The organism is Kitasatospora sp. NRRL B-11411, assembly GCF_000721345.1.
Lineage (GTDB): Bacteria > Actinomycetota > Actinomycetes > Streptomycetales > Streptomycetaceae > Kitasatospora > Kitasatospora cineracea.
The window spans coordinates 55,269-105,296 of sequence record NZ_JOGH01000022.1; the positions used below are offsets into that span (position 1 = coordinate 55,269).

Here is a 50,028-nt window from a genome sequence, read left to right on the forward strand (position 1 = left end):
GGTGCCTCCGGGGCAGGGGCGGTCGGCGGTGCGGGGGCCCGGCCGGTCAGCCGAGTTCCTGACGGGCGAACAGTTCCAGGTGGCCGCAGTTCGGGCAGCGGAAGGCGTCGAGCTGGAAGCGGGGGCGGCCCAGGCGCTTGGCCCGGCCGAAGACGCCGCGCTCCAGCGGGCCGGCGATCCAGCGGGTGTCGCCGTGGCTGTGCTCGCCGCTGTCCTCGAGGAAGCCCTGGTCGAGTCCGGGGTTCCCGCAGTGGGTGCACTTCAGGTCCTTGGTCACGGGGGCGAGTGTAGGCCGGGGGCGGAGCGGCCCGACAGGGGTTCCGGGGAGCCGGGGGCGGGGCTCCGCGCGGTGACATCCGTCATGCCCGATCGCGGACCGCCGGCACTGCCGGGCCGCCCCCGGCTCCCCGGATGATCGTCGGCAGCACACGGCGGACAGGACCGAGGGGGACGGGTTGAACGGGTCGAGCGGGTCGGGCGGGAACCGGCGGCGGGTGCCGGAACTCCTGCCGCAGGGCGGGGCGGGCGGGGCGGACGGGGCGGCGGTGCGCGGGGTCGTCCTGCTGCTGCCGGGCGGGGCGGTGCGGGGGCACGGGCGGCCGTCCCGGCTGGCCGCGTTCGGGATGGCGGAGCCCGCGCGGCGGTTGGCCGCGGCCGGGCGGGCGGACGGGGTGGCGGTGGTGCGGCTGCGCTACCGGTTCCGCGGGTGGAACGGCGCGGAGGCCGACACCCTGGCGGACGCCCGCTGGGCGCTGGACGCGGTGCGCGCGGCGCACGGGCCGGGGGTGCGGATCGGGCTGCTGGGGAACTCGCTCGGCGGGCGGGCCGCCTTCCGGGCGGCGGACGGTCCGGGGGTGGTCGCGGTGGCGGGTGTCGCCCCGTGGCTGCCGGACGGCGAGCCGGTCGGGCAGGTGGCCGGCCGGGCCGCGCTGATCGTGCACGGGGACCGGGACCGCGGCGAGGCCGGGGCCGCGCACTCGCTCGCGTACGCCGAACGGGCCCGGCCGGTCACCGCGCTGCGCCGGCTGGAAGTGGCGGGCGCCGGGCACCTGTTGCTCTCCCGGGCCGCGGACGCCTGGGCGCCGGCCGTCGACTTCCTGCTCGACGCGCTGGCCGGGCGCGACCCCTTCGGCCGGCTGCCGCCCGAGGACGCCGCCGCCCCGCTGCGCACCCCCGTGCCGGTCGGGTACGGGGCGCGCGGCGGGGCGTGAGCGGGTCAGGAGGAGGCGGCCGGGGTGGCCTTGTCGTCGGCCTTGATGGCGAAGTTGACGTTGGTGCCCTGGACCGCGGTGACGGTGACGGTGATGCCCAGGGTGCTGCCGTCGTCGGCGACCAGCTGGCAGCGCAGGACGGTGCCGACCTTGCCGAGCAGGTCGTCGGGGCAGGTGACCTTCGGCTCGGCCTTGCTGCGGGCGGCGGCGAGCTTCTGGGCCGTGGTCTTGGCGACCTTGGCGGCGGAGACCTTGGGGAGGGCCGCGTCGCCCCCGTCGCCCTGGGCCACCGCACCGCCCGTGGGGCTCGCGCCGTCGGTGGGGGCCGCGCTGTCCGCGGCGCCCGTGGTGGCGGTCGAGGACGGGGACGGGGCGGCGGTGGTGGGCTGGGTGGTGCCCACGTGCACCTCGGCGCTGCACCCCGTCAGGACGGCTGCCGCGGCGGCGGCCACGGCTATCGACACGGCCTTGGCACTGCGTACTGCGAACACTTCGGCTCCTGCTCTCCCCTGTGGGTGCCGGCCCCGCACGGGCCGGGCACCGGCCCGGACGAAAGCCGGAGCCTAGCACCGGGCCGGTTCCGCACCCGGGCAGGCGGCGGACGGGGGCGGCGGGCGGTGCGGGCGACGGCCCGTCACTTCCCGGGGGCGCCGCGCGGGTTGGCCGCGGGGCGTCGCCGACCGGATGGTGAGACGGCCGGGCCGGTCCGCGGCGGGCCGCCGGGGCCGTTCCGGCCGGGCGCGGACCGGGGCGGGAACCCGGGCGGGAACCGGCCCGGCCTGGTGATCTTGGTCCGCGGGGTGGGACGGAGGCGGGGCGGAGCATGGCCGGAAGGCGGGGGGAGGCGGCGAGGAGGTCGTGTCGGATCCCTTGACGGTCCACCGACCAGGCCCCTACGGTGCGGTCACCGACGGCCCCGGGCGGGTGGCCGCGGACTCCCCCACCCCGTGTCAGGAAGGGCGACCGTGTTGCCCGTTCACCCGCTCCCCCACCCGATCGGTGCCACCCGCCAGCCGGGCGGCACCGTCCCGTTCCCGGCCTCCGGGCCGGACGAGGCGCCGAGCGCGCCCCCCGGTCCGACGCTGGCCCAGGTCGCGGCCCGCGCGGGCGTGTCGAGCGCGACCGCGTCCCGGGTGCTGAACCGGTCCGCGCCGGTGTCCGCCGAGATCGCGGCGCGCGTCGAGTGCGCCGCCCGCGAGTTGAGCTACGTCCGCCGCCGGGCGCCCGCCGCGACGGCCCGGGACACCGGGGCGATCGCCGTGGTGGCGTTCGCGGACGTGCTGCGCTTCCACGCCGACCCGTTCCCGGTGCGGCTGCTGGCGGGTGCCCAACGGGTCGTCCCGGACCGGGAGTTGGTGGTGCTGACGGCGGGTCCGGGGCCGGCCCGGCCGTCGCTGGTGCGCTACCTGTGCGGCGGGCACGTGGACGGCGTGCTGCTGGTCGGCCGGTGGGGCGACCCGGCGCTGCCCGGGCTGCTGCAGGCCGCGGGCGTGCCGGTGGTGTCGCTGGGGCGGCCGCCGCAGTCGCAGCGGCTGGCGCACGTGGACGCCGACAACCTGAGCGGGGCGCGGGCCGCCGTGAACCTGCTGCACCGGGCCGGGCGGCGGCGGATCGCCACCATCGCCGGGCCGCCGGACACCGCCGCGGGCGCCGACCGGCTGGCCGGCTACCGGCGGGCGCTGGCCGACCAGGGCGACCCGACCCGCTGCGCGGTGGCGTACGGCGACTTCGGGTCGCGCTCCGGCGAGCACGCGATGCTCCGGCTGCTCGACCAGTACCCGGACGTGGACGCGGTGTTCGCCGCCTCGGACGCGATGGCGGTGGGCGCGCTGCGGGCGCTGCGCCGGCTCGGGCGGCGGGTGCCGGACGACGTCGCCGTGGTCGGCTTCGACGACTCCCCGGCCGCCGCGACCGCCCGGCCGGGCCTGACCACCGTCCGCCAGCCGGTCGAGGACCTGGGCGCCCGGGCGGTGGAACTGCTGCAGGACCCGACGCCGGGCCGCTCGGTGGTGCTGCCCACCCACTTGGTGGTGCGCCAGTCCTGCTGACCCTTCGTCCGTCAAACCGTTCGCAGGGCAAGCGAGTTGGAGGTTCCGTGGAGGCCGCCCGGACGGCCGGGCGGCCGAGCTAGGGTAGTTGGCCCATGCACCCGTTCGCACCGGCGGGCGGGGCAGGCCGCAGGGGAGCCGCCGATGGCCCGGTACGACGTGATGGCGCTCGACGCCACGGGGGTGGTGCACGGCCACCGCGCCGACACCGTGCGGCCGGACGCGGCCCGGATGGGCGCGTTCGGCGACGAGTGCGGGGCCCCGTACGTGGAGGTGATGCACGAGGACGGGCAGATGGTGTTCGGCCGCGACGGCGGCGGCCACTGGCACCTGCTGTGCGACGAGGTCGACCGGCGGGCCGCGGAGGAGGTGCTGCTCTGGTTCGAGCTGCTGCACCACTACCCGGGCCCGGGCCGCGACGACCCCGACCACCCGCTGGCCGGGGAGCCCCCGGCGGGCGCCCGCGGCGAGCTGGAGCGGACCGAGGCGCTGCGGCTGGTCGCCGAACGGATCGCCGCGACCGGCGCCGACTACCCGGTGGACCGGCTGGTCGCCGAGCGCTTCCCCGGCGGCTGGTCGGTGTACGCGCCGGCGGAGGTGGACGACAGCGACCCGGCGGCGTTCCCGGAGTCCCTGCCGGTGGGCCGCTCGGTGTTCCTGGTCGGCGACCTGGGCCGGATCCGGGAGGCCACCACCTCGCTGCCGCCGCGCGTGCTGCGCGAGCGCTTCCGCGCCGAGGAGGCGTTCATCCGCCGGGTACCGGACGGGGAGTCGCTCCGGGACGAGGAGGCCGACCTGTGGGCGGCGGCCACCCAGCTCCCCGGCGCACCGCCCGCCGCGCCCACCGCCGTCGACCGGCCCGCCGAGACCACCCTGATCAAGCGGGCCGCCGGACTGCTCGACCCGATCGTGCAGCAGCTCGCCCTGCTCGGCCCGAAGGGCTGGGAGAGCCTGACCGCCGTCTTCTCCTGCACCGTCGGCGCCGAGATCGCCCGGCTGAGCTTCCGGCGCGGCGACCGGGAGACCGCGGTCCGCGTCCCGGAGAAGCTGGCGGTCCTGGTGCGGCGCCAGCGCCACCTGGCCGCCCGGACGGCCGACGGGCCCTGGTACCGGCTGCTGGTGGAGGCCGACGCGGGGCTGACCTTCGGCGGCGTGCTGGTCGACTACGACTACGGGGAGGAGCCGCTGCCCGCCGAACACCTGCTGTCCGCCGTCCACTACCGCGAGGACCTGTTCGCCTACCCGCGCCCCACCGTCCCCGACTGGCTGACCCGCCACCTGGCCGCCGACCGCCCGGGGCCGGCCCCCGTGCCTGAGCTTGAGCCTGTGCCCGTGCCTGCGCCCGCACCTGCGCCGAAGCTCGCGCCCGCGCCCGCGCCGGAGCCGGAGCCGCAGGCGCCCCGCGTCGTCCTGGACTCCCCGCGCCGCCGCCTGTACGCCGACACCTCCCGGATCACCTACGGCAAGGAGACGCTGGCGCTCGACGACATCGAGTGGGTCTGCTACTCGGTGACCCGGACCGTCACCCACCGCTTCCTCTGGCCGAGTTCGCACGAGACGACGTACGGGTTCGGGGTCGGGCCGAGCGGCCGGCTGAGCAGTCTGCCCTTCTCGGTGTACGGGAAGAACGCCCGGCCGCCGCAGGAGTGGACGGCGCTGGTCGAGCTGGTCCAGCAGTACGTCGAACCGCGGCTGCTGGAGGAGTACTTCGAGCTGGTCGCCACCGGGGGGACCACCCTGATCGGCGAACTGCGGCTGGACGGGGAGGGGTTGGCCGCCCGGGTCAGCAACGGCTGGAAGGGGCGCAACGAGTACCTGGCCTGGCGCGAGCTGGCCCCGGTGCGGGTGGAGAACGGCTCGGTGGCGCTGTACCGGACCGGCACGCGGGAACCGGTGTTCCGGTTGCCGCTGCACCGCGCCAACGTGGTGCTGCTGCCCGCCCTGCTCCCGGCGCTGGCCCGGCTGTTCACCGGCCGCCCGCTCGGCTGACCGTCCGGCGGCGCCCGCCGTCCGAACGGGTTCGCACCGGGCGGCGGGCACTGGTACAAGGCTGTCGAACGACTGTCGAATACGCCCCGGCGGGGTGTCGGGGCGGGCCGCCGCGCAGGTCGCACGCAGGCGAAAGAGCTGTCGAATATCTGTCGAACGCGGGGCCCCGAAAGGTTTCGACGGGGCGTCAACCGCCCCTGGGGGAAGGGTTCCAGGGGGTGCGGGCGATGTAACTTTCACCGCGGGCGCGTCACTGACCTGCGATTTTACACGCTCTCGAAACGGGGTCGTTGTCGGGCGGGTGGACCGGGCCGCTTTTCTGGTCCTCCCCACCCGTGACCGAGGAGAGTCCCCCATGACCCCTGTCCCCCTGGAGCGCCGGGCCGCCTCGCGGCCCCCGGTGCGCGGACGCCGGCCGGTGCTGGCGACGGTGGCCGCCGCGGCCGCCCTCGCCGCCTGCGCGGCGACCGCGGCGCTGCCCCAACTGACCGCCAGCGCGGCCGAGTCGGCGGGTGCGGCGACCGCGGCGAGCCAGCCGTACACCTGGAACAACGTGCAGATCGGCGGTGGCGGGTTCATCCCGGGCATCGTCTTCAACCAGGGGCAGCAGGGCCTGGTGTACGCCCGCACCGACATCGGCGGCGCGTACCGGCAGGACCCGGCCACCAAGCAGTGGATCCCGCTGCTGGACTCGCTGGGCTGGGACGACTGGGGCCTGACCGGCGTGGCGAGCCTCGCCACCGACGCCAAGGACCCGAAGCGGGTGTACATCGCGGGGGGCACCTACACCAACGGCTGGGACCCGGCGAACGGCGCGATCCTGCGCTCCACCGACCAGGGGAAGACCTGGCAGCGCACCACCCTGCCGTTCAAGATCGGCGGCAACATGCCGGGCCGCGGCATGGGCGAGCGCCTGACCATCGACCCGAACAACGACGCGGTGCTCTGGTTCGGCGCCCCCAGCGGCAAGGGCCTGTGGCGCAGCGCCGACTACGGCGTGACCTGGTCGCAGGTGACGGCGTTCCCGGTGACCGGCAGCTACGCGCCGGACCCGACCGACACCTCGGGCTACCAGAGCGACCCGCTGGGCGTGCTGTGGGAGGTCTTCGACCAGGGCAGCGGCACCGTCAACGGCGTCACGAAGACCATGTACGTCGGCGTCGCGGACAAGCAGAACAGCATCTACCGCTCGGACGACGGCGGTTCGACCTGGACCAGGATCGGCGGCCAGCCCACCGGCTTCGTCCCGCACAAGGCGGTCCTGGACGCGTCCGGCGGCAACCTGTTCGTCTCGTACTCGGACACCGGCGGCCCGTACGACGGCGCGCACGGCGACGTGTGGAAGTACGCGACCAGCACCGGGAGTTGGACGAACGTCAGCCCGGTGCCGTCCTCGGACAGCAGCAACAACTTCTTCGGCTACTCGGGCCTGACCATCGACCGCCAGCACCCCAACGTGCTGATGGTGACGGGCTACAGCTCGTGGTGGCCGGACACCCAGATCTGGCGCTCCACCGACTCGGGCGCCACCTGGAAGCCGTTCTGGTCGTACAACGGCTACCCGACCCGGGTCGACCAGTACAGCATCGACATCTCCTCGGTGCCGTGGCTGACCTTCAACGCGAACGTCTCCGCGCCGGAGGAGTCGCCGAAGCTCGGCTGGATGACCGAGTCGCTGGAGATCGACCCGTTCGACTCGGACCGGATGATGTACGGCACCGGCGCGACGCTGTACGGCTCGTCCAACCTGACCAACTTCGACAAGGGCACCAAGGTCGGCATCGCCCCGGTGGTCAAGGGCCTGGAGGAGACCGCGGTCAACGACCTGGTCTCGCCGCCGACCGGCGCGCCGCTGCTCAGCTCGCTGGGCGACCTCGGCGGGTTCAAGCACGACGACCTGACCAAGGTCCCGGCGAAGATCTTCTCCCAGCCGAACCTGACCTCCGGCACCTCGATGGACTTCGCCGAAGCCTCCCCGGCCAGCATGGTGCGGGTCGGCGAGACCGCGTCCGGCTCGACCGAGAAGCACATCGGCTTCTCGATGGACGGCGGCGCCAACTGGTTCGCGGCCTCCGCCGAGCCGTCCGGCGTCACCGGCGGCGGGCAGGTGGCGATCTCGGCCGACGGCTCGGCCACCGTGTGGAGCCCGAAGGGCACCGGCGTGTACCGCACCTCCGGCACGGGCAGTTCCTGGACGGCCGTCACCGGCCTCCCGGCGGGCGCGGGCGTGCAGGCCGACCGGGTCGACCCGAAGACCTTCTACGGCTGGTCCGGCGGCACCTTCTACGTCTCCACCGACGCGGGCGCCACCTTCACCGCCAAGGCGAGCGGCCTGCCCACCGAGTCCGTCCGCTTCAAGGCCGTGCCGGGTGCGAAGGGCGACGTCTGGCTGGCCGGCGGCACCGCCACCACCAGCTACGGCCTGTGGCACTCCACCGACGGCGGCGCGACCTTCACCAAGCAGGCGGGCGTCGACCAGGCCGACAACATCGGCTTCGGCAAGGCCGCCCCCGGCAAGACCTACCCCGCGATGTACACCTCCGCCAAGATCGGCGGCGTCCGCGGCCTGTTCCGCTCCGACGACGCCGGCGCCAGCTGGGTCCGGATCAACGACGACGCCCACCAGTGGGGTTGGACCGGCGGCGCGATCACCGGCGACCCGCGGATCTACGGCCGGGTCTACGTCGGCACCAACGGCCGCGGCATCGTGTACGGCGACACGGCGGGCGGCGTCTCGCCCTCGCCGAGCACTTCGGCCTCCGGCTCCACCTCGCCCTCCCCGTCGGCTTCCCCGTCCCCCTCGCCGTCCGCCTCGGCCTCCGCCTCGCCCTCGCCGTCCTCCTCCCCCAGCGGTGGCGGCACCTCCTCCTGCGAGATCACCTACGCGGTGTCCAGCCAGTGGGGCGGCGGCTTCGGCGCCAACGTGACGGTGGCCAACAAGGGCACCACGGCGGTCAACGGCTGGACGGTGAAGTGGGCCTTCCCGAGCGGACAGACCGTCACCTCGCTCTGGAACGGCAACGCCACCCAGAGCGGCGCGCAGGTGACCGTCACCGACGCGGGCTACAACAAGGCCATCGCGCCCGGGAGTTCCGCCTCCTTCGGCTTCAACGGCAGCTGGAGCGGCACGAACACCGCCCCGACCGCGTTCACCCTGAACGGCACCGCGTGCACCGTGAAGACCGGCTGACGCGCTGACCGGCTGACGTACTGCCAGGCTGACGCGCCGACAGGCTCGTCGCCCCCGCCCGGAATCCGTCCGGGGCCGGTCGGGGGCGGCGGCACCACGGCGGAGCCCGGGTCGCCCATGTCTCGTGGGGAGGCGGCCCGGGCTCCGTCGCGTCCGCGGGCGGGCCACCGAGCGGTACCGGTGCCGTTACTGCGGGCGGGCCTTCAGGGCCGTTCCGATGGCGGCCAGGTCGGGCTTGAGGAGGCCGGGGCCGCTGTGGCCGTTGGGGGCGAAGGTCTTGATCTCGACGTCGACGGCGACGCCGGCGGGGCCTTCCTCGATGCACTCGATGCCGGCGATGAAGTAGACGCAGTGCTCCCCGGCCGGCTGCTGGGCGAGCTCGATGTCGTCGTAGGGCCAGTCCGCCGCGTCGGCGCGCTCCAGGCCGACCAGGTGCGCCAAGCAGATGCGGGCCAGGTGCGGGGCCAGTTGGCCGGCGACGGCGGTGAGGGCGTCGAAGGTGGGGATCTCCGGCCACAGGGTGGTGATCGGGCGGGACCGGCCGGAGAAGTCGAAGAAGGTGAAGGTGTGGCGCTCGCCGACGTGGTGGACGGCTCCCCCGGTGACGGTGACCGTGAGGGTGACGGCCTTCTTCCGGTAGGTGGTGGTGGCCTGCGCGGTGGCCACCACGGCGGCGGAGTCCTTGTGGGCCGCGATCGAGGGGGCGTTCGACCGGGCCCGCCGGAAGCGCTGTTCGCCCACTGCGGCGCTCAGGAACTCGGTCAGGCCCTTGCGCAGGTGGGAGGTGCCGTCGTAGAGCCACTGCTCGGTCTTCGGCGGGTAGAGCAGCCGCCCCTCGCGGCCTGCCTCGTCGGCCTCCTGGTGCGCCTCGCGGAGCAGGGCGGTCAGGTCGTTCCACAGGGCCGGCGTCCTGAAGTCGCCCAGTCCGGCGTTGCCGTCGCTCGCCCGGTCCCACCGCTCCTCCAGCAGCCGGAGCTTGGCGCTGACGCCGTCCAGCACGCGCTTGCCCGGGGTCTGCGGGTCGGGCACGGTGTCGGGGTCGAAGGCCTGGCCGGGGTCGGTGGCCGGGCTCTTGGGACCCAGGGAGAGGTTGAGCGGCAGGTTCCACAGCAGCCGGTGGGCGCTGACCTTCGGCGTCGCGTCCCGCACCGCCGCCGTGACCGGCTGGCCGGCCAACTCCCAGCAGAGCGCCCAGAAGGCGCGCACGGCGGTCTGCAGCGCCGCGGGCTGGCTGGTGTACAGGAGGGCGACCTGCTCGGCCACGGAGGCCAGCTTCTCCTTGGAGATCTTGTGGTGCAGCGCGCCGTCCCCCCACTCGGCCGGGAAGGGGTACTTCGCCTTGCCCTTGGTGATCGGCAGGACCGCCCAGTCGTTCTTACCGGGCACGGTACTGCCGGTGTTGGGAGCGAGGGCCTTGGTGTTCGCCGGCTGGGCGGCAGTGGTCATCTGTTCCTCCTCCGGTGCTGCTGGCGGGCGCAAGCATGGGGCAGGCCGATGCACGTCGGCTAAACGGGCAGGCAGACCGGGGTGGACCCGGCGGTGGGGCAGCCCGGCGGTGAGGCGGCCCGGGCTCCGTCGCGTCCGAAAACGGGCTGCCCGCCCGGTGGGCCGCGTGCTGTACTCGGCGTATGACGGGCGACGGGGTGGACGGTGGCGGTACGGGCGGTGCGGGCGGTGACGGTGCGGGCGGTGACGGGCGGATGCGGTTGCGGGTGACCGGTCGGCCGGTGTCCACGGGGGCGCGGCTCCGCCGGGTGCTGGACACCGGGGCGATGCTGGGCGGCACCTTCTTCCACCCGCCCGACCCCATGGTCGCGTTCCTGTACGCGAGCCGCGCCGACCTGCTGCGCCTGGGCGCCCTGTTCCGGCTCGCCGCGACCAGCCCGCACAGCGCGCTGCACGTCCCGGCCCCGCCGGGCCCCGGGCCGATGGACGCCCGGACGACCCCCCTGCTGGTGGCCCGCGAGGACACCGGCCTGCGCCCGTCCGACTGGCCCGCCCTGCGCCGCGCCCCGCACCGCGGCGCCGCCCCGCTGACGGTCACCGCCCCGGCCCCGCGCCCCGCCGACCGCCCGGACGACGTCCGCCGGCTGGCCGACCGCCACCCGGCCCGGTACGCCGAGCACGCCGGGACGTCCTTCGTCCTGGCCCGCCCCGAACTGCTGTTCTGGATGGGCGACTTGCTGACCGAGGCCGGGGAGTCCGTCGCCACCGACCGCGAGGTCCACCGGCGCGGCGAGAGCTACCGGGACGACTGGGCGGGCTTCTTCGACCCCGAGCGCACCGACGACCCGATGCACGCCCTGTGCGTCGTCGCCGCCGACCCGATCTTCCACCGCTCCCGCTGGCAGGCAGTCCGCCACCGGCGCCTGGTGCGGCGGTGACGTAGTGCGGCGGTGACGGGGCGTCAGGCGGGCGCGAGGAGGCGGCGGACGGCGCGGCGGGCGCGGGTGGCGGCCTGCGGGTCCTGCCAGAGCTGGATGCCCTGGTCGGCGGCCAGGGCGACGCCGCGCAGTTCGAAGAGCAGTTGCGCCGGCTCGGTGCCGGGCGGCAGTTCGCCGGCGGCGAGGCCCGCGTCGAGTTCGCCGAGGACGAAGGCGTCCCAGCGGGCGAGCGCCGCGCGGACCCGGTCGCGGACCGGGCCGGGGCGGGCGTCGAACTCGGCGGCGACGGCGGTGAGGAAGCAGCCCGCGTGTCCGTCGGCGGTCATGTAGGCGAACCAGGCGTCGTGGGCCCGGACCAGGCGTCCGGTGCCGGGGTCGGCGCCGGACAGCGGGGCGAGGACCGCCGCCCGGAAGCGGGCCACCGCCTCGTCCACGGCCGCGAGGTGGAGTTCCTCCTTGGTGCCGAACGGGCCGATCACCCCGGCCTTGCTCATCCCCAGGTCGTCGGCGAGCGCCCCGATGGTGACGCCCTCCAGGCCGGTGACGACGGCCAGGGCGAGGGTGCGGTCGAGGATCCGGGCGCGGGTGGCGGTGGCTTCGGCGACGGACTTGCGCGGACTCATGGCGCAAGCTTAACCTAACGACCGTTCGCTATTAACGATCGGTCGTTCGCTATCTCCCGTGGCGGACGGCCACTCCCCCGAGGAGGGGACGTGCGGATCCACCATCTCAACTGCGGTTCACTGCGCACCGTCGAGCACCGGGGCGAGCACCGTCCGGCGGTCTGCCACTGCCTGCTGCTGGAGACCGACCGGGACGGCCTGGTCCTGGTCGACACCGGGCTCGGCACCGCCGACGTCGCCGACCCCGAGCGCACCCTGGGGCCCGAGTTCCGAGGCCGCGCCCAACCCGCGCTCGACCTCGCGGAGACGGCCCTGCACCGGGTCCGCGCACTCGGCCACGATCCGCGCGACGTCCGGCACGTCCTGCTCACCCACCTCGACCTCGACCACGCCGGCGGCCTGCCGGACTTCCCCGACGCCGAGGTCCACCTGCTGGCGGCCGAGCAGCGCGCCGCGCTCGGCACCCCCGGCCCGCACCCCGAGGACCGGATCCGCTACCGCCCCGCCCACTGGGCGCACCGCCCCCGGTGGACGGCCCACCGGCCCGCCTCCGCGGACCCCTGGTTCGGATTCGACGCCGTCCGCCCGCTGCCGCGCCTCGCCGATGACCTGGCGCTCGTCCCGCTCGGCGGGCACAGCGCCGGACACGCCGCGGTCGCGGTCCGGGACCGCGCCGCCGGGCGCTGGCTGCTGCACTGCGGGGACGCCTACTACTTCCACCGCGAGATCGACCCGGACCGGCCCGAGACCCACCCCGGCATGGACGTCCTGCAGCAGCTCACCGAGGTCGACCGGCCGCTGCGCCTGGGCAACCAGGCCCGGCTGCGCGAACTGGTCCGCGAACACGGCGGGCGGGTCGTGCCCTTCAGCGCCCACGACCCCTGGGAGTACGCCCGCCTGGCGGGGAAGTAGCGGACCGGCCCGCGCAGCGCCCAGCCGGGCGCCGGGCCACCGGCCCGCGCAGCGCCCAGCCCCAGGCGCCGGGCCACCGGTCCGCGTGCGGCGCGAGGCCCTGTCCGGTCGGTCCGGTCGGGTCAGCGCGCGGCGGCGCACACCCGGCAGGACCTGCCGGACCGGGCTCCGGTCAGCCGATCCGCTCGTGCAGCCAGGCCAGCTTCGCCGCCAGGTGGACCTCGCCGCCGCCCTCGTGGCCGTTGAACTCGTAGACGCGCAGCGACTTCTCGCCGGGGTGGGCGTGGTAGGCGGCGAAGCAGCCGGAGGGCGGGCAGATCGGGTCCATCATGGCGATGGAGAACAGGGCGGGGGCCTGGATGCGGGCGGCGAGCAGGGCGGCGTCGAAGTAGGCGAGGGTGGCGAAGGTGCGGGTGGTGCGGTCGCGGTGCAGGCGCAGGTACTCGGCGATCTCGGTGAACGGGGGCTGCGGGGCGGTGCGGACGCCGCGCGGGAAGTCGCAGAGGAAGGGGACGTCCGGGAGGACGCCGGCCAGCGGGCCGTCGGTGAGTGCGGCCGCCGCGAGGGAGATGCCGCCGCCCTGGCTGATGCCGGTGACGGCGATCCGGGCCGGGTCGACCTGCGGGAGGGTGCGGGCGGCGGCCAGGAAGCGGACGGCGTCGGTGTAGACCCGGCGGTAGTAGTAGTCGTCGGGGTGGTCGAGGCCGCGGGTGAGGAATCCGGGGACGGCGCCCGCGAGTTGGGGGGCGGGGTCGTCGGTGCGGCCGGGGGCGGCGGACCAGCCCTGGCCGCGGGTGTCCATGACCAGGTGGGCGTAGCCGGCGCAGGCGTAGGTGAGGTTCTCGTGCGGGAGTCCGGCGCCGCGGCCGTAGCCGAGGTACTCGACCACGCAGCCGAGCGGGCCGCTCGCCCCGGCGGGGAGGTGGAGCCGGCCGTGGACGGGGTGGCCGCCGAAGCCGGGGACGGTGAGCTCGTAGGTGTCGACCAGGGCGAGGCCGTTGGGGACGGGGGTGAGGTCGGGGCGCTGGACGGCGGGGCCGGCTTCGGCGAGGGTGCGCTGCCAGAAGGCGTCCAGGTCGGCGGGTTCGGGCAGGTGCGGGCGGTAGGCGAGGCACTCGTCGAGGGTGAGGTCGGTGAGCGGCACGGATGTCTCCGGGAGGGGGCGCGGTGGCGGGGAGCACCCGGATCGTAGGTCAGACATCAGATGTCTGTCGACCTGCCTGAGGGGTCAGGGCCGGTTGGCGACGGCCTCCGCGCGGGCGGCGGCGATCCGGCGGCGGACCGGGACGTAGTGCCGGCGCACGGCCTCGGTGAAGCGGCGGGCGTCGCCGATCCGCAGCGCCTCGACCATGGCGCGGTGGGCCTCGACGGTGTCGGCCTCGTCCTGCGCGGTGACGATGTTCAGGTGCGGGGCGACCACCGCGTGCACCTCCCAACAGGCCGAGGAGAGCTGGGCGACCAGCTCGTTGGCGAGCGGCTGGAGCAGCAGCGCGTGGAAGCTGCGGTCGGCCGCCACGATGTCCTGTCCGAGCCGCAGCCGAAGCTCCATCTCCCCCACCAGGTCGGCGAGTTGCTCCAGGTGGACGGGGAGCAGCGCGTCGATGATCCGGCCCGCCATGGCGCGCTCGAACAGCTCCCGGACGTCGACCAGGTCGGAGAGCACCCGGAAGTCGTCGTCGGGGCTGAGCAGGCCGCGGAAGCTGAGGCTCTCGACCAGGGCGGAGAGGCTGAGCCGGCCGACGAAGGTGCCGTGGCCGTGCCGGACCTGGACGATGTCCAGCGCGTCCAGCACCTTGATCGCCTCGCGGACGCTGGAGCGGCCGGCGCCGAAGATCTCGCAGAGCTCGTTCTCGCTGGGCAGCGGATCCCCGGGCTTGAGGCGGCCGCGCAGGATGTACGCCTTGATCTGGTCCACCACCGGCGACTTCGCCGGGCCGGGTCCGGGGCGGAATGCCCAGGTCGGCGGGTCGGCCCGGCGTTGCGGGCCGTTGCCGAATCGTGAACCTGCGGCGGTCGTCATCCCTTGACCCTCCCCTGTGGCGGCGGCTACGTTCACACCCTAACAGCTCAGACATCAGATGTCTGATGACGGATGAGCTGTCTCTCTCCTGCTCGATCCGCCCGGGATTCCGACCCGGCACCCCCTCGCGGTTCCGTTGTCCGGACCGCGAGGTGACACCCCCTCACCCCGCACTCCCCCCACAAGGAGCTCCCGTGCTGGAACGGACGTCCAAGGAAGTCGACCGCCGCGGCTTCCTGCGCCTGGTCGGCGCCCTCACCACCGCCACCGCGATCGCCGGTTCGGTCGCCGCCTGCGGCGGCCCGTCCTCCACCGCCGCGGGCTCCACCTCGGGCGGCGACGCCAAGGGCGGCGGCAACGGCACCATCGAGGCCGGCATCTCGTACGCGCTGTCCACCGGCTTCGACCCGATGACCTCCTCCGGCGCCACCCCCGTGGCCGCCAACCTGCACGTCTTCGAGGGCCTGGTCGACCTCGACCCGGCCACCCGCGAGCCGTACGCGGCGCTCGCCACCGCGATGCCGCAGCAGGTCGACGACACCACCTGGCGGGCGCAGCTGCGCTCCGGCGCGACCTTCCACGACGGCTCGCCGGTCACCGCCGAGGACGTGGTGTTCTCCTTCAGCCGGATCCTCGACCCGGCCAACTCCTCGCTGATCGTGCAGTTCCTGCCGTTCCTGGACACCGTCACCGCGGTGGACGCCAGTACCGTGGAGTTCAAGCTCAAGTACGCGTTCCCGCTGTTCGCCACCCGCATCTCGGTGGTCAAGGTCGTCCCGAAGAAGGTCGTCGAGGCCGACCAGAAGGCGTTCGACGCCAAGCCCACCGGCTCCGGCCCGTACAAGGTGGTCGAGGCGACCCGGCAGGACAAGATCGCCTTCCAGCGGCACGACGCCTACAACGGCCCGCGCCCGGCCAAGGCCGCGACCATGGTGTGGCGGCTGACCTCCGACCCGACCGCCCGGGTCTCCTCGCTGGTCTCCGGCCGGGTGCAGGCGATCGAGGACGTGCCGTACGTCGACGTGGCCGGGCTGAAGGGCAAGGCCGTCACCGAGTCGGTGGAGAGCTTCGGCAACCTGTTCCTGATGTTCAACTTCGCCCGCAAGCCGTTCGACGACAAGCGGGTGCGCCAGGCGCTGCACTACGCGCTGGACGTCGACAAGATCGTCACCACCGCGATGTACGGCAACGGCACCGCCTCCACCAGCTACCTGCAGCCCAGCCACCCCGACTACCACAAGGCCGCCACCGTCTACGGGCACGACCCGGAGAAGGCCAAGGCGCTGCTCGCGGAGGCCGGGGCGAGCGGACTGTCCGTCACCCTGCTGACCACCAACACCGGCTGGGTCAACGACATCGCGCCGCTGATCAAGGAGAGCTGGGACGCGGTCGGTGTGAAGACCACGCTGGACATCGGCGACTCCTCCGGCCAGTACAAGAAGGTCGACGCGGGCGACTTCGGCGTGATGGCCGCGCCCGGCGACCCGTCGGTGTTCGGCAACGACGTCGACCTGCTGCTGCGCTGGTTCTACGGCGAGGGCGTGTGGACCACCAAGCGCTTCCGCTGGGCCGGCTCGCCCGAGGACCAGCAGGTGCGCGGCCTGCTCGACCAGGCCGCCCGGACCGGCGACGCGGCGGCCCGCAGCGCGCTGTGGAACCAGGTGATCGACCTGGTCGCCGAACAGGCCGTGCTGTACCCGGTGGTGCACCGCAAGCTGCCCACCGCGTGGAACGACAAGAAGCTGGCCGGCTTCAAGCCGCTGCCCACCACCGGCCTGTCCTTCCTCGGCGTCTCCGCCGCCTAGCCGGCCCGCCGCACAGGCGCCCCGCGCCCGCTTGACCGGCGCCGGGGCCCGGACCGCCGCACCGGCCGGCCCCCGGCGCCTCCCTCCTCCCTAGGACTTCCCCATGCTCGTATTCCTCCGGCTCGCGCTGCGGCGGCTCGCCATGCTGCCGGTGATGGTCCTCGGCGTGACCCTGCTGGTCTTCGTGGTGCTCCAGTTCTCGCCCGCCGACCCGGCGTACAACGCCCTCGGCGACGGCGCCTCGGAGCAGGCCCGGCAGGCGTTCGCCGCCGCCAACGGCCTCGACGACCCGCTGCCGGTGCGCTACGTCCGCTTCCTCGGCGACCTGCTGCACGGCAACCTCGGGGTGACCGTGCCGCCCAGCACGCCCGTCTCGGACCGGATCGCCACCGCGTTCCCGCTGACCCTGCAACTCACCCTGCTCGGCCTGGCCATCGCGATCGTGCTGGCGCTCGCCCTCGGCATCACCGGCGCGCTGTACCGCGACCGCTGGCCCGACCAGCTGACCCGGGTGCTGTCCATCTCCGGCGTCGCCATCCCGTCGTTCTGGCTCGGCATCGTGCTGATCCAGGAACTCGCCCTGAACCGCTCGATCCTGCCGACCGGCGGCTACGTCAACCCGGCCGACTCGCTGGGCGGTTGGTTCAAGACGATGATCCTGCCCGCCGTCTCGCTGGCGATCCCGGTGGCCGCCGGACTGGCCCGGCTGGTGCGCACCTCGATGGTCGCCGAACTCGACCGCGACTACGTGCGCACCGCGACCGGCAACGGCCTGCCGCGCTCCGTGGTGATCCGCGGCGTGCTGCGCAACGCGCTGGTGACGCCGCTGACGGTGCTGGGCCTGCGGGTCGGCTACCTGCTGTCCGGCGCCGTGGTGATCGAGACCATCTTCGACCTGCCCGGCATGGGCAAGCTGATCCTCGAAGGCGTCACCGGCGGCGACGTCGCCCTGGTGCAGGGCACGGTGCTGACCATCGCGGTGGTCTTCCTCGCCGTCAACGTCCTCGTCGACCTGCTCGTCCTGCTCGTCAACCCCCGTGTCAGGACGGTGTGATCATGCGTATCGGACTCCTGCGCTCGCTGGCCCGGCCCGGCATCGCCTTCCGCCGGCTGCCGCTCGCCTCCCGGATCGCCCTCGGCGTGCTGCTGCTGGTGCTGTGCGCGGCCGCCCTCGGCCCGCTGTTCACCCAGGACCCGCTGGCCACCGGCCTGCCGGTGCAACCCCCCAGCGGCGCCCACTGGTTCGGCACCGACCGGGCCGGGCGCGACGTGTTCGCCCGGGTGGTCGGCGGCGCCCGCTACTCGCTGGTGATCGGCCTCGGCGCGACCCTGGTCGCGCTGCTGCTCGGCAGCGTGCTCGGCGCGTTCGCCGCCACCTCCCGCAAGGCCGGCGACGAGGGCGTGATGCGCACCCTCGACGTGGTGATGGCCTTCCCGCCGATCGCGCTGGCCGCCGTGCTGGTCACCATCTTCGGCACCAGCGTGCCGATCCTGGTGTGCACCATCGCCTTCGTCTACGTGCCGATGCTGACCCGGGTGGTGCGCGCCAACGTCCAGTCCCAGTACGGCGAGGACTACGTGGCCGCCGAACAGGTGATCGGCGCCCGGCGCGGCTGGATCGTGCTGCGGCACGTCGCCGTCAACTGCGCCGCGCCCGTCGCGGTGTTCGCCACCGTGCTGGTCGCCGAGGCGATCATCTTCGAGGCCAGCCTGTCCTTCCTCGGCGCCGGCGTGCAGCAGCCCAACCCGAGCTGGGGCAACGTGCTCGCCTACGGGCAGCAGATCCTGCTGGCCGGCGGCTGGTGGGCGACGCTCTTCCCCGGCCTGGCGATCCTGGTCACCGTGCTGGCGCTGAACGTGCTCGCCGAGGGCCTCACCGACGCCACCGCCTCGCCCGCCAAGTCCGCTCCGGTGCAAGGTGGTTCGGAGCCCGCCGCGGCCGCCGTCGAGCCCGAGGACGCGCGGGTCTCCGCCGCGCTGGAGGTGCTCGCCGAGCGGATCGCCGACCGGCCCAGCCCGGTGGCGCCCGTCCCGGACGACGCGCCCGAGCTGCTCGCGGTGCGCGACCTGTCGATCCGCTTCCCCGACCGCTACGGCGAGGTCGCCGTCGTCGACGGCCTGTCCTTCACCGTCCGGCAGGGCGAGACCCTGGGCCTGGTCGGCGAGTCCGGCTGCGGCAAGTCGATCACCTCGCTCGCCGTGATGGGCCTGCTGGCCCGCAACGCCGAGGTCTCCGGCCGGATCGAGTACCGCGGCCGGGACCTGCTCACCCTGGACGCCAAGGAGCGCCGCGCGCTGGCCGGCCCCGAGATCGCCATGGTCTACCAGGACGCGCTCTCCTCGCTCAACCCGTCCGTGCTGGTCGGCCGGCAGCTGCGCCAACTCACCTCCCGCGGCGGCACCAAGACGCCCGCCGAACTGCTCGAACTGGTCGGCCTCTCCCCCGAACGCACCCTGCGCTCCTACCCGCACGAGCTCTCCGGCGGCCAGCGCCAGCGCGTCCTGATCGCCATGGCGCTCTCCCGCGACCCGAAGCTGCTGATCGCCGACGAGCCGACCACCGCGCTCGACGTCACCGTGCAGGCCCAGGTCGTCGAACTGCTGGTCCGGCTGCGCGAGGAGCTCGGCTTCGCCATGGTGCTGGTCTCCCACGACCTCGCCCTGGTCGGCGACCTGGCCCACCGGGTGGCCGTCATGTACGCCGGTCAGCTCGCCGAACTCGGCGACACCGACGCCCTGTTGACCGACCCCGCGCACCACTACACCCGCGGCCTGCTCGGCTCGGTGGTCTCCCTGGAGGCCGGGTCCGAGCGCCTGCACCAGATCCGCGGCGTGGTGCCCGCCCCGCAGCGCTTCAACTCCGGCTGCCGGTTCGCCACCCGCTGCGCCGCCGCCACCGAACTGTGCCGCACCACCCCGCCGCAGGCCGCCGACCGCTCCGCCGGCCACGCCTTCGCCTGCCACCACCCGGCGGCCGACCGCCTCGAAGGGAGCCTGCGATGACAACTCCGGTACTGAGTCCCGTGCTGAACCCCGTGCCGAGTCCCGTCCTGAGCCTGGAGGGTGTGCACGTCCGCCACCGGGCCCGCAGCGGCGGCCTGTTCAAGCGGGACGCGGTGCACGCCCTGACCGACGCCAACCTGACCGTCGGCAAGGGCGAGATCCTCGGCCTGGTCGGCGAGTCCGGCTGCGGGAAGTCCACCCTGGCACGGGTGTTGACCGGCCTGCAGCGCCCCACCGAGGGCACCGTCGCCTTCCGCGGCGAGGACCTGTGGGCGCTGCCCGGCAGCCGGCGCCGCCGCGAGTTCGGCTCCAGCGTCGGCATGGTGTTCCAGGACGCCTCCACCGCGCTCAACCCGCGACTGCCGATCGGCCGGATCCTGCGCGACCCGCTGGACGTCCACCGGCGCGGCACCCCCGCCGAACGCGAGTCCCGCGTCGAGGAGTTGCTCGACCTGGTCGGCCTGCCCGGCCACGTGGTGCGCAACCTGCCCGGCCAGCTCTCCGGCGGCCAGCGCCAACGCGTCGCCATCGCACGGGCGTTGGCCCTGGAGCCGGAGATCGTGGTCGCCGACGAGCCGACCAGCGCGCTGGACGTCTCGGTCCGCGCCCAGGTCCTCAACCTGCTGGTCGACCTGCGCGAACGCCTGGGCCTGGGCATGGTGTTCATCTCGCACGACATCCAGACCGTCCGCTACCTGGCCGACCGGCTGGCCGTGCTCTACCTCGGCCGGGTGGTCGAGGAGGGCCGCGCCGAACAGGTCGCCGCCGCGCCCGCCCACCCGTACACCCGGGCCCTGCTCTCCGCCACCCCCAGCCTGCTGGAGGACACCGAGCGGATCGTCCTGCACGGCCCCGTCCCCTCCGCCACCAACCCGCCGACCGGCTGCCCGTTCCGCACCCGCTGCTGGAAGGCCGACGACGCCTGCGCCACCGCGTTCCCCGCCGCCGACGGCGACGACGCGCGGCGCTGGCACTGCGTCCACCCCGAGATCACCCCCGCAAGGAGCACGTCATGACCGCCCGCCGCCCCGCCTTCTCCGGCGTCGTCCCGCCCGTCGTCACCCCGCTCACCGCCGACGGCGACATCGACGTCCCCTCGCTGGAGCGCCTGGTCGGCTTCCTGCTGGAGGGCGGCGTGGACGGCCTGTTCGCGCTCGGCAGCTCCAGCGAGACCGCCTACCTCACCGAGGCCCAGCGCACCCGCGTCCTGGAGGTCGTGATCGGCGCGAACGCCGGCCAGGTCCCGGTGATCGCCGGCTGCATCGAGACCACCACCAACCGGGTGATCGAACGGGCCGCCATCTCACGGGAGTCGGGCGCGGACGCGGTGGTCGCCACCGCCCCGTTCTACACCCGCACCCACCCCGTGGAGATCGAACGGCACTTCCGCGAGATCGCGGCCGCCGCCGAACTCCCGCTGTTCGCCTACGACATCCCGGTCTGCGTGCACAACAAGCTGGACACCGCGATGCTGCTCCGGCTGGCCGCGGACGGCGTGCTGGCCGGCGTCAAGGACTCCTCCGGCGACGACGTCGCCTTCCGCTACCTGTGCCTGGGCGCACGGGAGTTGCCCGAGTTCGCGGTCCTCACCGGCCACGAGGTGGTGGTCGACGGCGCGCTGCTCGGCGGCGCCGACGGCGTCGTCCCCGGCCTCGGCAACGTCGACCCGCACGGCTACCGCCGCCTCGCCGACCACGCCGCCGCCGGCGACTGGGCCGCCGCCGCAGCCGAACAGGACCGGCTGGCCCGGCTGTTCGAGATCGTCACCGTCGCCAAGGACACCTCCGGCACCGCCGCGGGCCTCGGCGCCTTCAAGACCGCGCTGATGCTGCGCGGCATCATCACCACCAACGCGATGAGCACCCCCATGACCGCGTACGACGCCGAGCAGACCGCCGCCGTCGCCGCCCTCCTCGACCGGGCCGGGCTGCGTTGACCCCCACCACCGGGGACGTGGCGGCCGGGGACGTTGCGGCCGGGGCCGTGGCAGCCGGTGGCGTTGCGGCCAGGGGCGTTGCAGCCGGGGCCGGGGTGGCCGTGGTGGCCGGGGTGGACATCGGCGGGACGAAGACCTCCGCCGCGCTGGTCGGGCCGGACGGCGCGGTCGGGCCGGTCGTCACCGTGCCGACGCCCGCCGCCGAGGGGCCGGCCGCGGTGCTGGCGGCGGTGGCCGGGGCGGTCCGGTCCCTCGGCGGCGAGCCGGCGGCGGTCGGGGTCGGCAGTGCGGGCGTGATCGATCCGGTGCGCGGCCGGGTCGTCTCGGCGACCGACGCGATGCCGGGCTGGGCGGGGACCGAACTCCGTTCCGGGCTGGAGCAGTTGCTCGGCCTGCCGGTCGCCGTCGACAACGACGTGCACGCGCACGCCCTCGGCGAGGCGTGGACGGGGGCCGCGCGCGGCGCCCGCTGCGTGCTGCTGGTCGCGGTCGGGACGGGCGTCGGCGGGTCGCTGCTGATCGACGGCCGGGTCCACCACGGCGCCCGGCAGGTCGCCGGGCACCTCGGCCACCTCGCCGTCCCCGCCGCCACCGGCCTGCCCTGCACCTGCGGCGGCACCGGCCACGTCGAGGCGGTCGCCGCCGGGCCCGCCCTGCACGCCGCGTACCGCCGCGCGGGCGGCTCCCCGGACGTCCCCGACCTGCGGGCCGTCGCCGCCCTCGCCGCGGCCGGCGACGACCTCGCCACCCGCGTCCTGGCCACCGGCGCCCAAGCCCTCGGCCAGGCGATCGGCGGCCTCGCCAACGTCCTCGACCCGGACCTCGTCCTGATCGGCGGCGGCGTCGCCCACTGCGGCCCGCCCTGGTGGGACCCGCTGCGCGCCGCCTTCGCCGCCGAACTCCTCCCCCCGCTCGCCGAACTCCCGCTCACCCCCTGCGCCCTGGGCCCCACCGCCGCGATCGTCGGCGCGGCCCGCCTGGCCACGACGGGCTAAGGAGAGCCCCGCCAGGGGCTCGGGGAACGGCGAGCCCGGGTCTGCTGACGGTGCACTGCCGTTGCGCGCATCTGCTTCCGGTTCCGTTCACTGCGCGCAGCAGCACGAACCTCCGATGGGCTCCGGCCACCAGCAGCACGGACTCGCCGTTCCCCTGGCCCCTGAATACCCTCCCGCCATTCCCCTTACTGGAGCCTGTTCATGACTTCCCATCAACTCCCCTCCCCCATCGAAAGGTTGCGCGGCCGCCTGGTCGTCTCCTGTCAGGCGTACCCCGGCGAGCCGCTGCGCGACCCGGACGCGATGCGGCGGATGGCGCTCGCCGCGCTGGAGGGCGGGGCGGCCGGTATCCGGGCGCAGGGGCTGGCGGATCTGCGGGCGATCCGGGCCGCGACGGACGCGCCGCTGATCGGGCTCTGGAAGGACGGCGCGTCCGGGGTGGTGATCACTCCGACCGCCGAGCACGTCCGGCAGGTCGCGGCAACGGGGGCGGAGATCGTGGCCCTGGACGCAACCGCCCGCCCCCGGCCGGACGGGCGGCCGCTCGCGGAGTCGTTCGCGGCCGCCCGCGAGGCGGGCGCGCTGGTGATGGCGGACGTCGCGACCTTCGAGGAGGGTCTGCGCGCCGCCGAGTCGGGCGCCGACCTGGTGGGGACCACGCTCTCCGGCTACACCGACGACTCGCCCCATCTGCCCGGCCCGGACCTGGAGTTGGTGTCCCGGCTGGCCGCCGCCCTGGACGTCCCGGTGGTCGCCGAGGGCCGGATCCACACCCCCGCCCAGGCCGGGTCCGCGCTGGAGGCCGGCGCGTTCGCGGTCGTGGTGGGCACCGCGATCACCCACCCGACCACCCTGACCCGCTGGTTCGCCGCCGAGGTCGACGCCGCGCACCGGCCGCCGTCCCGCTGAGCCACCGTCCCGCCGTCCCGCTGAGCCGCTGAGCCGCTGAGCCGCTGAGCCGCTGAGCCACCGTCCCGCCGTCCCGCTGAGCCGCTGAGCCGCCGAGTGCTCCGTCACCGCCCCCGGCTGCCGGATCAGCTCTCCGGAGCGGGCTCCCCGACCTGGTAGATCCGCCGGTCGAGTTGCTCCTCCGCCCAGGCGAGGTCGGCCCGGAGGTCGAGCCAGACCTGGTCCTTGCGCTGCCCGGGCCGGTCGAGGCGGACGGCGACCCAGCTGAAGACGCCGGTGAGGATCTCGCGCCGGCGTCCGGGCGCGGTCACGGCCAGCGCGAAGGGGACCGCGAGCCCGGCCCTGGTGACGACGATGCGCTGCTCGTCCTCGGGGCTGCGCCGGCCGCCGGTGCGGAAGCCGGGCTTGCCGGTGGTCTTGACCCACTCCACCACCGATCCGGGGACCTGCTGGGTCAGGCAGCGGGCGAGGGAGTCGCGGACCGTCGCGGCCGGGTCGTCGCCGAGCCAGCCGAGCCAGTGGTCGGGGTCGGTGAGGTGGTGGAGGTCGTCCACGGGCCGCCCGTGCCGCGGGTTCTCCCGGTACTCGCCGGTCAGTTTCCCGTCCGGGCCGACCAGCCAGTATCCGTGGACCGCCTCGCCCGGCACGAAGCCGTCGGGGTCGTCGACGTACTCGGGGTCGATCACCGCGACCGATCCGCCGGGGTTGGCGGCCGCCTGCGCGACGAGCGCGGCCGGGGGCGAGGCCAGGATCCGCTGCCGCTCCGCCTCGATGTCCTTCATGGTGTCGCCGTCCTCTCGTCCGGGTTCGCCTGCGCCCGGCATGTTCGCACACCCTTCGGACGGTCCGGCCGCACCCCCCACCCCGGACATCAGATGTCTTACGTCAGACCCCTTGACCACCACCCGCCGTTCTCCCTAGGGTCGTTGACCAGACATCAGATGTCCTGACTCCGATGTCTCGGCTCCCTCCGCCCGTCCGCCGACCGGCCACCCCTGCGCGGCCCCCACGCCCGCGCCCCGGCCGGTCGGCGGACGCGGACTCCCCCTCGGACGATTGCGAGCACCCCCGTGGCCCTCTCCCCTCCGCACGCCCGCGCCTTCCTCTCGGTCGGCGCCCTCACCCTGGCCGCGCTCCCGCTGGGCGCGGCCACCGCGTCCGCCGCAGCCCCGGTCGGCCAGTCGGCCGTGGTCAGCCAGGACTGCGCCTCCGGCGGCCGGATCCAGCAGACGGTGGTGAACAACACCGCCACCCCCACCACCTTCACCCTCACCTGGCCGGGCAACGGCACCTGGACGGCGACCGTCGCGGCCTTCGACTCCTCGCACTTCTACTTCACCAAGCCGTCCGGCACCGCCTACACCTTCCGCACCACCACCCCGCAGGGCTACGACAACACCGTCAGCGGCACCCTGGACTGCTCGAACGCGCTGGACGCCAACGTCAGCCTGGAGTGCCCGCGGAACGCCGACGGCTCACTGCCCGCGAGCCACCGCCTGCGGATCACCCTGGACAACCGCACCGCCGCCGCGCAGACCTTCACCGTCGCCTGGCCGGGCCGCACCAACTCGCCGTGGACGGTGAGCGTTCCGGCGATGTCCGGCGACTCCTCGCTGTACTGGACCCTCCCGAACGGCACCCCCTACACCTTCAACCTGACTGCCACCGGCAGCAGTTGGAGCAGCACCCAGTCCGGCACCGCGAACTGCGGCCTGGCGGCCGGCACCCCCGGCATGAACGCGCAGACCGTCCTCACCACCGCCACCCCGATCAGCGGCGTCAACACCCTTGCCGCCGACGGGGTTTCGTACACCACCACGACCACCACCGCGAAGTCGGTGCGGATCCCGGCGCTGGCCCAGACCGCGTCCGGCACGGTGATCGCCACCGCCGACGCCCGGATCGACGGCGGCGCCGACCTCGGCGGCGGAACGAACAACATCCAGGTGGCGATGGTCCGTTCGACCGACGGCGGGACGACCTTCTCGGCGCCCCGGATCATCGCCCACCCCGCGACCACCGCGGAGGGCTACGGCGACTCCAGCCTGCTGGTGGACCGGACCACCGGCCGGGTGTTCTGCTTCTTCACCTACTCGCCCAAGGTCGGCGTCGGCTACTACGGCTCCACCGCCGGCGACACCTCCGCCACCGCCACCACCAACACCCACGTCCGGTACGTCACCTCGGACGACGACGGCGCCACCTGGAGCGCCCCCGTCGACCTCAACCCGTCCGTCCGCGACGCGAGTTGGGCCGGCATGTTCGCCTCCTCCGGGCACGGCGTGCAGCTCGCCTCCGGCCGCCTGGTGCAGCCGATGGTCTACCACGACGCGGCGGGCGACCACGCGGCGAACCTCTACTCCGACGACCACGGCGCCAGTTGGCACTCCGGCGGCTCCGCGGCCACCGGCGTGAACGAGTCCAAGGCGATCCAGCGCAGCACCGGCAAGGTCGTCCAGAACATGCGCTCCAACGCGGGCGGCAACCGCTGGTACGCCACCACCTCCGGCGCCACCGACGTCGCCGGCGGCTTCGGCACCGCCTGGAACTCCGGCCTGCTGGACCCGGGTTGCAACGGCGACGAGATCTCCTACCTGCGCCCCACCGACACCGACGCCGCCGGCCACCCGCTGCTCAGCCCCACCGCCGTCCTCTCCAACACCGCCACCGCCAACAACACCACCCGCCAGGACCTCACCGTCCGCATCAGCCAGGACGACGGCGCCAGCTGGCCCCACCGCACCCTCCTCAAGGCCGGCCCCAGCGGCTACTCCAGCGCAGCGGTCCTCAACGACGGCACCGTGGCCGACCTGTACGAGATCGGCAGCACCGGCGGCATCGTGTACACCAACTTCACCACCGCCTGGGTGAGCGGTTCCTGACGCATCCCCAACTGGCTCCGTGCCCCCGGAAGTTCGCCCAGGCGAGCTCCGGGGGTTTCGGCCAGGGGTCCAGGGGTCGTCCGTCCGAGGTTCGGCGCACAGGGCGTCGAGGCCGGGACGTCAACTGCCGTTCTGTGCGGCGGCCTTGGCGTTGCGTTCGCGGGCGGCGGCAATGCGGCGGCGGGCCGGGCGGTAGTGGGCTTCGACGGCGCGGTCGAAGGCGAGCGGGTCGGCGGCGCGGACGGCGGCGACCACGGCGCGGTGGGCGTTGACGGTGTCGAGTTCGTCCTGCTTGGTGATGACGTGCAGGTGGGGGGCGACGATGCCGTAGACGTCCCAGCAGGCGGAGGAGAACTGGCTGATGATCTCGTTCTTGAGCGGTTCGACCAGCAGGGCGTGGAAGCGGCGGTCGATGCCGATGACGTCCTGGCCGGCCGCCAGTCCGGCCTCCATCTCGTCGACCAGTTCCTCCAGGCCGGTGATGTGGTCGGCGTGCAGGGTGTCCAGGATGCGCTGGGCCATGCCGCGTTCCAGCACCTCGCGGACGTCGACGAGTTCCTCCAGCACCTTGAAGTCGTCGTCGGGGCTGAGCAGTCCGCGGAAGGTCAGCCCCTCGACCAGGGCGGACATGCTGAGGCGGCCCACGTAGGTGCCGTGGCCGTGCCGGACCTCGACGATGTCCAGCGCGTCCAGCGTCTTGACGGCCTCGCGGACGCTGGAGCGGCTGGCGCCGAGCGCCTCGCACAGCTCGCCCTCGCTGGGCAGCAGGTCGCCGGGGCGCAGCCGGTTGTCGATGATGTACCGCTTGATCCGTTCGGCCACCTCGTGCCGGCGCAGCGGGCGCGGCGACGCGGCGCCCTTGGTGCGGATGGTCTCGGCCACCGGTGCTGTCCCCACTTCTCCGCTTCCCGGCGCGTTCCGCCGGGCGTTCCCCCGCGTGGCGTCGGGCCACGGGGGGCTGCCAGCCTACCAGTCCGGCTCGCGGACATCCGATGTCTGACCAGCAGGTGGGAAGGGGCCGGAGGCCGGGAGAGCCGGAGGCCGGGAGAGCCGGAGGCCGGGAGAGCCGGAGGCCGGGAGGGGCGGGGTCAGGACGGGTGGCGGTCGGCGAGGCGGTGCAGGCGGCCGGGGACGTCCAGGCCGATCAGCAGGACGACCAGCAGGCTGAGGCCGAAGGTGAGGACCGCCAGCGACTGGCCGAGCGGGCGGCCCTCGGCGAGGCGGGCGCCGAGCAGCGGGGCGACGGCGCCGCCGAGCGCGCCGACGTTGTAGACGAAACCGAGGCCGGAGGCGCGGCGTTCGACCGGCAGGTGGCTGCCCAGGTAGCGGGGCAGCAGGCCGGAGATGCCGAAGCTGGTGGCCTGGAGCAGGAACAGCAGCACGCCGAGCAGCAGCAGGTCGTCGTGCACGGCGAACACCGGGAAGACGAAGGCCAGCGACGCGGTGAGGGTGAGCGCGTAGGCCCGGGCCGGGCCGAACCGGTCGCCGGTGAACCCGGCCAGCACGCACCCGGCGGCCGTCCCGAACCCGGCCCAGAACAGCACGTCGCGGACCTGACCGGCGGTGTAGTGCAGCTCGGTCTTGAGGTAGGTGGGCAGCAGCGCCTGGATCGGCCAGGTGTACAGGAACCCGGCGAATACGGTGACGGTGAGCGCCAGGTACAGCACCCGGTGGCCGGGGCTGCCGAGCCGGACCGCGAGGGTGCCGAGCGCGCCCGCGGCGAACAGGGCGAGCGGCCAGGCGGCGTCCCCGGCCCGGCCGGTGAACAGCACCAGCAGCGCGCCGAAGGCCCCGGCGGCGAGCCCGAGGTGCAGCGCGGCCCGGCCGGCCGAGAACACCTCGACGGGGCGGGGGGCGTCCGGACCCCGGCTGCTCCCCCGCCCGGTCCCGGCGGGGCGGCGGGCGTCCGGGGCGTTCCCGGCGGGGCGGCCGGCGTCCGGGGCGTTCCGGAGCGGGCGGGTGAACAGCGGGCGGAACGGGTTGGGGCGGGCGGCGGTCTCGGCGATCGCCTCCTCCCAGTCCTCGGCCTCGGGCAGCGCGCGGCGCATCCACAGCGCGAACAGCGCGGGCAGCACGCCCAGGTAGAACATCCAGCGCCAGCCGAGCGCGGGCACCACCTGGCTGTAGACCTGCGCGGCGAGGACGGTCCCGATCGAGTACCCGGAGATCAGGAACCCGCTGGCCCGCCCGCGCATCCGTTCCGGCCAGCTCTCCATCACGTAGGTGGCGCTGGCGCTGTACTCCCCCGCCATCCCGAGCCCGACCACCAGCCGGGCCGCGTACAGCGCCCCGTAGCTTCCGGCGAGCCCGCAGGCCAACGTCCCGAGCGAGAACAGCAGGATGCTGGCGGTCATCGCGGCCCGCCGCCCGTACCGGTCGCCGAGCGCGCCGAGCAGCATCCCGCCGAGCCACCGGCTGACGAACGCGGCCGACACCAGCGAGGCGGCCTGCACGGCGTCCAGCCCGAACTCCGCCCGGACCTCGGTGAGCACCAGCGTGATCAGGACGAAGTCGAAGCCGTCCAGCACGTACCCGCCCCAGGCGGCGGCGAAGGCCGTCCAGCCGCGCCGCCCGACCTGCCGGTACCAGCGGGGCCGGCGGCGGGGGTCGGTGCGTCGCGGGGGTCGGTCCATCGCGGCAGGATATCCGGACGACTGGATTCCGCAATGGGTTCCGGTACGGGTCCCGGCGCAGGTCCCGGCGCCCGGGAGGCCCGCCGCCCGCCGCCCGCCGCCCACCGGGCCGCCGGACCGGTGGCGGCGACGACGGCCCCGAGCAGCAGCGCGGCCCCGGCCGCGAGCAGGGCCCGGCGGGTGCCGTCGGCGCCGGACGGCGACAGGTCGAGGACCGCGCCGAGGACCGCGACCCCGAGCGAGGCGCCCACCTGGCGGGCCGAGTTGAGGACGCCCGCGCCGGTCCCGGCGAACTCGGCGGGCACGGTGCCGGCCACTGCGGCGACCAGCGCGGGCAGCGCGAAGGAGACGCCGAAGCCGAAGGCCAGCAGACCCGTCAGCGTCGCGGCCGGGGCGAGCGCCGAGTCGCCGGTGAACGGCGCCTGGAGCAGCGCGCCCGCGCCCATCAGGACGAAGCCGGTGGTGGCGGGACGGCGCGGGCCGATCCGGCCGACCAGGCGGCCGGTCCAGAGCGGGTTGACGGCGGTCGGCAGGGTCAGCGGCAGGAAGGCCAGCCCGGCGACGGCCGGCGAGTAGTGGCGGGCGTCCTGGAAGAACAGCGACAGGACGAACAGCAGCCCGGAGAGGCCGAAGTTGGCGAGCAGGCCCGCCGCGACCGCGGGCGAGAAGCCCGGGCTGCGGAACATCCGCAGCGGCACCATCGCGGCGTCCCCGGCCCGCCGCTCGGCGAGCACGAAGCCGACCGCGGCGGCGACGGCGAGCGCGAGCGCGCCCAGCACCCGGGCGGCGGACCAGCCCAGGTCCGCGCCCTCGATCAGCGCGTACACCAGGGCGGCCAGCGCGACGGCGGCGGTGAGCTGGCCGACCGGGTCGAAGCCGCCGCGCGGCTTGCGGACGGTCTCCGGGGCCCGCCGGACGGTGACGGCCAGGCTGACCGCCGCCAGCGGCACGTTGACCAGGAAGACCGCCTGCCAGCCGACGGCCGCGGTCAGCACGCCGCCGACCACCGGCCCGGCGGCCAGCGCCGCACCGGTGATCGCCGCCCAGGCGCCCACCGCCCGGGCCCGCGCCGCCGGGTCGGCGTACGCGCGGGTGATCACCGCGAGCGAGGACGGGAGCAGCAGCGCCCCCGCCGCGCCCAGGGCCAGCCGCAGCGCGACCAGCACGGGCAGCGTGTCGGCCAGTGCGGACACCCCGGACAGCAGCCCGAACGCGACCAGCCCGCACAGGAAGACCCGGCGCCCGCCGAAGCGGTCGGACAGCCAGCCCGCGGTGAGCAGCAGGGCGGCGAAGGTGACGGTGTAGCCGTTGGTGACCCACTGCAGGCCGCTCAGGCCGACACCGAGGCGGTCGGCGATCGCGGGGAGGGCCACCGAGACGACGGTCAGGTCCAGCAGGACCATGAAGTAGCCGAGCGAGAGCCCGACCAGCAGTCCGCGGGGCGGCCCCGCGGACCCGGCCGGGGCGGCGGCGGCAGGACCGGCGGCGGAAGCGGCGGCAGCAGCGGAAGCGGTGGCAGCCGAAGCGGCGGACCGGGCGTCGGCCTGGGTGGCCATGGGCGTGCTCCTCGTGGTGGAGGGGAGAAGGCGGAACGGGAAGAGCGCAGGCCGCAGCGTCCGGGGAACCGGTCGGCCGGGGCGCGGTCGTCCGGTCCCCCGGATCGGCACCGTGGCGGTGCGGTGGGGGCGGTGCTGCCATTCTTCCGGAGCGGGGAGCGGATCCGGCCGTCCTGAGCACGGGAAGGACCGATGGATACAATCGGCCCGGCCGATGGATCGGCGACGGAGCACCGGCAGGCCGACGGATCGTCAGAGGAGTGGCCCGGCAGTGGAGTTACGGCACCTGCGCACCTTCGAGGCGGTCGCCCGGACGCTCAGCATGACCGGGGCGGCGCGCGAGCTGCACTACGCGCAGTCCAGCGTGAGCGACCAGGTCCAGGCGCTGGAACGGGAGTTGGGCGTCGAACTGGTCGACCGCTCGCAGCGCCGGATCCGGCTGACCGCACAGGGCGAGGTGCTCGCCTCCTACACCGGCCGGATCCTCGGGCTGCTCGAGGAGGCGCGCACCGCGGTCGTCCGGCCCGCCCCGGAACTGGCCCTCGGCGCGCTGGAGACACTGAGCCGGCACCTGCTGCCCGGGGTACTGGCCTCCTACCGGGCCCGGCACCCGGAGACCAGGGTGCGGGTCTCGCAGTCCAACCGCGGCGAACTCCACGGAGCGGTGCGGCGCGGCGAACTCGACCTCTGCCTGACCTTCGGCACCCCACCGAACGTCCCGCCGAACGTCCCACTGAACGTCCCGCCGGGTATCCCGCCGAACACCCCTCCGAACGCCGGACCGGACGCCCCGGGGCTGCGCGCGGAGACGCTGGCCGAGGAGCCCCTGGTGGTGATCGTCCCGCCCGGCCACCGGCTGGCCACTCGCGGTCGGGCCGCCCTGGCGGAGCTGGCTGCCGAACCGTTCCTGGCCACCCAACGGGGCTGCGGCTTCCGGGAGATGTACGACACCGCGTTCGGCAGCACCTCCACCGACGCCTACGCGGCTACGGCTACGGCTACGGCTGCGACCACAGCCGCAGCCGCGGTCGGACCGGAGCCGGTCGCCGAGGTGGACAGCATCGACACGCTGGGCGCCTGCGTCGCGGCCGGGATGGGCTGCGCGCTGCTGCCGCTGCTCGCGGTCCGCCACCGGGCCGACCGGGGCGAGGTCGCCGTGGTGGAGGTCGGCGACACGGAACTCCGGACCGCGATCACCATGACCTGGCTGGAGCGCAGCCCGGCGAACCCGGCGCTGACCGGCTTCCAGGACGCGATCCGCCGCCAGTTGTCCTCCCGGCCGTCCGACCTCCTGACCTCCTGACGTCCCGTCAGGTCGCTTGCCCGCTGCCCGGCTCGGGCCTCAGGCGGCGGGGCTCCAGCCGAGCAGCGGGCCGAGGCGGGTGGCGAGGTCGGTGAGGATCTGGACGTAGTCCTCCGGCGCGAAGGTGAACGGCAGCGCGAACGCGACCTCGTCGGCCTCCCGGAACGCGGCGTGCGCGTACAGCTGTTCGGCGAGCTGCTCGCTGGTGCCGACCAGGTCGGGGGCGAACAGCAGGCGGCCGGGGCCCTGCGGGGCGAGCGTGCGGGCGTACCGGGACTCCGCGTACGCCCGGTACTTGGCGCGCTGCTCGGGGGTGGCGCTGTCGGTGGGGACGACCACCAGCCCGTGCGAGACCCGGGCCCGTTCGCCCGCGGGGTGGGCGGCTCGGAACGTCCGGATCAGGGCGAGCTGGTTGGCCTCGAAGCTCTCGCTCTCCTCGGCCCGGACCACGCTGCTGGTGAGCAGGTTCAGCCCCTGCTCGCCGGCCCAGCGCGCCGAGCGCAGGCTGCCGCCGCCGTACCAGACCCGTCCGGCCAGGCCGGGCACGTGCGGCTGGACGCGCTCGGAGTACGCCTCGATGCCCTCGGTGCCCTGGAAGGTGCTGGCCCGTTCGCCGCGCAGCAGGCCGAGCAGGCGCTCGACCCGCCCGTAGCCGAAGTCCTCGCGGTCGGCGGTGTCCGGGTACAGCGCGTCCTTCACCTCCTCGTAGTGGATCGGCACGCCGACGCTGACGCCGGGGTTGAGCCGCCCGCCGGAGAGCACGTCGACGGTCGCCAGGTCTTCCGCGTAGCGCAGCGGGTTCTCCCAGCCGAGCGGGGTGACGGCGGTGCCGAGGGCGATCCGGCGGGTGCGCTGGCTGGCGGCGGCGAGCACCGTCAGCGGCGAGGAGATCCCGTACTGCAGGTGCCGGTGGCGCAGCCAGGCGTTGTCGAAGCCCAGTTGTTCGCCGAGTTCGATCAGTCGCAGGGTGGCCTCGTGGCCGCCGGCCGGGTCGTGCTCGTCGAACAGGCCGATGGTCAGGAATCCCAGCGAGCGCAGCGGCCGGTCGGGGGTGGGCACCGGGTTCCTCCTCGGTCGTTCGGTCTCCGATCCCGCCACGCTCACACACCGGGGCCGGAACGATCAACCACCGGCCGGGATTGTGATGCGGCGTCACGCTCCCGCAACACTCGGGAGTCCCGCGTCCTTCCCGCTCCCGGCCTGCCCCCTTCCCGTCCCCCTTCCCACCTCCTTCCCGCTTCCGGCCCGCGCCGCCGGGCGGCCCGGCTACGGTGGCTGTCGGTCACTGGACATCAGGTCTTCGGGAGGGACGGCGATGTTCTCCAAGGTGTTCCCCACCGCGTTCTCCGGCGGTCGGCGCGCGCTGCTGGTGGCGGGGCTGGCCCTGGCCGCGGCGGGCTGCAGTTCCTCGGGCGGCAGCACGGACGCCGCGCCCCCGAACCCGAGCGCCCCGGCGTCAGCCCAAACGTCAGCACCGGCATCGCCCACGGGCGCGGCCACGATCACCGTCACCGTCAGCGGCGACCCGTCCGCGGTCGGACCGGCCGGGCGGCCGGCCGATCCCTGCACGGTGTGGACCAACGCGCAGGTCAGCGCCGCGATGGGCGGTGGCTCCCAGCTGCTCGCGGAGGGCCCGTCCACCGAGCGCCCGTGGTCGTGCACCTGGGGCTCGCGCCGCTCGTACCTGTCGCTGCGGCTGGTCGACGACGCCGCCTTCGCCCGGACCACCTCGGACCCGGCCTTCACCTCCGTGCCCGTCGCCGGGGTCGGCGACCGGGCCGTGCTGCTGACCCGGGCCTCGGACGGCAGCCAGCCGGAACTCTTCTTCACCGTCGGCACCTCCCACTACGCGATCGAGGCGGTCGCCGACCGCAGCGCGACGGACGCCTCGAACACGCCCGCCGAGTCCGCCGCCGAGGAGGCCCTCGGCAGGCAGGCCGGCGCGAAGCTGCGCGGCTGACGCACCGTCAGCCGTACCGCCGTTCAGTGCGCGGAGAGCACCAGGCGGCGGTCGGTGTTGCGGTAACCGGCGCGCTCGAAGGCGGCGGCCATCGGGGTGTTGGCCAGGTCGGTGTCGGCGCGGATCCGGTCGGCGGCAGCCTCGGCGGCCAGGACGCGGGTGGTCTCGCCGAGTATCTCCTCGGCGTAGCCGCGGCCCCGGTGCCCGGGCAGCACGCCGAGGTAGCCGACGACGGGGCCCGCGGAGTTCCGGGAGGGGACGGCGAAGCCGACCGGTTCGCCGTCCGGGGTGTGCGCGGTGCGCCACCAGGAGCGCTCGCCGGGCATGCCGTCCCGGTAGAAGGCGACGTCGGCCCGGGCCTGTGCCTCGGCGCCGCGGCGGGCGGCGGCCGTCCGGGAGGTGGCGTCGAGGGTGCCGGTCAGGGCCCGGCGGAACAGGTCGGCGAAGACCTCGTCGTCCGGTTCGGCCCGGAAGCGCAGCCGCCCGGTCGGGGCGGGCAGGCCCGCGCCCGGCGTCCACTCGTAGCGCAGCCGCTCCAGCCGGGCCGGGAGCCCGGCCCGGCGGGCCGCCTCCTGCCGCCAGGCGACGGCAGCGACCGTCTCCGGCCGGTCGTGCCAGTCTCCGGGGAGCAGGAGGTGGTACTCGGACGCCCGCCCGTGCGCCGCGTGCGCGGCGGTGAGCAACTCGGCGGCCAGCACGGCCCGTCGGGCGTCGGAGCCGAACTCGGGGCGGACGCCCAGCGCGTCGAGCGCGGCGGGCCGGTCGCTCCCGGGGCGGCCCCACCAGACGGCGAGCGCCAGCGGCGGCCCGCCCGGGGCGGCCCGGGCCGTCCACGTCCAGCCCGGGCGGTACTCGCCGGCGGCGAGCCGGGACAGGTAGGTGTCCGCCGTCATCCCGCAGGCGGGGTCGGCGGTGAACAGCGAGAGCAGGCCGTCGAGGTCGGACGCGACGGCGGGACGGAAGAACACGGTGCCTCCGGGGGCAGGGGGGAACGGGAACCGGAGGCGCAGCCCGATCGGGCGGACCGCCCTACCGCACCCGGACGGGCGCGGGCGCGAGGACGGGAGCGGGGGCGGCAGCGGTGATCGGGAGCGCCGGGTGCGAGGTCGGCATCACGGACTCCTTTCTGCACGTGGGCCGCACGGGCCCGACCGGGGCGCCGGCCGCGGAACGGACCGGCGCGGCCAGCCTAGAACCCCACCGAATCGGGTCGCAACGGATTTTCCACCCACCGCCTCTCCCCCTTCTCCGCCCTCCCGCCCTCCCCTAACGCCCTGCCTCCCTCCCGCCCTCCCCTGACGCCGGGTCAGCCCCGGTAGGTCTCCAGCAGCCGCAGCCAGACCTCGCTGATCGTGGGATAGGCCGGCACCGCGTGCCAGAGCCGGGCGATCGGGACCTCCCCGGCGACGGCGACGGTCGCGGAGTGCAGGAGTTCGGCGACACCGGGCCCGGCGAAGGTGACGCCGACCAGCACCTCCCGGTCGAGGTCGACGACGGCCCGGGCCCGGCCCCGGTAGCCGTCGGCGTACAGGGCGGCGCCGGAGACCCCGCCGAGGTCGTAGTCGACGGCGCGCACCCGCAGCCCGGCGTCCCGGGCCTCCTGGAGGGTGCGGCCGACGGCGGCGACCTCGGGGTCGGTGAAGACCACCTGCGGGACGGCGGCGTGGTCGGCGGTGGCGACCGAGCGGCCCCAGGGGGCGAGGTCGAGCGGACGGCCGGCGGCCCGGTCGGCGATCGCGGCGCCGAAGACCCGGCCCTGGTACTTGCCCTGGTGGGTGAGCAGCGCGCGGTGGTTGACGTCGCCCGCGGCGTACAGCCAGCCGGCCGGGACGGCGGTGGCGCGGCCGGTGTCGTCGGTCTCGATCCAGCTGCCGGGTTCGAGTCCGACGGTGTCGAGTCCGAGGTCGGCGGTGGCGGGGCGGCGGCCGGTGGCGAACAGCGCCTCGTCGGCGGGCAGCCGGGTGCCGTCGGCCAGGTCGAGCAGGAGGGTGCCGTCCGGTTCGCGGTGCAGGGCGGTGACCGAGACGCCGAACCGGACGTCCACCCCGGCGGCCCGCAGGCCGTCGGAGACCAGTTGTCCGGCGAAGTCCTCGGTGCGGTCCAGCAGTCGGTCGCCGCGCACCAGCAGGGTGACCTCGCTGCCCAGGGCGCGCCAGGCGGTGGCCATCTCGACCGCGACGACGCCGCCGCCGACCACCGCGAGCCGTCCGGGCACCTCCTGCGCGGAGGTGGCCTCCCGGCTGGTCCACACCCGGGCGCCGGCCAGCCCGGGCAGGTCGGGGAGGGCGGCCCGGGTGCCGGTGCACACGGCGACGGCGTGCCGGGCGGTGAGGGTGCGCCGCCCGCCGTCGGGCGTCTCGACGGTGACCCGCCGCTCGCCGTCCAGCCGCCCGTGCCCGCGGACCAGGTCGATGCCGGCCGAGGCCAGCCACTGCACCTGCCCGTCGTCGTGCCAGTGCGAGGCGAACCCGTCCCGCCGCGCCAGCACCGCCGCCGCGTCCAACTTCCCGCCGACGGCCTCCCGGCTGCCCGCCACCCGCCGGGCGTCGGCGAGCGCCGCGACCGGGCGCAGCAGCGCCTTGCTGGGCATGCACGCCCAGTACGAGCACTCCCCGCCGACGAGTTCGCTCTCCACCAGCGCCACGCTCAGCCCGCCCGCGTGCGCCCGGTCCGCCAGGTTCTCCCCGGTGGGCCCGCCCCCGATCACCACCAGGTCGTAGCCGTCCTCAGCACCCATGCCCGCACCCACCGGCCTCTCCGCTCGCCTCGCCCGCCGCCCCGTGACGGCCCGTCAGCCCCCATCGTGCACCACGTTCCGCCGCCCGCCGCCACGACGAGCCCGGTGCGGGGAGCGGAGGGGGTGTCACGTAGCGTCGGGCCCGATGCGTTACCAGGGCATGGATCACTCATCGAACCGGGCGGGGCCGGACGGTCCGGGGCTGCCGCGGACTCCGGAGTTCGAAGAATTCGTGGCGTTCCGGGCGAAGCACCTGCTGCGGACGGCGTTCCTGCTGACCGGCGGGGACGCGCACCTGGCGGAGGACCTGGTGCAGGAGGCGCTAGGGCGGGCCTTCCTGAAGTGGCGGAAGATCGCCCGGCTGGAGAACCCGAGCGGGTACGTGCAGGCGGTGCTGGTGAACACCTTCCTGTCGTACCGGCGGCGGCGCAGCACCACCGAGCGGGTCACGGACGTGCTGCCGGAGACCGGCGTCGACGACCCGGACCCGGCGCTGCGGCTGACGCTGCTGCGGGTGCTGGCCGAACTGTCGCCGGCGGACCGGGCGGTGCTGGTGCTGCGGTTCTGGGAGGACCGCAGCGTCGAGGAGACCGCCGGGGTGCTGCGGATCGGCGACAGCGCGGTGCGCACCCGCACCAAGCGGGCGCTGGCCCGGCTGCGGGCCGCGCTCGGCGACGACCTGAACGCCCTGGTGGGACGCCCCGCCGCCTCCCCCGCTCCCGGACCCGACGACTCGCGGAAGGCGGTGTCGCACCATGCCCACTGACGACGAACTGGCCTCGGCCCTCTCCCGGGCGCTCGACGGCGCGGCCGGGTTGACGCCCGAGGCGGCGCACGGACAGCTGGCCGCCGGAGCCCGGCGGGCCGGACTGCGGCGGCAGCGCCGGCGCCGGGCGGCCGTCGCGGGAGCGCTGGCGGTGCTGGTGCTGGGCGCGGCGGGCGGCTTCGCGTCCGGCGGGCACCTGCCGTTCGCCACCACCGCCCCGGCGGACTCGGCGCGCCCGCAGCTCTCGGAGCAGCGGTTCGACGAGTTGGTCGGGCTCTTCCTGCCGCACGGGACCGTCCGGCGGGTGGGCGGCGGGTGGTCGGCGGACCGCGACCCGCACCAGGTGGGGAAGGTGCTGACGTTCGATGACGGGTCCGGCGAGAGCCTGCTCCAGGTGACGGTGCAGTACACCGCCGACCGGATCGAGCAGTTGGGCTGCCTGGACTCGTTCCAGACCCCCACCGACTCCTGCACCCGGACGGTGCTGCCGGACGGCTCGCTGCTGGTGATCGACAAGATCCGCAGCCGGAGCGACGACGGCGTCCTCGAGTGGCGTGCGTTCTGGGCCGCGCCGGACGGCCGCCAGGTGCACGTGACCGAGTACAACGGCCAGCCCAGCCGGGCGAGTCGCCCCGCGCCGCCGCTGACGGACGCCCAGCTCACCGCGATGGTCACCGCCCCGCAGTGGAGCGAGGCGTTCGCCGCGCTGACCCCGGTGGCCGGTACCCCGGACGCCACCGTCTCCGCGGACGCCCACCCGTCGCCGACCTCCACCGAGACCGCGAACGCCCTGCTGGACAAGCTGGCCGCGCTGCTCCCGACGGGGACGGCCACGGCCGACCGGGACGCGGCGCACACCAGGCTGGCCGTGACGGCGGACGGGCGGCGCAGCTCGCTGACGGTGGCGTTCACGCCGCCCTCGCAGCGCGGGCTGGACGACCTGGCCGGGCTGCCGCAGCGGCCGCCGACCCCGCTGGAGGTCCGCGAACCGATGGCGGGCGGCGGGACGGTGGTGGTCAACGCCTTCGGCAACGGCAAGACCGCGACCGACAACCTGCTGCACTGGACGGTGACCGTGTACTACCCGGACGGCGCGCAGCTGCTGTTCAACGAGTGGAACGGCGAGCAGTTCTACGACACCAGGCCCGGCGTCCCGGCCCTCGACCTGGCCGCCCTGAAGGCGATCGCGCTCTCGCCCGCCTGGCGGGCCTGACCCCGCCCCCTCGGCAGCAGCGCAGGGCCCGCCCCCGGTCTCCGGGGGCGGGCCCTGGCGGCGCCGTCAGCCCTGCTTGACCGCCGAGACGTCGAACTCCAGCACGATCTTGTCGCCGACCAGCACGCCGCCGCCCTCCAGCGCGGCGTTCCAGGTCACCCCGAACTCCTTGCGGCTGATGGTGACCGAGCCCTCCAGGCCGACCCGCAGGTTGCCCTGGGGGTCGACGGCGTTGCCGGTGTACTCGAAGTCGATGGTGACCGGCTTGGTGGTGTCCTTGATGGTGAGGTCACCGGTGACCCGGTAGTCGGTGTCGGACTTCTGCTCGACCGCAGTGGTGCGGAAGGTGATGTCGGGGAAGTTCGGCGCGTCCAGGAAGTCGTTGGTGCGCAGGTGCTGGTCGCGCTGCTCGACGCCGGTGTCGATGCTCCCGGTCTTGATCACCACCTGGCCGCTGGACCTGGCCGGGTCGGCGCCGTCCAGGTGCGCGGTGCCCTCGAACTGGTGGAAGGCCCCGCGCACCTTGGTGACCATGGCGTGGCGGGCGACGAACCCGATCCGGGTGTGGGTCGGGTCGAGGACGTAGTCCCCGGTGAGCTCGGGCAGGCTGACGGTCATGGTCTGCGCTCTCCTCGTGGCGTAAGGCTGCGGGCGGGACCGGTGGCCGGTCCTCCCGCAAACGCTAGGCGCTGCGCTCCCGCGCACCGTCCGTGACACGCGGCCGACGGCGGGCCGGCGGCGTCAGCCGAAGCGGCCGTTGACGTAGTCGGCGGTGCGCCGGTCGGCGGGGTCGGTGAAGAGGCGTTCGGTGGGGCCGGACTCGACGATCCGGCCGGGGGTGTCGTGGGTGGCGAGGAAGAACGCGCAGGACTGGGAGACGCGTTGGGCCTGCTGCATGTTGTGGGTGACGATGACGATGGTGACCCGGTGGCGCAGTTCGGCGATGGTCTCCTCGATCCGGCGGGTGGAGGTGGGGTCGAGGGCGGAGCAGGGTTCGTCCATCAGCAGGATCTCCGGGGAGACGGCGAGCGAGCGGGCGATGCACAGGCGCTGCTGCTGGCCGCCGGAGAGCGCGCCGCCGGGGGTGCCGAGGCGGGTGCTGACCTCGTCCCACAGGCCGGCCCGGCGCAGGCTGGACTCGACCAGGTGGTCGCGCTCGTCGCGGCTCGCCCTGATGCCGGCCAGTTTGAGCCCGCTGACCACGTTGTCGTGGATGGACATGGCGGGGAACGGGTTGGGGCGCTGGAAGACCATGCCGATCCGGCGGCGGACCTCGGCGGGGCGGCGGCCGGGGGCGTAGACGTCCTCGCCGGCCAGCAGGACCTCGCCGGCCAGGGCGGCGCCGCGCACCATCTCGTGCATCCGGTTGAGGATCCGCAGGTAGGTGGACTTGCCGCAGCCGGACGGGCCGATCAGGGCGGTGATCTCGCCGGGCCGCATGGCGAACGAGACCCGTTCGAGGACCTTGCGCTGCCCGAACCAGGCGGTGACGTCGCGGGTCTCCAGCCCGGAGAGGGCGGTCGGCGGCGCCCCGGCCGTCGGCGGCGCCCCGGCGGGCACCGGCGGCAGCGGGACCGTGGGCGGGTCGTCCCGGACTCCGGACTCCTGGGCGGGGAAGGGGGGTTGGGCGGTCTCGGTCATCGGCGGGCGGTCCTTTCCCGGGGAGCGGGGAGCGGGGAGCTCAGTAGACGTTGGGGAGCAGGGCGGCGGCGTTCTCGTACACCGACCAGAGCAGGGCGCCGACCACCGGCGCGAAGCACAGGTAGGCGGCGGCGCGGCGCCAGCGGCGGGCCGCGACGACGGCCGCGGTGACGGCCGACAGCAGGGCCAGCGACCAGAGTTGGAGCGCGGACAGGGCGCCCTTGTCGGCGGCCAGCACCTTGTCGGCGGGGGTGGTGGCGGGCCGCCTGGCACCGGCCGGTTCGGGGTCGCCGTCGAGCCGGGCGCCGACCAGCACGGTGCTGGTGGGGATCCAGTCGGAGTTCCCGGTGACCAGCACCAGCCGGTTGGGGGCGGTGTCCTGGATCGGGTGGTCGCCGTCGCCGTAGGTGTTGACGGTGTAGTGGAAGCTGCCCTGGCCGGTGGTGACGTCGATCCGGTCGCCGACCTTCAGCCGGCCGAGGTCGGCGAACGGGGCGCCGAACGCGGTGGAGCGGCCGAACAGGACGGCCACGCCGGGCTGTCCGGGCAGCACGGTGTCGCGCCGGTGCCCGGGGCCGCGCATCAGGTCGCGGCCGGTGGTGCCCTCGACCACGACGGCCTGCCGCAGGCCGAGCGCCGGGACGTCGAGGACGGCCAGCGGCGCGCCGTCCTCGGCGGGGCCGGTCGGCGCGGTGGCGTTGGCCAGCCGGTCGCGCAGCGTGGCGTAGGCGGTGGACTGGTGGCGGGCCTCCTGCAGGCCGGACAGCGCCAGCAGGTACCCGACGAAGCCGAGCAGCAGCACGGCGGCCAACGTCACCGCCCGGGCGGCGGCCGGCAGCCACTGCCGCCGCGGCCGACCGGGCCCGGGCGGGCCGCCCGCTGCCCCAACCACCTTGTCCGGGGCGGTGGTTGCCGCGTTCGCCGGTCGTTCGAGGGTGGGCGCGGTCATCTGCTGGTCTCCTCGCGCGTGGCGGACACGGTGGGTGCGACGGGCACGGCTGGCGCAACGGGCACGCCGGACTCGCCGGGCGCAGCGGGCACGGCAGGCGCGGCAGGCACGGCAGGCGCAGCGGGCACGGCAGGCGTGGCAGGCACGGCAGGCGCGGCAGGCGCGGCAGGCGCAGCGGGCACGGCAGGCGCGGCAGGCGCGGCAGGCGCGGCAGGCGCAGCGGGCACGATAGGTACGCCGGGCGCGGCTGACGCGGCTGACGCGGCGCCCCGGGCGGTCGCCGGGCGGTTCACCGGTCGGCCGCCGTCCGGCCGGTCCGGTCGCGGCGGCGCCACCAGGCGGCCAGCAGCGGGGGGACGGCGACCACGCCGAGCAGTTCGACGGCGGTGAGGGTGGACAGCAGCCAGTCCTGCGGCCGTCCGCCGAGCGCGACCACCGCGGCGGGCGCGGCGCCGCCGGTGCCGCCCGTCCCGGTGCCGCCGGAGCCGGTGTCGAGCAGTTCGCCGGTCTGCGGGTCGATCACCTGCTGCCCGCCGTCACCGGCGCCCGGTCCAGCGGCGGCGGCGCCGCCCGTCCCGGTGCCGCCACCCGTCCCGCCGGTGTCGGAGCCGGTGCCGCCGCCCGTCCCGCCGCTGCCCGAACTGCCGCCTCCGGTACCGGAGTTGGCCTTGCCGGTCTGGACGGCCTGGCCGTTCTGCACGGTGCAGTCCAGCGGGCTGCCCTTCTTGTCGCAGGGGCTGGGCTGCGGGGCCTCCTTCAGCACGGTGAGTTCGCCGGCCGAGTTGAAGGTCGGGTTCTGGCAGTTGGCGAGGGTGTTGGGGTCGACGGGGCTGGCGTTGCCGGGGATGTGCTGGGTCTGCAGCAGCCCGCCGCGCACCAGGTTGCGCGGGATCGGCGAGTAGCCGAGGTGGTCGGCCTCGCCCTGCCCGGCGCACAGCACGTAGGCGAGGTAGCGGCTGAGCGCGCTGCCCTTGGCGTCGTTGAAGCGCGGGGTGACGGGGCGGGAGGTGTTGGCCCGCGGCACGATCAGGTAGCTGTAGGAGGAGATCGGGTAGGAGCGGGCGTCGCCGTTGCTGTAGACGCCGTCGAGGTTCTGCTGCAGGTAGTCCGGGTCGTCGGGCGAGGTGCTGTCGTCGACGCCGCGGATCCTGGCGGCGGTCAGCGCCACCGCGACGTTGGAGGCGGTCGGCAGGGTGTAGTACCCGGCCGGGTTGAGCACCTTGACGACCGGCCAGCCGCTGCGCTTGGCGAACGCGTACTCGTCGTAGCCGATCGAGCCGATGCCGGTCGGCGACTGGATGTACCCGGCGACCACGTCGGAGCCGTTCTGCGCGGTCATCCGGCCGGACGGCGGGAAGAACTCGGTGTAGTCGCCGCAGCTGACGCCGTTGACCTGGGCGCAGTAGGCGTCCCACTCGGCCTGGTGGGTGTGTTCCATCCAGCGGGTGAACTGGGCGGTGGCGCCGGAGCCGTCGGAGCGCACCACCGGGGTGATCGGGATCTTCGGCAGCGCCTTGCCGTAGTCGGCGGTGATCCTCGGGTCGTCCCAGGAGGTGATCCTGTTGGTGAAGATGCCGACGATGGTGTCGGGCGACAGCCGCAGGTCGGTGATCTTCTTGCCGCCGAGTTCCAGGTGGTACATCAGCGCGGTGCCGCCGGCCGTGATCGGCACGTAGGAGAAGCCGTACACCGGGTTCTCCGCGCCGCCCATGCCGCCGGTGGCCTTCCCGGGGTCGACGCCGGTGTCGGTCCGGCTGCGGAACGGGACGTCGGAGGCGGTGAAGTCGTCCTGGCCGATCGACCACTGGACGCGTCCGGCGGCCGAGCCGACCGGGTTGAAGTCGATCTCGATGCCCATCGGGCCGACGTCGCGCCGCCACTGGTCGATGGCCGGGCCGGCCCAGCTGGAGCCGTCCGCGTTCAGCGAGGTGGCGGCGTGCGCCGGGGTCGCGCCGAGCAGCGCGGCGGGCAGGGCCAGGGCGGCGGCGAGCAGCGCCGTGGCCAGGTGGCGGATGCGCACGGGACGGGTCTTCTTCCTTCTGCGGCTGGTGCTCTGACGGATCATCGGTTCCCCACCACCGCTACGGGGGCGGCGGGCGCGGGCGCAGGGGCGGGGGCGGGGGCCCGGCGCGGCGGGCGACGGCGGGCGGGACGGTTGGCGGGGGTGCGGTGGCGGCCCAGCACGCGGGCGGTGACGAACAGCACCAGCACCACGAGCATCAGGGTCAGCGCGCCGGCGAACGCCCGGGCCACCATGTCGGGGTAGGGCTGCTTGACGTAGTTCCAGACGTACAGCGGCAGGCTGGCCTGGTTGCCGTGCAGCGGGTCGAGGTTCATCCGGGCGGTGAAGCCCGCGGTGAGCAGCACCGGGGAGGTCTCGCCGACGCCGCGGGCCATGCCGAGCACCACGGCGGTGGTCAGGCCGGGCCGGGCGGTGGGCAGCACCACGTGCCACACGGTGCGCCATTGCGAGGCGCCGAGCGCGTAGGACGCCTCCTTGAGGGTGCCGGGCACCAGCCGGACGACCACCTCGGCGGCCCGGGTGACGATCGGCGTCATCATCACGGTGAGGGCCAGCGAGGCGGCCAGGCCGCTCTTCTCGGCGCCCAGGGTGAGGATGACCACGCCGAGCACGAACAGGCCGGCCACGATGGACGGCAGCGCGGTCATCGCCTCGACCAGCACCCGGACCGGTTTGACGAAGCGGGCGCCGCGCCGGGTGTTCCCGGACTCGACCAGGAAGACCGCGGTGAGGATGCCCAGCGGCACCGAGAACAGGGTGGCCAGGCCGAGCTGTTCGAGCGAGCCGACCACGGCGTGCAGGCAGCCGCCGGAGGTGATCGGCGACAGCGGGGCGGTGGTGCGCATGGTCTCGGTGAAGAAGTTCCAGTGCCGGGCGGCGTCGAAGCCGCGCAGCGCGACGTAGCCGATCTGCTCGATGATGACGGCGACCACCAGCAGCCCAGAGCTCCAGGCCAGCGCGGTGGCCAGGCGTTCGCGGACGGTCAGGACGTCCCACTGGAGCCGCCCGGCGGCGGCGTACAGCGCCAGGAACAGCAGGTACCAGCAGAGCAGGAAGCCGAACGCACCGCTGAACGGCAGCACCCGCTCGTACAGCAGCCAGTCCAGGGCGAGCGAGCCGGCGGCCGCGCCGAGCAGGGTGAGCACCTCCTCGCGGGTGGTGCCGCCGAGCTTGATCCGGCGCTGCTCGGGGAGGTCGGGGAGGCGGGGAGGGTCTGAGTGGTCTGCGTGGTCTGCGTGGTCTGTGGGCGCGGGGGGCGCGGGGTGCATGCGGTCTCCTCCGGTCAGTCCGAGGTCGAGGCGCCGGACCGGGACCGGCTGATGACGAACCCGGCGGCCACGTTGACCAGCAGGGTGAGGGCGAACAGCACCAGGCCGGCGGCCATCAGCGCGGACAGCGAGAGGCCGTCGGACTCGCTGAAGCGCAGCGCGATCAGCGCGGAGATCGAGCCGCCGCCGTTCTCCAGCACGTGCCAGGAGATCCGGAACACCGGGGAGATGATCAGCGCGACGGCGATGGTCTCGCCCATCGCCCGGCCGAAGCCGAGCATCACCGCGCCGATCACGCCGCCGCGCCCGAACGGCAGCACCACGGTGCGCACCATGCCCCAGCGGGTCGAGCCGAGCGCGTAGGCACCCTCCCGTTCACCGGCGGGGGCCTGCGAGAACACCTCGCGGCTGAGCGAGGTGATGATCGGGATGATCATCAGCGAGACCACGGTGCCCGCGATGAACGTCGAGGAGGTGTACGAGGTCGGGGTGTCGCCGGTGCGCACCCGCAAGAACGGCAGCGGACCGCCGAGGTGGTTGGCCAGCCAGCGGCACAGGCCGACGAACCGCGGCTGCAGGAAGAACAGGCCCCACAGCCCGTACACGATGCTGGGGATGGCGGCCATCAGGTCGACCAGCGAGACCAGCATCGGGCGGAGCCGGACGGGCGCGTACTCGGAGATGAACAGTGCGGCGGTGAGCGAGACCGGCACCGCGATGCACAGCGCGATCACCGCGATCAGGATGCCGTTGGGCAGCACGGCGGCGATGCCGAAGGTGTGCGCGGCGGTGCGCCAGTTCTGCTCGGTGAGGAAGGACCAGCCGACGGCCCGCAGCGCCTCGGTGCCGCGCATCAGCAGGAAGAAGGCGATCAGCCCCATCAGGACGAACACCGACAGGCCGGCGGCGCGCAGCACGCCGCGGAAGGCCCGGTCGGCGGGCGGGGCGGGAGCGCCGATCGGGCGGGGCCGGTCGGCGTCGGGGGCGGAGTCGGAGTCGTGGTCGGGGTCGGGCGTCGGCGGTGGGACGCGGGTGTCCGTCGGCTGGACGGCGGCTGTCATGGTGTCAACTCTCCGCGCGGTGAGGGTTCCTGGGCTGGTTCGGCGGCGGTTCGGCGCTGGTTCGGCGCCGGTCGCCGGACGGGCGCGCGGGGCGCCCGCCCGGCGGGGCGGGGTCAGCTGCGGCAGCTCGGCCGCAGCCGGTCGGCCGCGGCGGGTCAGCTGCGGCGGGTCAGCCGCGACCAGAGCCGCCCGGTGCCGCGCCGGAGGTTCGCACCGGCGGCGGTGCCGCCGAGGAACAGCGCGGCGGGTCCGCCGACCAGCAGGACGGCGCCGGTGGCGAGGACCACGGGCAGCAGCAGCCGGGCCGCGCCCGCCCGGTCGGCGGCGGCCTGCCCGACGGGGGCGGCGGCCAGGCCGGGCGAGGCGCCCGCGCCGGGCTTGCCGGAGACGGCGGCGCTCTGGGCGGTGGCGCCGCCCGCGGTGGCGGACCCGCTGGTGTCGGCGCCGAGGCCGCCGGTCGAACCGCCGCTGTCGCCGTACCCGCCGCCGGTGCCGGTGCCGGTCCCGCCAGTGGTCCCGCCGCCGGTGCTGCCACCACCACTGCCACCGCCGCTGCCGGCGCCGCCGTCAGTGCCGCTGCCGGTGCCGGTGCCGGCGGCCTTGCCGGGCTTGGCGCCGTCCTGCGCGGCGACGTGGTCGGCGGCGGCCTTGGCCTGCGCGACCTGGGCCTTGTCCAGGCCCGCGTAGCCGACGGCGAGTTGTCCGGCGCCCCGGCCGTAGACCTGGCCCCGGTCCGGGTCGGTGACGGTGCGCACGAAGCCGCTGACCGCCTCGCTCTTGGCCTGGCCGAGGCCCTCGGTCGGCAGCATCGCGTACTGCACCATGGTCAGCGGGTACGCCTTGGGGTCCTTGGCGTAGGCGGAGTCCGGGTCGTCGTAGGGCAGTTGCCGGGTGCCGGTGGCCTCGTCGAGCGGCATGTCGTGCACGGCGGCCTGCATCGAGCCGATCGTCGGCGTGGTGAACCCGCCCGCGGGGTTGGGGAGTTCGGCCTCGGGCAGGCTCATCGCCTGGGCGTCGCCGCTGTCCATCACGGCGAACAGCGACCGCTGCCCGTTGATCATCCGGTAGCACTTGCGGTGCTGGCCGGTCGCGTCGACGTACGGGAGCTGGCAGGAGAGCTGGCTCTGCAGCGTCATCCGGAGCACCTGGCCGAGGCCGCCGAGCACCGGGTTCCACTCGTACTGCTTGTGGCTGTTCTCCCCGGTGTAGTCCAGCGCCTGGAACGAATCGACCGGGTAGCCGCCGTAGACCGACGGCAGGAACTTGGTGTTGAGGTGGGTGCCCCACGGGTCGGTGGCGCCGTGCAGGAACTGCGCGGCGTCCGGGTCGGCGGCGATCCACTCGGTCAGCCGGTGCACCAGGTCGGTGGTCCCGCCGACCACCACCGGCGCGCTGATCGGGGCGTTGCCGCAGCTGGGCCAGGTCGTCCCGGTGGCGACGTCCGCGTTGAGCCGGCGGAACTCCTCGTCCTCGAACAGGCACATCGGGTTGCCCCGGACTGTGTCGGTGTCGTCCTGGTAGTAGCGGTAGCTCTGGGTGAGCATCTTCGCCAGCAGCCGCTGGTTGAGCCGCATCCGGCGGACCTGCCGGCTGGTGGCGGCGTCGTCGACGACGAAGACCACCGAGATCGCGCTGTTGGCGAGCGGCGCGTACACGTAGGGGCGGCTCGGCGGGTTGCGGTCCGGGATCGAGGTCAGCGCCACGTCCGCGCCGGACCGGTCCAGGAACGCCTGGCGGGCCTGCGGCTCGCCGTTGCCGACCGAGTACTGCACCTGCACCGGGTTCGCGGCCAGGCAGGCGCCGGTGCGCCACTGGGCCATCGCCCGGTCGGCCATCTCCAGGCCGAGCACCGAGAACGCGGCGTCACCGGCCTTGCAGTCGTCGGTGGTCGGCGCGAAGTCCAGCGGGACGGTGACGTGCCGGGCCCAGGCGCAGGCCTCGCCGCTGCGCATCAGCTGGCCGTCCACCCGGAGCATGTTGCGCTCCACGGTGGCGTCGGTGGCGGTGTTGAACTCGTTGTCCGCGTCCGCGGAGTGCTCGGCGCAGTTGATCTGCGAGTCCGGGAAGGAGTAGGCGCCGAGCGAGTCGCCGCCGTAGTTGGGCTCCACCACCAGCGAGCACTTGTGGGCGGGGTCGCAGCCGAGGGTCTGGCTCTGCTGGGCGGTCCACAGCTCGATGTCCGCCTCGCCGGTGCCGTCCGGGTGGGTGGCGCCGATCGCCATGTTCGACGGGAACTCGGGCACGTTGGTGTTGCCCTGCGGCCCGGGCTGCAGGAAGCCCTTCGCCGGGTCCTGCCCGTAGAGGCTGGAGCCGTAGCAGTCGGTGACGGCGGGCTTCTCGCCGCGGCACTGGTAGATCCGGACGGCGTAGAGGGCCCGGGTGTCCATCACGTTGTCGGGCCCGGTGTCCTTCGTCGTGACGGCGCCGACCGGGTTGCCGTAGATGTCCACCGTCGGCGTGAACCCGGTCCAACTCACGTGCACCACCTGGTTGGTGAGGCCGCTGACCTGGGAGACCGTGATCGAGCCGGGCGCCCCCTCGGTCCAGGTGGCCGGATCCCAGCGGGCCGGGCCCTCGAAGGTCTGCCCCGCGGCCGCCCGGGCCGGCTGGGCTCCCGGCCCGCCCAGCGGCAGCAGCACGACGGCGGCGGCCACCGTCCAGGCCAGCACGGCCGCCAAGTAGGCCTTCAGGGAACGTGATCCGGCTCTCGGCCCCGGCGGGCGGATTCTCATCGGCGCAGCACCTCCGGCGATGGCGCGCCGGGTCGGGCACGCACGGGTGACGGGGAACGGAGCGGCCGCTCGGCGGCTCCGACGATATTCGGCCAGTCGCGCCTGACCGCACCCTGTCCGCCAGGTGTACGAGGGCCCAATTGGTGCTCGAATCAAGGAAATTGGCGGCCCGTCAGGAAAAATCCCGGCCCGGCCGGGGTCCGCCTGCCGCGCGGGCCTCGGCCGCATGCGCGGATCGCCCGACCGGTGGCCGGTCGGGCGATCCTCACCGCGAAGTCCCTTGATGGCCAGGGGTTCTGACTCTCCGTCAGGAAGCGGGCGTGTACGTCACCGCGAAGGAGCCGACGCTCTGGCCCGCCGCGAAGAAGGTGGTGTGCAGCTTGCCGTCGAGGTACTGGGCCCCCGCGGCGTCCAGCACCAGCGACTCGGCGGACAGGTGCTGGGTGGTGCCGTTGTAGCTGAGGGCGTTGTTGCCGGCCGGGTCGAACAGCGCGACCGGGGTGGTCGAGCCGTCCGGGACGGCGCTGACCGTCCACTCCTCGAAGGAGAAGCTCAGCTGGTGGAAGGAGACCGCGCTGCCGGTCCGCGCGTCGACGAACAGCAGGCCGCCGCCGAGCTGGACGCCGCCGAAGAAGTCGCGCAGGCCGCCGGTGCCGCCGGTCACCGGGAAGCTCGCCGACAGGCCGGTGCTCGCGTCGTAGCCCGCGGTCGCGGTGGGCAGCGGCACGGCCACGATGCCAGCCTGGGCGGCCTGCTGGAAGAAGGCGTTGCTCTCGTTGATCACCGCGCTCCCGGTCGCCGGGGCGGCGGAGGCGGACGCCGCGGAGGCGACGGTGGCGATCAGGGCGAGGCCGGCGGCCGCAGCGGCGATCCGGACGGTGGGACGGGACATCGTGGCTCCTTCTACGTGATGCTGCGTGATGCTGCATGGTGCTGCGTGGTGGCGGGACGGACCGCCGCCCGTCCCGGCGGGGTTCGCGCGGGGCGGGCGGCGGCGGGTGGAGCGGGTGGAACGGGTGGAGCGGGACGAGCCGGTGCAGGTGGTGCGGGACTGGCCGGTGCGGGACTGGCCGGTGCGGGTGGTGGCGTCAGATGGTGGAGCCGCAGGAGGCCGCGGCCAGGTTCAGGTAGCCGTAGCTGGAGATGGTGGTCCGGCCGGCGGTCGAGCAGATGTAGCCGGTGGGGCCGAAGATGGCGCGCAGCGCGGTGCCCTGGACGGTGGTGGCGGTCCACTCGGTGTCACGGACCACGTTGTAGAGCACCCGGCCGTAGGTCGGGTTGGCGAACGCGGCGTTCAGGGTGCCGGTCGCGGTCAGCGGGGCGACGCCGTTGATGTTGCGCAGGGTCAGGCTGCCCTTGTCGTCGGTGGCGGTGGTGTGGCCGTTGGCCTGGCCCACCCAGTGGCCGACCGAGTACGGGAAGATCACGTCGGGGTTGTTCAGCAGCGTGTTGGTGCCCTCGTTCTCCTCCGGGCCGCTGACCACGCAGGCGCCCAGGGTCGGGTTGCCGATCGCGCCCAGGAAGAAGGAGCGGGTGCCGGAGCTGAGCTGCGGCAGGTAGGGCTTGATGGTGCCGGCGGTGCCGCCGAACGCGGACCAGTTGGTCTTGCCGACCTTGCAGGAGTAGATGTCGTTCAGGTCCTGGGTGGTGAGGTTGGCCGGGGCGTGGCCGCCGGACTGCGCCGACCAGGTCACCGCGTCCTTGGCGAACGCCACGAACAGGTCGGAGGACGGGTCGGTGCCCTGCCGGGTGCGGGAGGAGCGCGCGAAGTCCAGGGTGGCGCTGGTGTTGGCGTTCAGCGCGGAGATGCCGGCGCCGGAGCCGTTCGGACGGCTGATGGTGCTGGCGCCGGTCTTCGGGGTGATCGGGTCGGTGCCGGTCGCGTCCCAGCTGTACAGGCGCGGCGAGGTGGTGTTGCCGGCCGCTGTCAGCGAGGCGTTGTAGTCGGTGGAGAACTGGTTGAGCAGAGCCTGCGTGGTGTCCGAGCCGGCACCGACGATGTCCTGGGCAGCCGGGGTGACACCCGTGGCCGGGTCAGCCATCGCCGGGACGGCGACGGTGGCGAGGGCGGCGGCGGTCATCGCGGCGGCCGCGAACGCCTTGGCAGCGGTGTGACGCATGGTCCTGTTCCTCCATAAAGGAAAGTCCTAGCTGGACCGGTCCTGGCGGGGCCCGGTACCGGAGAGCTCCGCGGCTTCCCGGCGGAGCGATCCTCGCCGCGACCCCCCGCCGCCCGGAAGCACCGCCCACCGCCCCCGGCCCGCCGCCCGCACCCCGCC

At 74.7% G+C, this 50,028-nt stretch carries 39 protein-coding genes and 1 pseudogene; 18 read left to right on the top strand and 22 right to left on the bottom strand.

The genetic code is table 11. The annotated features are described in order from the left end of the window. Positions 1-46 precede the first annotated feature (46 nt). Positions 47-277 carry a hypothetical protein gene (locus IH44_RS0113530; RefSeq protein ID WP_051816860.1) on the bottom strand — a complete coding sequence of 77 codons (231 nt, stop codon included), beginning with the start codon at positions 275-277 and terminating at the stop codon, positions 47-49. Positions 278-494: 217 nt separating this feature from the next. On the opposite strand from IH44_RS0113530, the gene IH44_RS0113535 reads away from it, so the two are divergent. Next, positions 495-1,211 (top strand): alpha/beta hydrolase, encoded by a 717-nt coding sequence (locus IH44_RS0113535; protein WP_035954983.1) that lies wholly within the window; start codon positions 495-497, stop codon positions 1,209-1,211. Positions 1,212-1,216: 5 nt separating this feature from the next. Here IH44_RS0113535 and IH44_RS48000 read toward each other — a convergent pair whose 3' ends face one another. Beyond that, positions 1,217-1,702 carry a DUF4333 domain-containing protein gene (locus IH44_RS48000; RefSeq protein WP_232794930.1) on the bottom strand — a complete coding sequence of 162 codons (486 nt, stop codon included), beginning with the start codon at positions 1,700-1,702 and terminating at the stop codon, positions 1,217-1,219. A gap of 474 nt (positions 1,703-2,176) precedes the next feature. Between IH44_RS48000 and IH44_RS0113545 the strand changes: the two genes are divergently transcribed. The 3 genes from IH44_RS0113545 to IH44_RS0113555 all read left to right on the top strand — a co-directional run bounded on the left by IH44_RS0113545 (position 2,177) and on the right by IH44_RS0113555 (position 8,438). Next, entirely contained in the window at positions 2,177-3,259 is a 1,083-nt protein-coding gene (locus IH44_RS0113545) for a LacI family DNA-binding transcriptional regulator (RefSeq protein WP_232794931.1), read from the top strand. Positions 3,260-3,403: 144 nt separating this feature from the next. After that, positions 3,404-5,248 (top strand): hypothetical protein, encoded by a 1,845-nt coding sequence (locus IH44_RS0113550; protein ID WP_051816861.1) that lies wholly within the window; start codon positions 3,404-3,406, stop codon positions 5,246-5,248. 355 nt (positions 5,249-5,603) lie between these two features. Further along, on the top strand, positions 5,604-8,438 hold the full coding sequence (locus tag IH44_RS0113555; protein ID WP_081966885.1) for a cellulose binding domain-containing protein: 2,835 nt from the start codon (positions 5,604-5,606) through the stop codon (positions 8,436-8,438). Between the two features lie 186 nt (positions 8,439-8,624). On the opposite strand, the gene IH44_RS0113560 is transcribed toward IH44_RS0113555, so the two are convergent. Continuing rightward, positions 8,625-9,884: a hypothetical protein gene (locus IH44_RS0113560; protein ID WP_030459766.1), complete on the bottom strand. Its 1,260-nt coding sequence runs from the start codon at positions 9,882-9,884 to the stop codon at positions 8,625-8,627. 182 nt (positions 9,885-10,066) lie between these two features. Between IH44_RS0113560 and IH44_RS0113565 the strand changes: the two genes are divergently transcribed. Further along, a complete protein-coding gene (locus IH44_RS0113565) occupies positions 10,067-10,822 on the top strand; it encodes a hypothetical protein (protein WP_232794932.1) in 756 nt (251 codons plus the stop codon). Positions 10,823-10,845: 23 nt separating this feature from the next. On the opposite strand, the gene IH44_RS0113570 is transcribed toward IH44_RS0113565, so the two are convergent. Beyond that, a complete protein-coding gene (locus tag IH44_RS0113570; RefSeq protein ID WP_030459768.1) occupies positions 10,846-11,445 on the bottom strand; it encodes a TetR/AcrR family transcriptional regulator in 600 nt (199 codons plus the stop codon). A 90-nt stretch (positions 11,446-11,535) separates the two neighbouring features. On the opposite strand from IH44_RS0113570, the gene IH44_RS0113575 reads away from it, so the two are divergent. Next, positions 11,536-12,357 (top strand): MBL fold metallo-hydrolase, encoded by an 822-nt coding sequence (locus IH44_RS0113575; protein ID WP_030459769.1) that lies wholly within the window; start codon positions 11,536-11,538, stop codon positions 12,355-12,357. Between the two features lie 172 nt (positions 12,358-12,529). Here IH44_RS0113575 and IH44_RS0113580 read toward each other — a convergent pair whose 3' ends face one another. Beyond that, the gene (locus tag IH44_RS0113580) at positions 12,530-13,501 is read right to left on the bottom strand and encodes an acetylxylan esterase (RefSeq protein ID WP_030459770.1); all 972 of its coding nucleotides are present in this window, start codon (positions 13,499-13,501) and stop codon (positions 12,530-12,532) included. Positions 13,502-13,585: 84 nt separating this feature from the next. After that, positions 13,586-14,377 (bottom strand): FadR/GntR family transcriptional regulator, encoded by a 792-nt coding sequence (locus IH44_RS0113585; protein WP_030459771.1) that lies wholly within the window; start codon positions 14,375-14,377, stop codon positions 13,586-13,588. Positions 14,378-14,571: 194 nt separating this feature from the next. Here IH44_RS0113585 and IH44_RS0113590 point away from each other — a divergent pair, with 194 nt between their 5' ends. From IH44_RS0113590 to IH44_RS0113620, 7 genes are all read left to right on the top strand, one after another. Beyond that, positions 14,572-16,182, top strand: a complete 1,611-nt coding sequence (locus IH44_RS0113590) for an ABC transporter substrate-binding protein (RefSeq protein ID WP_030459772.1) — start codon at positions 14,572-14,574, stop codon at positions 16,180-16,182. Between the two features lie 103 nt (positions 16,183-16,285). Further along, positions 16,286-17,236, top strand: coding sequence for an ABC transporter permease (locus tag IH44_RS0113595; protein ID WP_030459773.1), 951 nt, complete (start codon positions 16,286-16,288; stop codon positions 17,234-17,236). A gap of 2 nt (positions 17,237-17,238) precedes the next feature. Beyond that, positions 17,239-19,185, top strand: a complete 1,947-nt coding sequence (locus tag IH44_RS0113600) for a dipeptide/oligopeptide/nickel ABC transporter permease/ATP-binding protein (protein WP_030459774.1) — start codon at positions 17,239-17,241, stop codon at positions 19,183-19,185. Next, positions 19,182-20,201 (top strand): ABC transporter ATP-binding protein, encoded by a 1,020-nt coding sequence (locus IH44_RS0113605; RefSeq protein WP_051816862.1) that lies wholly within the window; start codon positions 19,182-19,184, stop codon positions 20,199-20,201. Before IH44_RS0113600 ends, IH44_RS0113605 begins: the two co-directional genes overlap by 4 nt. Beyond that, positions 20,198-21,121, top strand: coding sequence for a dihydrodipicolinate synthase family protein (locus IH44_RS0113610; protein WP_030459776.1), 924 nt, complete (start codon positions 20,198-20,200; stop codon positions 21,119-21,121). Before IH44_RS0113605 ends, IH44_RS0113610 begins: the two co-directional genes overlap by 4 nt. A gap of 95 nt (positions 21,122-21,216) precedes the next feature. Beyond that, positions 21,217-22,116 (top strand): ROK family protein, encoded by a 900-nt coding sequence (locus IH44_RS0113615; protein WP_030459777.1) that lies wholly within the window; start codon positions 21,217-21,219, stop codon positions 22,114-22,116. Between the two features lie 201 nt (positions 22,117-22,317). Then, on the top strand, positions 22,318-23,025 hold the full coding sequence (locus IH44_RS0113620) for an N-acetylmannosamine-6-phosphate 2-epimerase (RefSeq protein ID WP_030459778.1): 708 nt from the start codon (positions 22,318-22,320) through the stop codon (positions 23,023-23,025). 125 nt (positions 23,026-23,150) lie between these two features. On the opposite strand, the gene IH44_RS0113625 is transcribed toward IH44_RS0113620, so the two are convergent. Then, positions 23,151-23,807, bottom strand: coding sequence for a hypothetical protein (locus IH44_RS0113625; protein ID WP_030459779.1), 657 nt, complete (start codon positions 23,805-23,807; stop codon positions 23,151-23,153). Positions 23,808-24,095: 288 nt separating this feature from the next. Between IH44_RS0113625 and IH44_RS42765 the strand changes: the two genes are divergently transcribed. After that, a complete protein-coding gene (locus IH44_RS42765) occupies positions 24,096-25,907 on the top strand; it encodes an exo-alpha-sialidase (protein ID WP_051816864.1) in 1,812 nt (603 codons plus the stop codon). 120 nt (positions 25,908-26,027) lie between these two features. Here IH44_RS42765 and IH44_RS0113635 read toward each other — a convergent pair whose 3' ends face one another. From IH44_RS0113635 to IH44_RS0113645, 3 genes and pseudogenes are all read right to left on the bottom strand, one after another. After that, positions 26,028-26,789 carry a FadR/GntR family transcriptional regulator gene (locus IH44_RS0113635; RefSeq protein ID WP_051816865.1) on the bottom strand — a complete coding sequence of 254 codons (762 nt, stop codon included), beginning with the start codon at positions 26,787-26,789 and terminating at the stop codon, positions 26,028-26,030. Between the two features lie 206 nt (positions 26,790-26,995). After that, a complete protein-coding gene (locus IH44_RS44220; protein ID WP_051816866.1) occupies positions 26,996-28,540 on the bottom strand; it encodes an MFS transporter in 1,545 nt (514 codons plus the stop codon). 245 nt (positions 28,541-28,785) lie between these two features. Continuing rightward, positions 28,786-30,096 (bottom strand): annotated as a pseudogene (locus IH44_RS0113645) (MFS transporter); the annotation flags it as partial. Between the two features lie 271 nt (positions 30,097-30,367). Between IH44_RS0113645 and IH44_RS0113650 the strand changes: the two are divergent. Further along, positions 30,368-31,399 carry a LysR family transcriptional regulator gene (locus IH44_RS0113650; protein ID WP_030459784.1) on the top strand — a complete coding sequence of 344 codons (1,032 nt, stop codon included), beginning with the start codon at positions 30,368-30,370 and terminating at the stop codon, positions 31,397-31,399. A 39-nt stretch (positions 31,400-31,438) separates the two neighbouring features. Here IH44_RS0113650 and IH44_RS0113655 read toward each other — a convergent pair whose 3' ends face one another. Further along, entirely contained in the window at positions 31,439-32,458 is a 1,020-nt protein-coding gene (locus tag IH44_RS0113655) for an LLM class flavin-dependent oxidoreductase (protein ID WP_030459785.1), read from the bottom strand. A gap of 256 nt (positions 32,459-32,714) precedes the next feature. Here IH44_RS0113655 and IH44_RS0113660 point away from each other — a divergent pair, with 256 nt between their 5' ends. Continuing rightward, positions 32,715-33,359 carry a hypothetical protein gene (locus tag IH44_RS0113660; protein WP_030459786.1) on the top strand — a complete coding sequence of 215 codons (645 nt, stop codon included), beginning with the start codon at positions 32,715-32,717 and terminating at the stop codon, positions 33,357-33,359. 23 nt (positions 33,360-33,382) lie between these two features. Here IH44_RS0113660 and IH44_RS0113665 read toward each other — a convergent pair whose 3' ends face one another. Beyond that, the gene (locus IH44_RS0113665; RefSeq protein WP_030459787.1) at positions 33,383-34,327 is read right to left on the bottom strand and encodes a GNAT family N-acetyltransferase; all 945 of its coding nucleotides are present in this window, start codon (positions 34,325-34,327) and stop codon (positions 33,383-33,385) included. Between the two features lie 338 nt (positions 34,328-34,665). Continuing rightward, complete coding sequence (locus tag IH44_RS0113675) at positions 34,666-36,096, bottom strand: NAD(P)/FAD-dependent oxidoreductase (RefSeq protein WP_030459788.1); 1,431 nt, start codon at positions 36,094-36,096, stop codon at positions 34,666-34,668. Positions 36,097-36,256: 160 nt separating this feature from the next. Here IH44_RS0113675 and IH44_RS41015 point away from each other — a divergent pair, with 160 nt between their 5' ends. Further along, positions 36,257-36,862 carry a SigE family RNA polymerase sigma factor gene (locus IH44_RS41015; protein ID WP_030459789.1) on the top strand — a complete coding sequence of 202 codons (606 nt, stop codon included), beginning with the start codon at positions 36,257-36,259 and terminating at the stop codon, positions 36,860-36,862. Beyond that, a complete protein-coding gene (locus tag IH44_RS0113685; RefSeq protein ID WP_030459790.1) occupies positions 36,852-38,075 on the top strand; it encodes a hypothetical protein in 1,224 nt (407 codons plus the stop codon). The genes IH44_RS41015 and IH44_RS0113685 overlap by 11 nt, the downstream gene beginning before the upstream one ends. Positions 38,076-38,141: 66 nt before the next feature. Here the strand turns inward: IH44_RS0113685 and IH44_RS0113690 are convergent, their stop codons facing one another. From IH44_RS0113690 to IH44_RS0113730, 9 genes are all read right to left on the bottom strand, one after another. Continuing rightward, positions 38,142-38,693 carry a YceI family protein gene (locus tag IH44_RS0113690; protein ID WP_030459791.1) on the bottom strand — a complete coding sequence of 184 codons (552 nt, stop codon included), beginning with the start codon at positions 38,691-38,693 and terminating at the stop codon, positions 38,142-38,144. Between the two features lie 123 nt (positions 38,694-38,816). Beyond that, on the bottom strand, positions 38,817-39,716 hold the full coding sequence (locus tag IH44_RS0113695) for a phosphate ABC transporter ATP-binding protein (RefSeq protein ID WP_107066523.1): 900 nt from the start codon (positions 39,714-39,716) through the stop codon (positions 38,817-38,819). A gap of 40 nt (positions 39,717-39,756) precedes the next feature. Then, positions 39,757-40,665, bottom strand: coding sequence for a sortase (locus tag IH44_RS0113700; protein ID WP_232794933.1), 909 nt, complete (start codon positions 40,663-40,665; stop codon positions 39,757-39,759). Positions 40,666-40,954: 289 nt separating this feature from the next. Continuing rightward, on the bottom strand, positions 40,955-42,685 hold the full coding sequence (locus tag IH44_RS0113705; RefSeq protein ID WP_030459794.1) for a substrate-binding domain-containing protein: 1,731 nt from the start codon (positions 42,683-42,685) through the stop codon (positions 40,955-40,957). A 41-nt stretch (positions 42,686-42,726) separates the two neighbouring features. After that, positions 42,727-43,956, bottom strand: coding sequence for a phosphate ABC transporter permease PstA (gene pstA / locus IH44_RS0113710; RefSeq protein WP_030459795.1), 1,230 nt, complete (start codon positions 43,954-43,956; stop codon positions 42,727-42,729). 14 nt (positions 43,957-43,970) lie between these two features. Beyond that, positions 43,971-45,017, bottom strand: a complete 1,047-nt coding sequence (gene pstC / locus IH44_RS0113715; protein WP_030459796.1) for a phosphate ABC transporter permease subunit PstC — start codon at positions 45,015-45,017, stop codon at positions 43,971-43,973. Between the two features lie 155 nt (positions 45,018-45,172). Beyond that, positions 45,173-47,695: a hypothetical protein gene (locus IH44_RS42770; RefSeq protein WP_030459797.1), complete on the bottom strand. Its 2,523-nt coding sequence runs from the start codon at positions 47,693-47,695 to the stop codon at positions 45,173-45,175. 361 nt (positions 47,696-48,056) lie between these two features. After that, the gene (locus IH44_RS0113725) at positions 48,057-48,641 is read right to left on the bottom strand and encodes a hypothetical protein (protein WP_030459798.1); all 585 of its coding nucleotides are present in this window, start codon (positions 48,639-48,641) and stop codon (positions 48,057-48,059) included. Between the two features lie 196 nt (positions 48,642-48,837). Next, complete coding sequence (locus IH44_RS0113730; RefSeq protein WP_030459799.1) at positions 48,838-49,869, bottom strand: substrate-binding domain-containing protein; 1,032 nt, start codon at positions 49,867-49,869, stop codon at positions 48,838-48,840. Between the last annotated feature and the right edge of the window lie 159 nt (positions 49,870-50,028).

Bases quoted from the DNA above. Each gene is read 5' to 3' on its own strand.
- IH44_RS0113625 (WP_030459779.1), bottom strand. From the start codon at position 23,807: ATGAAGGACATCGAGGCGGAGCGGCAGCGGATCCTGGCCTCGCCCCCG.
- IH44_RS0113555 (WP_081966885.1), top strand. From the start codon at position 5,604: ATGACCCCTGTCCCCCTGGAGCGCCGGGCCGCCTCGCGGCCCCCGGTG.
- IH44_RS44220 (WP_051816866.1), bottom strand. From the start codon at position 28,540: ATGGACCGACCCCCGCGACGCACCGACCCCCGCCGCCGGCCCCGCTGG.
- IH44_RS0113730 (WP_030459799.1), bottom strand. From the start codon at position 49,869: ATGCGTCACACCGCTGCCAAGGCGTTCGCGGCCGCCGCGATGACCGCC.
- IH44_RS0113585 (WP_030459771.1), bottom strand. From the start codon at position 14,377: ATGACGACCGCCGCAGGTTCACGATTCGGCAACGGCCCGCAACGCCGG.
- IH44_RS0113570 (WP_030459768.1), bottom strand. From the start codon at position 11,445: ATGAGTCCGCGCAAGTCCGTCGCCGAAGCCACCGCCACCCGCGCCCGG.
- IH44_RS0113695 (WP_107066523.1), bottom strand. From the start codon at position 39,716: ATGACCGAGACCGCCCAACCCCCCTTCCCCGCCCAGGAGTCCGGAGTC.
- IH44_RS0113560 (WP_030459766.1), bottom strand. From the start codon at position 9,884: ATGACCACTGCCGCCCAGCCGGCGAACACCAAGGCCCTCGCTCCCAAC.
- IH44_RS0113610 (WP_030459776.1), top strand. From the start codon at position 20,198: ATGACCGCCCGCCGCCCCGCCTTCTCCGGCGTCGTCCCGCCCGTCGTC.
- IH44_RS0113700 (WP_232794933.1), bottom strand. From the start codon at position 40,665: ATGACCGCGCCCACCCTCGAACGACCGGCGAACGCGGCAACCACCGCC.
- IH44_RS0113675 (WP_030459788.1), bottom strand. From the start codon at position 36,096: ATGGGTGCTGAGGACGGCTACGACCTGGTGGTGATCGGGGGCGGGCCC.
- IH44_RS0113620 (WP_030459778.1), top strand. From the start codon at position 22,318: ATGACTTCCCATCAACTCCCCTCCCCCATCGAAAGGTTGCGCGGCCGC.
- IH44_RS0113595 (WP_030459773.1), top strand. From the start codon at position 16,286: ATGCTCGTATTCCTCCGGCTCGCGCTGCGGCGGCTCGCCATGCTGCCG.
- IH44_RS0113605 (WP_051816862.1), top strand. From the start codon at position 19,182: ATGACAACTCCGGTACTGAGTCCCGTGCTGAACCCCGTGCCGAGTCCC.
- IH44_RS0113600 (WP_030459774.1), top strand. From the start codon at position 17,239: ATGCGTATCGGACTCCTGCGCTCGCTGGCCCGGCCCGGCATCGCCTTC.
- IH44_RS0113725 (WP_030459798.1), bottom strand. From the start codon at position 48,641: ATGTCCCGTCCCACCGTCCGGATCGCCGCTGCGGCCGCCGGCCTCGCC.
- IH44_RS0113685 (WP_030459790.1), top strand. From the start codon at position 36,852: ATGCCCACTGACGACGAACTGGCCTCGGCCCTCTCCCGGGCGCTCGAC.
- IH44_RS41015 (WP_030459789.1), top strand. From the start codon at position 36,257: ATGGATCACTCATCGAACCGGGCGGGGCCGGACGGTCCGGGGCTGCCG.
- IH44_RS0113690 (WP_030459791.1), bottom strand. From the start codon at position 38,693: ATGACCGTCAGCCTGCCCGAGCTCACCGGGGACTACGTCCTCGACCCG.
- IH44_RS0113550 (WP_051816861.1), top strand. From the start codon at position 3,404: ATGGCCCGGTACGACGTGATGGCGCTCGACGCCACGGGGGTGGTGCAC.
- IH44_RS0113565 (WP_232794932.1), top strand. From the start codon at position 10,067: ATGACGGGCGACGGGGTGGACGGTGGCGGTACGGGCGGTGCGGGCGGT.
- IH44_RS0113660 (WP_030459786.1), top strand. From the start codon at position 32,715: ATGTTCTCCAAGGTGTTCCCCACCGCGTTCTCCGGCGGTCGGCGCGCG.
- pstA (WP_030459795.1), bottom strand. From the start codon at position 43,956: ATGCACCCCGCGCCCCCCGCGCCCACAGACCACGCAGACCACGCAGAC.
- pstC (WP_030459796.1), bottom strand. From the start codon at position 45,017: ATGACAGCCGCCGTCCAGCCGACGGACACCCGCGTCCCACCGCCGACG.